Annotated in this window: 48 protein-coding genes (1 of these 48 running past the window's edge); 25 read left to right on the top strand and 23 right to left on the bottom strand. The window is 72.6% G+C overall.

Annotated features, from left to right (window positions below):
* Together ACFYYW_RS45550 and ACFYYW_RS45545 are read left to right on the top strand one after the other, a co-directional pair.
* On the top strand, nucleotides 1-807 hold the 3' portion of the coding sequence (locus ACFYYW_RS45550; protein ID WP_387659941.1) for a LysR family transcriptional regulator. Its footprint begins 87 nt before the window's first position; the window shows 807 of its 894 coding nt (coding positions 88-894); its start codon lies beyond the left edge, outside the window; it ends in the stop codon at nucleotides 805-807.
* 45 nt (nucleotides 808-852) lie between these two features.
* Nucleotides 853-1,581 (top strand): dienelactone hydrolase family protein, encoded by a 729-nt coding sequence (locus tag ACFYYW_RS45545; protein WP_387659938.1) that lies wholly within the window; start codon nucleotides 853-855, stop codon nucleotides 1,579-1,581.
* Here the strand turns inward: ACFYYW_RS45545 and ACFYYW_RS45540 are convergent.
* Genes ACFYYW_RS45540 through ACFYYW_RS45530 form a run of 3 tightly spaced genes read right to left on the bottom strand, consistent with a single transcriptional unit; the run spans nucleotide 1,573 to nucleotide 6,227 of the window.
* Nucleotides 1,573-2,313 carry an ABC transporter ATP-binding protein gene (locus tag ACFYYW_RS45540; RefSeq protein ID WP_387659935.1) on the bottom strand — a complete coding sequence of 247 codons (741 nt, stop codon included), beginning with the start codon at nucleotides 2,311-2,313 and terminating at the stop codon, nucleotides 1,573-1,575. The genes ACFYYW_RS45545 and ACFYYW_RS45540 overlap by 9 nt on opposite strands.
* Complete coding sequence (locus ACFYYW_RS45535; protein ID WP_387659932.1) at nucleotides 2,314-4,998, bottom strand: ATP-binding cassette domain-containing protein; 2,685 nt, start codon at nucleotides 4,996-4,998, stop codon at nucleotides 2,314-2,316.
* Nucleotides 4,995-6,227: an ABC transporter substrate-binding protein gene (locus ACFYYW_RS45530; protein ID WP_387659929.1), complete on the bottom strand. Its 1,233-nt coding sequence runs from the start codon at nucleotides 6,225-6,227 to the stop codon at nucleotides 4,995-4,997. Before ACFYYW_RS45530 ends, ACFYYW_RS45535 begins: the two co-directional genes overlap by 4 nt.
* A gap of 130 nt (nucleotides 6,228-6,357) precedes the next feature.
* Here ACFYYW_RS45530 and ACFYYW_RS45525 point away from each other — a divergent pair, with 130 nt between their 5' ends.
* From ACFYYW_RS45525 to ACFYYW_RS45510, 4 genes are read left to right on the top strand one after another with little or no spacing between them, the layout of a single operon-like run.
* Nucleotides 6,358-7,446: an alcohol dehydrogenase catalytic domain-containing protein gene (locus ACFYYW_RS45525; protein ID WP_387659926.1), complete on the top strand. Its 1,089-nt coding sequence runs from the start codon at nucleotides 6,358-6,360 to the stop codon at nucleotides 7,444-7,446.
* A 41-nt stretch (nucleotides 7,447-7,487) separates the two neighbouring features.
* On the top strand, nucleotides 7,488-7,979 hold the full coding sequence (locus ACFYYW_RS45520) for a cupin domain-containing protein (RefSeq protein ID WP_352319410.1): 492 nt from the start codon (nucleotides 7,488-7,490) through the stop codon (nucleotides 7,977-7,979).
* Entirely contained in the window at nucleotides 7,979-8,644 is a 666-nt protein-coding gene (locus tag ACFYYW_RS45515) for an ArsR/SmtB family transcription factor (protein ID WP_387659923.1), read from the top strand. Before ACFYYW_RS45520 ends, ACFYYW_RS45515 begins: the two co-directional genes overlap by 1 nt.
* Before the next feature lie 24 nt (nucleotides 8,645-8,668).
* The gene (locus ACFYYW_RS45510) at nucleotides 8,669-8,980 is read left to right on the top strand and encodes a hypothetical protein (RefSeq protein WP_387659920.1); all 312 of its coding nucleotides are present in this window, start codon (nucleotides 8,669-8,671) and stop codon (nucleotides 8,978-8,980) included.
* 73 nt (nucleotides 8,981-9,053) lie between these two features.
* On the opposite strand, the gene ACFYYW_RS45505 is transcribed toward ACFYYW_RS45510, so the two are convergent.
* Nucleotides 9,054-11,285 (bottom strand): MMPL family transporter, encoded by a 2,232-nt coding sequence (locus ACFYYW_RS45505; protein ID WP_387659918.1) that lies wholly within the window; start codon nucleotides 11,283-11,285, stop codon nucleotides 9,054-9,056.
* 97 nt (nucleotides 11,286-11,382) lie between these two features.
* On the opposite strand from ACFYYW_RS45505, the gene ACFYYW_RS45500 reads away from it, so the two are divergent.
* A complete protein-coding gene (locus tag ACFYYW_RS45500; RefSeq protein ID WP_352319403.1) occupies nucleotides 11,383-11,904 on the top strand; it encodes a TetR family transcriptional regulator in 522 nt (173 codons plus the stop codon).
* Between the two features lie 135 nt (nucleotides 11,905-12,039).
* Here ACFYYW_RS45500 and ACFYYW_RS45495 read toward each other — a convergent pair whose 3' ends face one another.
* The 3 genes from ACFYYW_RS45495 to ACFYYW_RS45485 all read right to left on the bottom strand — a co-directional run bounded on the left by ACFYYW_RS45495 (nucleotide 12,040) and on the right by ACFYYW_RS45485 (nucleotide 16,554).
* Nucleotides 12,040-14,115 carry a PASTA domain-containing protein gene (locus ACFYYW_RS45495; protein ID WP_387659916.1) on the bottom strand — a complete coding sequence of 692 codons (2,076 nt, stop codon included), beginning with the start codon at nucleotides 14,113-14,115 and terminating at the stop codon, nucleotides 12,040-12,042.
* Between the two features lie 108 nt (nucleotides 14,116-14,223).
* Nucleotides 14,224-15,723: a protein kinase gene (locus tag ACFYYW_RS45490; RefSeq protein WP_387659914.1), complete on the bottom strand. Its 1,500-nt coding sequence runs from the start codon at nucleotides 15,721-15,723 to the stop codon at nucleotides 14,224-14,226.
* A 9-nt stretch (nucleotides 15,724-15,732) separates the two neighbouring features.
* Nucleotides 15,733-16,554 carry a TIGR03619 family F420-dependent LLM class oxidoreductase gene (locus ACFYYW_RS45485; protein WP_352319397.1) on the bottom strand — a complete coding sequence of 274 codons (822 nt, stop codon included), beginning with the start codon at nucleotides 16,552-16,554 and terminating at the stop codon, nucleotides 15,733-15,735.
* 86 nt (nucleotides 16,555-16,640) lie between these two features.
* Here ACFYYW_RS45485 and ACFYYW_RS45480 point away from each other — a divergent pair, with 86 nt between their 5' ends.
* Nucleotides 16,641-17,888, top strand: coding sequence for an LLM class flavin-dependent oxidoreductase (locus ACFYYW_RS45480; RefSeq protein ID WP_352319395.1), 1,248 nt, complete (start codon nucleotides 16,641-16,643; stop codon nucleotides 17,886-17,888).
* Nucleotides 17,885-18,754, top strand: a complete 870-nt coding sequence (locus ACFYYW_RS45475) for a TIGR03619 family F420-dependent LLM class oxidoreductase (RefSeq protein WP_352319393.1) — start codon at nucleotides 17,885-17,887, stop codon at nucleotides 18,752-18,754. Before ACFYYW_RS45480 ends, ACFYYW_RS45475 begins: the two co-directional genes overlap by 4 nt.
* A 102-nt stretch (nucleotides 18,755-18,856) precedes the next feature.
* Here the strand turns inward: ACFYYW_RS45475 and ACFYYW_RS45470 are convergent, their stop codons facing one another.
* Complete coding sequence (locus ACFYYW_RS45470) at nucleotides 18,857-19,312, bottom strand: MarR family winged helix-turn-helix transcriptional regulator (protein WP_387659909.1); 456 nt, start codon at nucleotides 19,310-19,312, stop codon at nucleotides 18,857-18,859.
* Between the two features lie 62 nt (nucleotides 19,313-19,374).
* Between ACFYYW_RS45470 and ACFYYW_RS45465 the strand changes: the two genes are divergently transcribed.
* Genes ACFYYW_RS45465 through ACFYYW_RS45455 form a run of 3 tightly spaced genes read left to right on the top strand, consistent with a single transcriptional unit; the run spans nucleotide 19,375 to nucleotide 21,788 of the window.
* Complete coding sequence (locus ACFYYW_RS45465; protein WP_387659906.1) at nucleotides 19,375-20,553, top strand: FAD-dependent oxidoreductase; 1,179 nt, start codon at nucleotides 19,375-19,377, stop codon at nucleotides 20,551-20,553.
* Between the two features lie 48 nt (nucleotides 20,554-20,601).
* Nucleotides 20,602-21,414, top strand: coding sequence for a HipA family kinase (locus ACFYYW_RS45460; protein ID WP_387659903.1), 813 nt, complete (start codon nucleotides 20,602-20,604; stop codon nucleotides 21,412-21,414).
* The gene (locus tag ACFYYW_RS45455; protein WP_352319386.1) at nucleotides 21,411-21,788 is read left to right on the top strand and encodes a DUF3037 domain-containing protein; all 378 of its coding nucleotides are present in this window, start codon (nucleotides 21,411-21,413) and stop codon (nucleotides 21,786-21,788) included. Before ACFYYW_RS45460 ends, ACFYYW_RS45455 begins: the two co-directional genes overlap by 4 nt.
* A 10-nt stretch (nucleotides 21,789-21,798) precedes the next feature.
* Here the strand turns inward: ACFYYW_RS45455 and ACFYYW_RS45450 are convergent, their stop codons facing one another.
* The 4 genes from ACFYYW_RS45450 to dxr form a co-directional block, all read right to left on the bottom strand.
* On the bottom strand, nucleotides 21,799-22,641 hold the full coding sequence (locus tag ACFYYW_RS45450; protein ID WP_387660067.1) for a GNAT family N-acetyltransferase: 843 nt from the start codon (nucleotides 22,639-22,641) through the stop codon (nucleotides 21,799-21,801).
* A gap of 36 nt (nucleotides 22,642-22,677) precedes the next feature.
* Nucleotides 22,678-24,270 carry an alpha/beta hydrolase gene (locus tag ACFYYW_RS45445; protein WP_387659900.1) on the bottom strand — a complete coding sequence of 531 codons (1,593 nt, stop codon included), beginning with the start codon at nucleotides 24,268-24,270 and terminating at the stop codon, nucleotides 22,678-22,680.
* 129 nt (nucleotides 24,271-24,399) lie between these two features.
* Nucleotides 24,400-25,569 carry a flavodoxin-dependent (E)-4-hydroxy-3-methylbut-2-enyl-diphosphate synthase gene (ispG, locus tag ACFYYW_RS45440; RefSeq protein ID WP_352319382.1) on the bottom strand — a complete coding sequence of 390 codons (1,170 nt, stop codon included), beginning with the start codon at nucleotides 25,567-25,569 and terminating at the stop codon, nucleotides 24,400-24,402.
* 40 nt (nucleotides 25,570-25,609) lie between these two features.
* Nucleotides 25,610-26,800, bottom strand: coding sequence for a 1-deoxy-D-xylulose-5-phosphate reductoisomerase (dxr, locus tag ACFYYW_RS45435; RefSeq protein WP_364414885.1), 1,191 nt, complete (start codon nucleotides 26,798-26,800; stop codon nucleotides 25,610-25,612).
* Nucleotides 26,801-26,998: 198 nt separating this feature from the next.
* On the opposite strand from dxr, the gene ACFYYW_RS45430 reads away from it, so the two are divergent.
* A complete protein-coding gene (locus ACFYYW_RS45430; protein ID WP_352319379.1) occupies nucleotides 26,999-28,012 on the top strand; it encodes a peptidase in 1,014 nt (337 codons plus the stop codon).
* Between the two features lie 55 nt (nucleotides 28,013-28,067).
* Nucleotides 28,068-29,192 carry a trypsin-like serine peptidase gene (locus ACFYYW_RS45425; protein WP_387659895.1) on the top strand — a complete coding sequence of 375 codons (1,125 nt, stop codon included), beginning with the start codon at nucleotides 28,068-28,070 and terminating at the stop codon, nucleotides 29,190-29,192.
* A 138-nt stretch (nucleotides 29,193-29,330) separates the two neighbouring features.
* Here the strand turns inward: ACFYYW_RS45425 and ACFYYW_RS45420 are convergent, their stop codons facing one another.
* Nucleotides 29,331-30,758, bottom strand: coding sequence for an aldehyde dehydrogenase family protein (locus tag ACFYYW_RS45420; RefSeq protein WP_352362966.1), 1,428 nt, complete (start codon nucleotides 30,756-30,758; stop codon nucleotides 29,331-29,333).
* 291 nt (nucleotides 30,759-31,049) lie between these two features.
* Between ACFYYW_RS45420 and ACFYYW_RS45415 the strand changes: the two genes are divergently transcribed.
* Entirely contained in the window at nucleotides 31,050-31,697 is a 648-nt protein-coding gene (locus ACFYYW_RS45415; RefSeq protein WP_387659892.1) for a TetR/AcrR family transcriptional regulator, read from the top strand.
* A 24-nt stretch (nucleotides 31,698-31,721) separates the two neighbouring features.
* Here ACFYYW_RS45415 and ACFYYW_RS45410 read toward each other — a convergent pair whose 3' ends face one another.
* On the bottom strand, nucleotides 31,722-33,401 hold the full coding sequence (locus tag ACFYYW_RS45410; protein WP_387659889.1) for a PucR family transcriptional regulator: 1,680 nt from the start codon (nucleotides 33,399-33,401) through the stop codon (nucleotides 31,722-31,724).
* A gap of 124 nt (nucleotides 33,402-33,525) precedes the next feature.
* On the opposite strand from ACFYYW_RS45410, the gene gabT reads away from it, so the two are divergent.
* Nucleotides 33,526-34,854 carry a 4-aminobutyrate--2-oxoglutarate transaminase gene (gene gabT / locus ACFYYW_RS45405; protein WP_352319370.1) on the top strand — a complete coding sequence of 443 codons (1,329 nt, stop codon included), beginning with the start codon at nucleotides 33,526-33,528 and terminating at the stop codon, nucleotides 34,852-34,854.
* A 210-nt stretch (nucleotides 34,855-35,064) separates the two neighbouring features.
* Nucleotides 35,065-35,265: a hypothetical protein gene (locus ACFYYW_RS45400; protein ID WP_352319368.1), complete on the top strand. Its 201-nt coding sequence runs from the start codon at nucleotides 35,065-35,067 to the stop codon at nucleotides 35,263-35,265.
* A gap of 80 nt (nucleotides 35,266-35,345) precedes the next feature.
* On the opposite strand, the gene ACFYYW_RS45395 is transcribed toward ACFYYW_RS45400, so the two are convergent.
* From ACFYYW_RS45395 to ACFYYW_RS45380, 4 genes are all read right to left on the bottom strand, one after another.
* Nucleotides 35,346-36,566, bottom strand: a complete 1,221-nt coding sequence (locus ACFYYW_RS45395) for a saccharopine dehydrogenase family protein (protein WP_387659886.1) — start codon at nucleotides 36,564-36,566, stop codon at nucleotides 35,346-35,348.
* Between the two features lie 183 nt (nucleotides 36,567-36,749).
* Nucleotides 36,750-37,919: an extracellular solute-binding protein gene (locus ACFYYW_RS45390; protein ID WP_387659883.1), complete on the bottom strand. Its 1,170-nt coding sequence runs from the start codon at nucleotides 37,917-37,919 to the stop codon at nucleotides 36,750-36,752.
* A gap of 85 nt (nucleotides 37,920-38,004) precedes the next feature.
* Nucleotides 38,005-39,498 carry a CoA-acylating methylmalonate-semialdehyde dehydrogenase gene (locus ACFYYW_RS45385; protein WP_387659881.1) on the bottom strand — a complete coding sequence of 498 codons (1,494 nt, stop codon included), beginning with the start codon at nucleotides 39,496-39,498 and terminating at the stop codon, nucleotides 38,005-38,007.
* Nucleotides 39,495-40,775 (bottom strand): aspartate aminotransferase family protein, encoded by a 1,281-nt coding sequence (locus ACFYYW_RS45380; protein ID WP_387659878.1) that lies wholly within the window; start codon nucleotides 40,773-40,775, stop codon nucleotides 39,495-39,497. Before ACFYYW_RS45380 ends, ACFYYW_RS45385 begins: the two co-directional genes overlap by 4 nt.
* Before the next feature lie 235 nt (nucleotides 40,776-41,010).
* Here ACFYYW_RS45380 and ACFYYW_RS45375 point away from each other — a divergent pair, with 235 nt between their 5' ends.
* Entirely contained in the window at nucleotides 41,011-41,718 is a 708-nt protein-coding gene (locus ACFYYW_RS45375) for an alternative oxidase (RefSeq protein WP_352319358.1), read from the top strand.
* Here the strand turns inward: ACFYYW_RS45375 and ACFYYW_RS45370 are convergent.
* Entirely contained in the window at nucleotides 41,715-43,163 is a 1,449-nt protein-coding gene (locus tag ACFYYW_RS45370) for an MFS transporter (protein ID WP_387659875.1), read from the bottom strand. The two genes, ACFYYW_RS45375 and ACFYYW_RS45370, sit on opposite strands and share 4 nt — an antisense overlap.
* A 55-nt stretch (nucleotides 43,164-43,218) precedes the next feature.
* On the opposite strand from ACFYYW_RS45370, the gene ACFYYW_RS45365 reads away from it, so the two are divergent.
* Genes ACFYYW_RS45365 through ACFYYW_RS45345 form a run of 5 tightly spaced genes read left to right on the top strand, consistent with a single transcriptional unit; the run spans nucleotide 43,219 to nucleotide 48,661 of the window.
* Nucleotides 43,219-43,920: a TetR/AcrR family transcriptional regulator C-terminal domain-containing protein gene (locus ACFYYW_RS45365; protein WP_387659872.1), complete on the top strand. Its 702-nt coding sequence runs from the start codon at nucleotides 43,219-43,221 to the stop codon at nucleotides 43,918-43,920.
* Between the two features lie 13 nt (nucleotides 43,921-43,933).
* Nucleotides 43,934-45,562, top strand: a complete 1,629-nt coding sequence (locus tag ACFYYW_RS45360; RefSeq protein ID WP_387659869.1) for an AMP-binding protein — start codon at nucleotides 43,934-43,936, stop codon at nucleotides 45,560-45,562.
* A 56-nt stretch (nucleotides 45,563-45,618) separates the two neighbouring features.
* Nucleotides 45,619-47,235, top strand: coding sequence for a PucR family transcriptional regulator (locus ACFYYW_RS45355; protein ID WP_387659866.1), 1,617 nt, complete (start codon nucleotides 45,619-45,621; stop codon nucleotides 47,233-47,235).
* Nucleotides 47,232-48,263: a P1 family peptidase gene (locus ACFYYW_RS45350; RefSeq protein ID WP_387659863.1), complete on the top strand. Its 1,032-nt coding sequence runs from the start codon at nucleotides 47,232-47,234 to the stop codon at nucleotides 48,261-48,263. Before ACFYYW_RS45355 ends, ACFYYW_RS45350 begins: the two co-directional genes overlap by 4 nt.
* A 5-nt stretch (nucleotides 48,264-48,268) precedes the next feature.
* The gene (locus ACFYYW_RS45345; protein WP_352319347.1) at nucleotides 48,269-48,661 is read left to right on the top strand and encodes a cupin domain-containing protein; all 393 of its coding nucleotides are present in this window, start codon (nucleotides 48,269-48,271) and stop codon (nucleotides 48,659-48,661) included.
* On the opposite strand, the gene trpS is transcribed toward ACFYYW_RS45345, so the two are convergent.
* On the bottom strand, nucleotides 48,662-49,624 hold the full coding sequence (trpS, locus tag ACFYYW_RS45340; RefSeq protein ID WP_387659859.1) for a tryptophan--tRNA ligase: 963 nt from the start codon (nucleotides 49,622-49,624) through the stop codon (nucleotides 48,662-48,664).
* 259 nt (nucleotides 49,625-49,883) lie between these two features.
* Between trpS and ACFYYW_RS45335 the strand changes: the two genes are divergently transcribed.
* Nucleotides 49,884-51,353: a phosphodiester glycosidase family protein gene (locus ACFYYW_RS45335; RefSeq protein ID WP_387659856.1), complete on the top strand. Its 1,470-nt coding sequence runs from the start codon at nucleotides 49,884-49,886 to the stop codon at nucleotides 51,351-51,353.
* 230 nt (nucleotides 51,354-51,583) lie between these two features.
* Here the strand turns inward: ACFYYW_RS45335 and fxsT are convergent, their stop codons facing one another.
* From fxsT to ACFYYW_RS45320, 3 genes are all read right to left on the bottom strand, one after another.
* On the bottom strand, nucleotides 51,584-54,085 hold the full coding sequence (fxsT, locus tag ACFYYW_RS45330; RefSeq protein WP_387659853.1) for an FxSxx-COOH system tetratricopeptide repeat protein: 2,502 nt from the start codon (nucleotides 54,083-54,085) through the stop codon (nucleotides 51,584-51,586).
* A complete protein-coding gene (locus ACFYYW_RS45325; RefSeq protein WP_387659850.1) occupies nucleotides 54,082-54,300 on the bottom strand; it encodes a hypothetical protein in 219 nt (72 codons plus the stop codon). The genes fxsT and ACFYYW_RS45325 overlap by 4 nt, the downstream gene beginning before the upstream one ends.
* A gap of 651 nt (nucleotides 54,301-54,951) precedes the next feature.
* The gene (locus ACFYYW_RS45320) at nucleotides 54,952-55,440 is read right to left on the bottom strand and encodes a MarR family winged helix-turn-helix transcriptional regulator (protein WP_387659847.1); all 489 of its coding nucleotides are present in this window, start codon (nucleotides 55,438-55,440) and stop codon (nucleotides 54,952-54,954) included.
* 94 nt (nucleotides 55,441-55,534) lie between these two features.
* Between ACFYYW_RS45320 and pip the strand changes: the two genes are divergently transcribed.
* Complete coding sequence (pip, locus tag ACFYYW_RS45315) at nucleotides 55,535-56,503, top strand: prolyl aminopeptidase (protein WP_387659844.1); 969 nt, start codon at nucleotides 55,535-55,537, stop codon at nucleotides 56,501-56,503.
* Nucleotides 56,504-56,840: the final 337 nt, after the last annotated feature.

Below are 56,840 nucleotides of genomic sequence, written 5' to 3'. Positions count from 1 at the left end.
CTCTCGCAACCGGCGGTGACCGCCCAGGTCAAGACGCTGGAGGCGACGCTCGACCGGCCGCTGTTCGACCGGCTGCCGCGCGGCGTCGCGCCCACCCCCGCCGCCGACGAGCTGGCCCGCCGGGTGGCCCCCGCCCTCGACGCGCTGGAGGAGGTGGCCGGCTCGGAGCTGCCCTCGGACGAGGCCGTGCACCTGGGCGGCCCGGCCGAGTTCCTGTGCGAGGAGGTCATGCCGATGCTCGCCCCGCTCGTCCGCGACGGGCTGCGCCTGCGCACCACCCTCGGCCTGGCCGACGACCTGCTGGCCGACCTCGCGGCCGGACGGCTCGACCTGGTGCTGTCCACGATCCGGCCCCGGGTGCGCGGCATCCAGGCGGACCCGGTCTACGACGAGGAGTTCGTCCTGGTGGCGGCGCCGTCCGTGGCCCGCGGGCTGCCGGCCGGCCGGGTCGGGCCCAAGGAGCTGGCCGCGGTCCCGGTGGTGGCCTACGCCGAGGACCTGCCCATCGTGCGCCGCTACTGGCGGGCCGTCTTCGGGCGGCGGCCGTCGATGGCCGCGCAGGTCGTCATCCCGGACCTGCGCGGCGTGCTGAGCGCGGTGCGGGCCGGCATGGGCGTGTCCGTCCTGCCCGCGTACCTGTGCCGTCGCGACCTGGCCGAGGGCACGCTGGTCGTGCTGGCCGAGCCGGCGGAGCCGCCGATCAACACCGGCTACCTGGCCGTTCGGTCGGGCGCGCCGGCCAGGCCGGCCGTGGGGCGGGTGCGGGCCCACCTGCTGGCGGCCTTCCGGGCAGCGCCGCCGTACTGACGACGAAGGTGGATGACGGGCGATCAGCTTGGGCATGCTGGGCACATGTGTCATTCCACCGACAGCCGGCCGCCCGCCCCGCCGATCCAGGGCGAGGTGGCGGCGCACGAGCAGATCACGCTGACCTCCGCCGACGGCACCCGCTTCATGGCCTACCGGGCCGACCCGGCCGAGCCGAACGGCCGCGGCGTGGTGATCATGCCGGACGTGCGCGGCCTGCACCCGTTCTACCGCGACCTCGCGGTGCGCTTCGCCGAGGCCGGGTTCCGCACGATCGCGATCGACTACTTCGGCCGCACCGCCGGGACCGGCGACCGGGGCGACGACTTCGACTACATGCCGCACGTCGACCAGCTCAAGCTCGACCAGGTGCAGGCCGACGCGGCGGCGGCGACCGCCGAGCTGGCGGCCGGCGGCCCGGTGTTCACGGTCGGCTTCTGCATGGGCGGCGCGCTGTCGTGGCGTCAGGGCGCGGAGGGCAACGGCCTGGCCGGGAGCATCGGCTTCTACGGCGCGCTGCGCTTCATCGACGAGCCGAAGACCGGTCCCGGCGCGCCGCTGCTGCTGCTCCGGGGCGGCGCGGACAAGGTGTCGAGCCCGGAGGAGTTCGACGCCTACACCGCGGCGCTGGACCGGGTGGGCACCGAGCACGAGACCCACGTCTACGAGGGCGCGCCGCACTCCTTCTTCGACCGCTCGTACAAGGAGTGGGAGGGCGTCTGCCAGGACGCCTGGCGCCGCATCCTGTCCTTCACCGAACGGCACTCAGCCTAGGTACGCGGCCCGCACCACCGGATCGTCCCTGACCCGGGCCGGCGTCCCGGACGCGATGACCCTGCCCAGGTCCAGGACGACGATGCGGTCGCAGATCTCCATGACGAAGCCCATGTCGTGCTCGACCAGCAGCACGGTGGTGTCCAGGGCCCTGACGACCTCGCCGAGCCGGGCGGTCTGGGCGGCGTCCAGGCCGGAGGTGGGCTCGTCCAGCAGCAGGAGCCGAGGACGGTCCGCGAGCGCGCGGGCCAGCTCGACCATCCGGCGCTGCCCGACCGGCAGCGCGGCGGCGTACGCGTCGCGCAGCGGGGTGAGCCCGCACAGGTCGAGCACCTCGGCCACGCGTGCGCCGCGCTCGCGCTCGATCCGCCGCCGGCCCGGCCACCCGGCCAGATCGGCGGCCAGCCCGCCGCCACCGCCGTGCCAGTCGAGCGCGGCCAGCACGTTCTGGGCCACGGTGAGCCGGCCGAACACCTGCGTGCGCTGGAACGTCCTGCGCACGCCGGCTCTGGCCCGCCGGAGCGCGGACACTCCGGTCAGGTCGCGCCCGGCCAGCGTGACCCGGCCCGCGACCGGCCTGCGCAGCCCGGACACCACGTCGAACAGCGTGGTCTTGCCCGCGCCGTTCGGGCCGATCACGCCGCAGACCTGGCCGGGCCCGGCCTCGAACGACACGCCGTCCAGCGCCCTGACGCCGCCGAAGGCCACGGACACGCCCTGCACCGCCAGCATTCACCTCACCCCCAGGTAGGCGGCGGTCAGCCGGTCGCCGTCCACCTCCGAGCGGGGGCCCGTCCAGGTGACGGCGCCCAGCCGCATGAACGCGACCCGGTCGGCGACGGCCAGCGCCTCGGTCGCCTTCTCCTCGACCAGCAGCAGCGCCACGCCCCGGTCGCGCAGCTCGGCGAAGACGTCGAACACCTGCCGCACCACGAGCGGGGCCAGGCCCAGCGAGGGCTCGTCGGCGATCAGCACCCGCGGCGGCCGCACCAGGGCCGGGGCCAGCGTGAGGAGCTGCTGCTCGCCGCCGGACAGGGCGCCCGCGGCCACCGTACGGCGGGCCGCGAGCTGCGGCAGGCGCCGGTAGACCGGCTCCGGATCCTCCAGCCAGGTACGCAGGTTCTCCTCCACAGTGAGCCCGGGGAAGACGCCCCGCCCCTCGGGGGCCAGCAGGACGCCCGCGCGCGCCCGCCGGTGCGCCGGCCAGGCGGTGACGTCCACGCCGTCGAGCAGGACGCGGCCGCCGGTCACCGGCAGGTCCCCTGCGGCGACGGCGCACGTGGTGGACTTGCCCGCGCCGTTCGCGCCGAGCAGCGCCACCACCTCGCCGGGCCGCACCTCCAGCCGCACCCCGCGCAGCACGGTGCAGTCGGCATAGCCCGCCACGACGTCCTCCAGCACGAACAGCGGCCCCCCGGGGCCGCCGGGCGCGGAAGGCCTGCCGGAAGAAGCACCGAAAGAAGCACCGAAAGAAGCGGCGGGAGAAGCGGCGGGAGAAGCACCGGGAGAAGCACCGGGAGAAGTGGCCGAGAGGCGGCGGGCGCGGCGGCGATGGCGGGCCTCGGCGAGCTGGGTGAGCACGCCGTCCGGATGCCGGGCCAGGATCATGCCGCCCGCGCCGAACAGGATCGACCCGACGTGCGCGGAGACGTCCCAGGTCGCCAGCAGTTCGGGCACGGCCACCGCGACCAGCCCGCCGAGCACCGCCCCGCCGATCCTGCGCACGCCCTGCAGCACCACCACGGCCAGCCAGACGAACCCGGCGAACGCCGGCAGGTCGGTGGCCGTGACCGACCCCTTGGAGATCGCGAACAGCACGCCGCCGAGCCCGGCGATCCCCGACGCCAGCACGAACAGCACGATCTTGGCCCGCGGCGCGGACAGCCCGGAGGTGACGGCCGCCGCGGGCGCCGACCGTACGGCGAGGACGGCCCGCCCCGACGCCGACCGCTCCAGGTTGCGCACCAGCAGCGCCACCAGCCCGATCAGCGCCAGCAGCACGGCCACCCGCACCCGCGGGTCGGAGGTGTCGGCGAAGCCGAGCCCGAGCGCCGGCAGCGCCCATCCGATGGTCCCGTTGCTGAAGGCGTCCACCTGGAACAGCACCTGGTCGGCCAGCAGCGCCAGGGCCAGCGTGGCCAGCGTCAGCACCCGGCCGCCCAGCCGCAGCGCGGGTAGCGCCACGACCAGCCCGACGGCCCCCGCCGCGGCCACCCCGAGCAGGATCGCCACGACGAACGGCAGCCCGGAGGCGAACGCCCACCCGCAGGTCAGCGCGGCCATGGCGGCGAAGGCGGCCTGCGCCAGGTTCACCATGCCGCCGATCCCGGTGACCACCACGAACGAGCAGAAGATCAGCGCCAGCACCAGCCCCTGGGCCGCGACGCCCACGTAGTACTCCGGCCCGAGCAGGGCGAAGGCCGCCAGCGCGGCCAGGCCCGCCGCCCACGGCAGCCGCCTGCGCCAGGCGGGCACCCCGGCCAGGTGGTCGGGCGGCGGGACGTCTTCGGCGGCGCTGCCCGCCACCCGCTCCCGCGACCGGTTCAGCAGCAGCAGCCCGGCGAACAGCAGGATCACCGGCACGGCCGTGCGCAGCCCGGTGACCTCCTCCAGGAAGTCGGTGTACCCGGCGACCAGGTTCTGCACGACGCCGAGCGCGAGCCCGGCGGCGAACGTCCAGGGGATCGAGCGCAGCCGCCCGAACACGGCCGCCGTCGCCGAGGCGAACAGCAGCACCGTGTACGCCGTCGCGTCCAGCCCGAGCACCGGCGCCGCCAGCACCCCGGCCAGCCCGGCGAGCCCCGATCCGAGCATCCAGGCCAGCGCCGAGGTGGCGTCGGCGTCGATGCCCCGGAGCGTGGCCAGGCGGCGGCGGTCCACGCAGGCGCGCATGCGCAGCCCGTACGGCGTGTGCCGCAGGAACGCCCACAACCCCGCCGCCGCGACGGCCGAGAAGGCGAAGGTGATGAGCTGGTCGCTGTCCAGCCGCACGCCGAGCGGGTCGAACGCCTGGGCCGGATGGGGGCCGACGCCGCGCGGCAGCGAGGTGGCGTCCGTGGCGGGCAGCCCGGCCAGTTCCACGGCCAGCAGGCCGAGCGCGGGCAGCGCGATCGTGAGCCCGATGGTGGCGACGATCTGCGCGGTCTCCCCCGCCTGGGCGAGCCCGCGGAACATGGCCCGGTGCAGCAGGTAGCCGAGCGCGGGCGCGAACAGCCCGGCCGCCACCAGCGCCGACAGCCAGGCGGGCAGCCCGGCGGCGGCGGTGAGCTCGTAGAACACGAGGGCGGCCAGGAAGCCGACGGCGCCGTGGGCGAAGTTGAACACCCCGGTCGCCGCGTACGACAGGGTCAGGCCGGAGCCCATGATCGCGAAGACGGCCCCGGTGACCAGGCCGCTGAGCACGTACTGGAGGATCATTTCAGCGGCACGTTGTCGAAGCAGGCCATCCTCCTGGCCACCTGGAAGGCGCCGCCCTCCAGTTTGACCAGGGCGCCGCAGCCGTTCGGCTCGCTGTGGTCCCTCGGGTAGCGGATGCGGCCGAACCCGGGGTTCTCGTAGAGGTAGTCGCCGTTGGCGGTGGCCAGGAACTTCTCCCTGGTCAGGTCCTTGCCGGTGCGCTTGAGCACGTCGAGGAAGATGTCGGCGGACCAGTAGCCGATCGCCAGGTGCTGGGTGAGCGCCGTGCCGGGAGCGACCTGCTCGACGTCCTTCTTGAGCTGGGCGATCTCGGGCGCCGGCGACTCGAACGGCTCGAACATGGGCGCGGCGATCACGCCGTCGAGCGCCTGCGCGCCGGCCGGGTCCTTGAGGATGGCCAGGTCGTAGCTGGTGGCGTCGGTGAGCACGCCCTTGTAGCCGGCCCGTTTGAGCGCCGCGTAGAGCCCGACGTTGAACTTGGTGCCGGCGATCACCGAGACGACGACGTCGGGGGCCCTGCCGCCGTCCGAGGTCATGATCTTGTTGACGTACGGGAGCCAGTCGGGGGGCGGGGCGGCGGCCGGCAGGCCGGAGTTCACGCCGGCCAGCCTGAACCCGGCCGCGGTGAACGACTGGGAGATGGTCGTGCCGCCGTACTTGCTGCCGCTGGAGTCGCTGGTCTGCACGTAGACGCTCTTGCCGGCGGCGCCGCCGAGCAGGTCGGCCAGCTGCCTGCCCCACCACGTCTGGGACCCGGCGCCGCGTTTGGGGGCCAGGCAGCCGTTGTAGCCGAACCCGGTCCTGGTGCCGCACCACTGCGGCCCGGTGGCCCAGCCGAACCAGGGGACGCCCTGCTGTTCGAGGAAGGCCGCGCCGCCGAAGTTCGGGGCGTGCACCGGGACCAGGGCGAACACCTGGTCCTTCTGGACGAGTTTCTTGGCCGCCGCGTCGCCCTTGGCCGCGTCCTGGGCGTCGTCCTCGGCGCCGATGAAGTCGATCTTCCGGCCGTGCACGCCGCCCTCGGCGTTGGCGCGGGCGAACCTGGCCTTCGCCCCGATCTCGGCGTCCCTGGTCGAGTAGCCGCTCGCGCTGGTCTTGGTCAGCACGCCGCCGATCTTGATCGTGGTGTCCGTCACTCCCGCGCCCGACTGGGCCGCGCCGGTCTGCTGGGCCGCGCAGCCGGCGACGAGCAGCGTCAGGGTGAGCGCCGCCGCGCCCCGCCGTACCATGTTGTTCTCCTCGCGACTCGGCCTAGCGCTCGCTTGGTTTCGCTGAGCGTAGATTTGCCGGGAAGGGGTGTCAACGGCCAACCGAGCAACCGCTTGCTCGCAGGCGGCGCGCCGGGCTAGCGTGGGGCGCATGCTGATGCGCGCGGCCGTGCTGACCGGGTTCCACGCCCCGATGGAGATCCGCGACGTCGAGATCGACGACCCCGGCCCCGGCGAGGTGCGCGTCCGGATCATGGCCTCGGGCGTGTGCGGCTCCGACCTCAAGGCCATCGACGGCAAGAGCCCGGTGGTGAGCGCGCCGCCGTTCATCCTGGGGCACGAGAGCGCGGGCGTGGTCGAGAGCGTCGGCGCGGGCGTCACCTCCGTCAGGCCGGACGACCACGTCATCATCGCCATGAGCGGCCCCTGCGGGCGCTGCCGCCACTGCGGCTCCGGCCGCTTCCACCTGTGCTCGGGCCCGCAGCGGCTGCCGACCATCATGGGCGGCCCGCCCAGGGTCACCCTCGACGGCCGGGAGACCCGCCGCTTCATCGGCATCGGCTCGTTCGCCGAGTACGCGGTGGTCGCCGAGGCCATGTGCGTCAAGATCGCCAAGGACGCGCCCTTCGCCGCCATGTGCCTGCTGGCCTGCGGCGTGGTCACCGGCGTGGGCGCCGTCCTGAACGTGGCCGAGGTGCCGCCGGGCGCCTCGGTCCTGGTGGTCGGCTGCGGCGGCGTGGGGCTCAACGTCATCCAGGGCGCGGTGCTCGCCGGCGCCACCACGATCATCGCCGCGGACGTGGCCGAGGGAAAGCTCAAGCTGGCCGAGCGCTTCGGGGCCACCCACCTGCTCACCGCCGGCGACCTGCCCCGCCAGGTCGGCGCGCTGGTCCGCGGCGGCGTCGACTACGCCTTCGACGCGACCGGCGTCCCCGGCGTGCTGGCGGAGGCCTTCGCCGCCACCCAGCCGGGCGGGACCACGGTCATGGTCGGCAGCCCGCCCCAGGGCCACCCCATGGCGCTGGACACCGGGCTGCTGTTCTCCTCCCGCCGCCTCATGGGCACCCAGGGCGGCGACGCCGCGCCGCACCGCGACCTGCCCATGCTGGCCGCCCAGTACCTCCGCGGCCGCCTCGACCTCGACGGCCTGATCACCGAACGCCTCCCCCTCGACCAGATCAACGAGGCGGTCGCCCACGTCCGCCAGGGGACGGTCGCCCGTACGGTCATCACGTTCTGAGGCGCTATTCTAATTTCCTTTGGAATAGTGGAGGTTGTCCCATGTCGTACCCCCAGCAGCGCTACCTGGCCGAGACCGGCGAGATCAGCGCCACCCTGCGCCCGGCGGACAAGGGCCCCGACCTGTCGATGGCGACCGGCACCCGCGTCCACTACCTGGGCACGGGCGGCTCGACGAACGGCGCCTACGGCCTGTACCGCTGGGAGATGGGCCCGCGTCCCGGCGGCGCGTCCCCGCACTTCCACCGCACCATCACCGAGTCGTTCTACGTGCTGACCGGCACCGTCCAGCTCTACGACGGCGACAAGTGGGCCGACGGCCGCCCCGGCGACTTCCTGCACGTGCCCGAGGGCGGCGTGCACGCCTTCCGCAACGCCTCCGGCGAGCCGGCCTCGATGCTGGTGCTCTTCACGCCGGGCGCGCCGCGCGAGGCGTACTTCGAGGAGCTGGCCGAGATCACCCACAGCGGCCGCGAGCTCACCCCCGAGGAGTGGACCGAACTCTGGCTGCGCCACGACCAGTACGCGGTCTGATGGCCGATTTCCCCGAGGAACCCGTCTACCGGCACCTGGCCCGCGTCGGCAAGGCGCTGGCCAACCCGGTGCGGCTGCGCCTGCTCGACGTGCTCGACCAGGGCGAGCGCACGGTCGAGGAGCTGGCGCGGGCGGCCGGCGTGCCGCTCAAGAACACCTCGGCCCAGCTCCAGCACCTGCACGCGGCCCACCTGGTGACCAGCCGCCGGGACGGCACGCGGATCCGCTACCGGCTGGCCGACGAGCAGGTCTCGCGCTTCCTGGGCGACCTCCAGCGGTTCGCCCACGACCGGCTGTCCGGCCTGCGCGAGGCGGTGCGGGAGCACCTGGGGGACCTGTCCGGCGTCACGGCCGACGAGCTGGCCGCCCGGCTGGCCGACCCCGGCACGGTGGTCGTCGACGTCCGGCCGGCCGCCGCCTACGCCAAGGGACACGTGCCGGGCGCGATCTCGGTGCCCCTGGAGGACCTGGCGGGCCGCCTGGCGGAGCTGCCGGCCGACGCCCGGGTCGTGGCCTACTGCGGCGGGCCGTACTGCGTGCTCTCCCCGCAGGCCGCACGCCTGCTGCGCGAGCGCGGTCTCGACGCCCGCCCGCTGGACGGCGGCCTGGTCGGCTGGCGGCGTGCCGGGCACGAGGTCGTGCGGGAGCGTACTGTGAGCGGGTAATCGCCCACAGTGAGGGAGGTCCGCATGCTCGTCAGAGGAGCCGTCGCGGCCGGCCTGCTCGCGGTCGTGACCGTGGGCGGCGCCGGCCCCGCGCAGGCCCGCTACCGCTACGACTTCCGCAGCCGCGAGGTGGTCATCTGGAGCGAGCCGAAGGGCGGCGCGGCCCAGCTCGGCGTGGGCCGTCCCGGCGACGGGTTCGACTCCGACCGCTCTGAGGAGCACGAGCTGTTCCGCTGCGACGACGCCTTCGACAGCACCCTGTGGCACCACGGCACCGACGCGGCCACGGGCGTCGTCGGGTGGGTGCCGGCCTGCCACCTCGACGACCCCGACTGACCGGCCCGCCACCCCGACGACCCCGGACCGGCCCGCCACCTCGGCGCCCCCGGCTCACCGGCCGCCGGCGGGGTCAACGCCCGGCGCCCACCGGCTCCTGCGCGCGCTCGCGGCGCGGCTCCGGCTCGTCCTCCTCGTGGCCCTCGACCGACAGGTTCGGCAGCAGCCGGTCCAGCCAGCGCGGGCACCACCAGTTCGCCCGGCCGAGCAGCACCATCGTGGCCGGCACGAGGAAGCCGCGGATGACGGTCGCGTCCACCGCGATGGCCACGGCCAGCCCGACGCCGAACGTCTTGACCATCGCGTCCGGGTAGGCGATGAACGCCACGAACACCGCCACCATGATCAGGGCGGCCGAGGTGATGACCCGGCCGGTCGAGCCGAGGCCCTCGGCCACCGCCCGGCTGTTGTCGCCGTGCCGGGCGTGGGCCTGGCGCACCGCGGTGAGCAGGAACACCTCGTAGTCCATCGACAGGCCGAACAGCACCGCGAACAACATCAGCGGCACGTAGCTCTCGATCGGCACGGAGAAGAACAACGTCTGGAGGTAGGAGGCGTCCATGGGGGCGTCCATGCCGACCAGGCCGCTGCCGAGGCCGATCGAGAACACCAGCGCGAGCGCGCCGAACGCGGCGCCCAGCGACACCAGGTTCATCACGGCGGCCTTGACCGCGACGACGGGCGCGCGGAAGGCGAACAGCAGGAGCAGTGCGCTGAGCAGCACGACCACGCCGATGACCAGCGGGGTGCGCTCGTTCATGCGGTCCCCGGCGTCGGTCAGCCCGGCCACCTTGCCGCCGACGTGCACCTGGACGCCCGGGATCGAGATGGCCCTGACCTCCCTGACCACCTCGGCGGCCTTGGGGTCGCTCGGGGCGTAGTCGCTGATCGTCTGGAGCAGGACCGAGCGGCCGGAGGCGTTCACCTTGGGGTCCGACACGTGGGCGACCCCGTCGACGCGGGCGACCTCGTCGGCGATCCGCTTCACGGCGGCGTCCCCGGCGCCGGAGACCTTCTCCGGCAGCTCGGCGACCACGATGAGCGGGCCGTTGCTGCCGGGGCCGAAGGCCGTGGCCATCAGCTCGTACGCGCGCCGCCCGGCCGAGTCCTTGGCCGCGTACCCCTCGTCCAGGGGCCCCAGCTGCAGCGCGAGCGCGGGCGCGGCCAGCGCGCCGAGCACGAGGACGCTGCCGATCAGCACCCGCCACGGCCGGCGCGCCACCCACGCGCCCAGCCCGGCCCAGCCGGCGCCCCCGCCGCGGGTGGACGACCGCCCGCGGACCAGCGGCACCTTGAGCGCGTTGACGCGGTGGCCGAGCAGCCCGAGCAGGGCGGGCACGAGGGTGACCGAGGTCAGCACGGCGAAGACGACGGAGATGCCGGTCACCCAGCCGAGCGTGCTCAGCAGCGGGAACCCGGCCAGCATCAGCGCGCTCAACGCGATGATCACCGTGCCGCCGGCGAACACGACGGCCCCGCCCGAGCTGGCCACCGTCCGCCGTACGGACTCCACGACCGGCACGCCGTCGGCCAGCAGCTTGCGGTGGCGCGACAGCAGGAACAGCGCGTAGTCGATGCCGACGCCGAGCCCGATCATCGTGGACATGATCCCGGCCTGCTTGGGCATGTCCACGACGTAGCCGAGCAGGCCGATCACGCCGAGCCCGGTCGCGACGCTGACCAGCGCGGCGAAGATCGGCACCATCGCGGCGACCAGCGTCCCGAACGCGAAGACCAGCACGAGCAGCGCGCACACCACGCCGATGATCTCGCTCGGCCCGGTCTTGATCTCCTTGCTCGCCGGGTTGGAGTCGGCGGCGGGCACCACTTCCAGCCCGGCGTCCCTGGCCGGGGCAGCGGCGTCGGACAGGGCCTGGGTGTCCTCGCCCACCTTGTCGGGGTCGTTGCCCTGCATCTTGACGGTGATCACGCCGATCTGCAGGTTCGAGGCGATGCCGCCCATCCGGTAGGGCGTGTCCACCTGGACGACGTGCGGCATCGTGCGCATCGCGGCGACCGCGCGCTCGACGGCCTGCTTACGCGGTTCGTCGGTGAGCTTGCCGTCCGCGGAGTACAGGAGGAGTTGCACGGTTCCGCCGGTGGCGTAGCCGGGGCCGAAGCCCTCCTTCATCAGGTCGTGCGCGCGCTGCGCGTCGGTGCCCGGGATGGAGGCGTCGTTGCTGACCGGGCTGCCGAGCGCGAGGCTCGCGCCCATCAGGCCCGCGGCCAGGGCCACCCATAAAGCCAGCACGATCCGCCCGTGCCGCGCGCACCAGCCACCCAGCCGACCAAGAAACCGCGTCATCGTCTCGCCCCTGCCCGACGGCCGTCCTGTACGGTCGTACAGGACTACGATAAAACGGAGGACATCCGAAATTCCGGATCCCGTGGGAAATGAGACGATGACCACACCCGACGACACCCGCTCCCGGATCCTGGCGGCCGCGCGCGAGCTGTTCGCCGAGCGCGGCTACGCGGGCACCTCGCTGGCCGACATCGCCGCCGCGGTCGGGCTGACCAAGACCGCCGTCGCCTACCACTTCCACCCCAAGGACCGGCTGGCCTCCGAGCTGCTCTCCCCCGCCGCGGCCGAGATGATCACGCTGCTCGACACCGAATACCCGGACCGCAAGGCGTTCGTCGAGGCCCTGGCCGTCTTCGCGGTGCGGCACCGCGCGGTGATCCGCCTGTTCATGGAGGACCTCGCGGCCGACGACAGCCAGCCGCCCGGCTCCGAGCGCGCGGTCGTCGGCACGTTCAGGGACGAGATCTTCGCCAAGCTCGCCGGCGAGAACCCGGGCCCGGAGGCCAGGGTCAGGTGCTGGGCGCTGCTCGGGGCGCTGCAGTGGGGCGTGGTCAAGACCATGGACCTGCCCGAGGACCAGGTCACGGCGGTCATGCTGGAGTCCGCGCTGGCCTTCTGACGACTTCCCCGCCGCTTCCCCGCGGCTTCCTCGTCGCTCCCCCTCCGCGTCCGGGCCGCGTCCCCGCCGCGTCCGGGCCGGGTCCGGGCCGCGTCCGGGCCGCGTCCGGGCCGTTTCCGGGCGCGCCGGTGGCGGCTACAGGCCGGTCGAGGGGTCGGTGGCGGGGCCGGTCGGGGTCTGCGTGGGCTCCTCGGGGCCGGGGCCGCCGGACTGGCCGGCGACGCCGACGGTGATCACCACCACGTCGCCGGGCGCGGCGCAGGTGCCCGGGGTCAGGCTCTGGCCCAGGACGGTGTCCGCCTTGGCGTCGTCGTCCACGACCTGGGCACGGGACCGTACCGTGAAGCCGGCCGCGACCAGGGCGGCCCGGCCGTCGGCTCGGGGCCGCCCCACCACGGACGGCACCTCGACGCCCTGGCGAGCCACCGTGAGCGCCACCGTCGCGCCGCCCGGCAGCCGCGCGCCGGCCTCCGGCCGCGTCGCGAGGACCTGGCCGTCCGGCTGGTCGGAGCAGGCCCGGGTGACCGTCCCCGCCGCGAGCCCGGCGGCGGTGAGCGCCGCCTCGGCCGCCTTGCGCTGCCGCCCGATCAGGGACGGCACCGGCACCCCCGCCGACACCTCCAGCGCGACCGCGCCGCCCCGGCCCACCACCGTGCCGGCCGCCGGACGGCTGCCCAGCACCCGGCCGATCTCCCGCGGCGAGTCGGTCCTGGTGACCGCGCCGACCGTCAGTCCGGCCTGCTTGAGCGCCTTGACCGCGGCGGCCCGATCCATGCCGGTCAGCGGCGGAACCGCGACCGTCACCGGCCGCCCGGCTGTCGGCTCACCGGTGGGTCCACCGGTGGGGCCGCCGGTAGGTCCGCCGGTGGGCTCGACGGGGGGCTCGACGGCGGGCGCGACCGTGGGCACGCGCTGCCGCTCGGCCGGCTTCCCGCCCGGCCGCGAGGAGGCGTGCGCCGAACCCGCCGGGCTCGGCGGCGCCGCCGGCAGCACGGACGCCTGGCCGGAGCGGTGGCCGTTGAGCGCGGGCACGATCACCGTGAGCACGACCGCGGTCACCAGCAGCGCCGCGCACACGGCCACGACCGCCTGCACCCACCCGGCCCCGCGCCCCCGGCGGTCCGTCGCGCCCGTCCCGGCCCGCGTCCTCAGACCGTCCGGCTCGTCCGGCGCCCTCGGGCCTGGCGGGCCCGGCTCGTACGGCACCTTCGGGCGTTGCGGGGGCGGCTCGACCGGGGCCGTCGGGTCCGGCGGGGTCGTCGGGCCGGTGGAGGTGGGAGGTTCCGGGCCGGCGCCCGTCCGGGAGCGCAGGTGGTAGGCGCCGGCCGCACCGGTGACCTCGGGCTCGGCCAGCGGCACGGGCGGACGTTGCCCGGGGACCAGCGGCACGTCCCCGTACCCCCGGTCCGGCGCGTCCGGCTCGCCCAGCAGCGCGAGCAGCAGTTCCCTGCTGGAGGGCCGGTTCCTGACGTCCTTGTCCAGGCAGGCGGCCACCAGCACCCGCAGCCGCCCGTCCAGCCGGCCCAGCTCGGGCGGCGCGGTCAGGATGCGGTGCAGCACCGGCGCCACCGAGTCCTGCCCGAACGGCGCGCTCGCGTTGGCCGCGAAGCACATCGTCGCGCCCCAGGAGAAGACGTCGGCCGCCCCGGTCACGGCCGAGGCGGTGATCTGCTCGGGAGCCATGTACGCCGGCGTGCCCACGCCCCGGTTCGTCACCGTGGCCGCCGCGTCCAGCGCCCTGGCCAGGCCGAAGTCGATCACCCGTGGGCCGTCGGGCCCGAGCAGCACGTTCTGCGGCTTGAAGTCCCGGTGCACGATGCCCGCCCGGTGGATCGCGGCCAGCGCGGTCGCGGTGCCGACCGCCAGCCGCTCCAGCGCGCCGCCGTGCCGCGGCCCGGTCAGCGAGACCTCCCGGTGCAGCGAGGGCCCGTCGACGTACTCGCTCACGATGTACGGCCGGCCCTCGTCGAACCCGGCGTCGATCACCTGGGCCGTGCAGAACCTGGCCACATGCTTGGCCAGCTCCACCTCCCGCAGGAACGCCCCTTGCTCGTCCCCCACGGGCCCGTGCAGCAGCTTGACCGCGTACCTCTCGCCGCCTCGCGAACCGAGGAACACCGCGCCCTGCCCGCCTTCACCCAGCCGCCCGGCGAGCTCGTACTCGCCGAGTCTGTGCGGGTCCCCCGTTCTCAGCGGCTGCGCCGTCGGCACGGGGCGCCTCCCCTCGCCGCCACCCCTTCTTGCTCTCCACTGAAGGCAACGGGCGGCGTTCAGTCAACAGTGTGCACGGCAATCGCCGCCTGACCGTGACACAGCCGGTCAGGAGGAACGGGAGAGCTGGCCCGCGTACATGACGGCGCCGGTGTCGGACCGGGTCACCTTGACCAGGAACCGGTCGGGGTCGTCCGAGGGGACGATGCGGACCGTCCCGGCGTGGCACGCCTGGCCCTTGACCTGGCCGAGGGCGAACACGACGGGGCTCCTGGTGGGGGCGAGCCGGCCGGAACAGTGCAGGTCGGCGCCCCAGCGCATGGTGGATCCGCCGTCGGCGCGCAGGCGCAGCTCGACCGGGAAGACCCGGCCGGCCGTGGGGTGCTCGGCCGATCCCGTCCAGGTGCCGTCGAGGGTGGTGCGCGTCGCGTCCGGCGTCCCGGTGGCGGGGGTGTGCTGGGCCGTCCCCTTCCAGGTGCCGTCCAGGCCGGGGCCCTGGGACGCCCGCAGCCAGAACACGAAACCGGCGACCCCCATCACGACCCCGGCCACCGCCACGACCACCTGCCACCCCCGCCACGCCCTCCGCCCCGCGACGGCGGCCGTCCCTTCGGAGGGAGGGGAGCCCGCGACGGCGGGCGTCTCAGGGGGTGAGCCCGCGGGGGCGCGGGTTCCCCTCGGGGAGGGCCAGGGCACTGTGGCGGGCGGCCCTTCCGGGGAGAGGCGTGGCACTGTGGCCGGGGCTCTGTCGGGGGTGGTCGTGGGGGCGGCGGCCTGGGCGCCGGAGGGGAGGACGTCGCCCGTTCCGCCGTCCTGGCCGAGCAGCGCGCGCAACGTCTCCTCAGCGTCCGGACGGTCGCGCGGGTCGTGGGCCAGGCACGCCTCCACGATCTCCCGCAGCCGCCCCGACAACCCGCGCAGATCGGGCTTGCCGTACAGGATCCGGGCCAGGACCTCCTGGTAGGTGTCCGCCATGTACGCGTGCCGCCCCCCGGCCGTGTACGCCACGGTCAGCCCCCACGCCCACATGTCGGCGGGCGGCCCCGCCGGCTCCCCGCTGATGCGCTCGGGCGACAGGTAGGCCGGCGTGCCGATGGGCGACCTGGTCGTGGTGGCGGCGGCGTCCATCAGCCGGGAGACCCCGAAGTCGATCACCCGCGGCCCGTCGAGGCTGAGCAGCACGTTGCCCGGCTTCAGGTCGCGGTGGACGACCCCCGCCCGGTGGATCGCCCCCAGGGCGGTGGCGGTGCCGATGGCCAGCCGGTCGAGCGAGCCGCCGCGCCGCGGCCCGCCGGCCGTCACGTGCTCGCCCAGCGAGGGCCCTTCGACGTATTCGCTGACCAGGTAGGGCCGGTCGCCGTCGAGGTCGGCGTCGAGGAGCTGGGCGGTGCAGAAGGCCGCGACCCGGCGCACCGCCTCCACCTCGCCGAGGAACCTGCGCCGTACGTCGGCGTCCTTGGACACGCTCGCGTGCAGCAGCTTGATCGCGACCTGCGCCCCGGCCGCCGAGTGACCGAGGAAGACGACGCCCTGGCCGCCCTGCCCGAGCCTGCGCGAGAGCCGGTACTCCCCCAGCCGCCGGGGATCATCAGCACGGAGCTCGGACATAGGGCGTCATTATGGCATCGCCTGCAGCAGCGCGGCGTAGCCGTCGAGGGCGCGCAGCACGACGTCCGCCGGGCCGCTCGGCAGGGTGGCCACGGCCTCCTCGATGCCGAGCCCGGCGAAGTAGTCCAGCTTCTCCCTGGTGGGCAGCGTCCCGAACGGGATCACCCGGGCCATCGGCCGCCCGGCCTTCTCGCACGCCTCGCGCAGGGCGGGCAGCGCGTCCTTGATGCCCTTGCCGCCGATGGGCATCCAGCCGTCGCCGTACTCGGCGATGTGGGCGAACAGCTTCGGCCCGGCGGCCCCGCCGAGGTAGACGGGCAGGTCGTGCGCGGGCTTGGGCCACGACCAGGACGGTTCGAGCCCTTCGACGGCGGCCACCTCGTCCCGCCAGAAGGCCCGCATGGCCAGCACGTTGCGCCGGGCGACCTCGCGCCGCCGCCCGTACGGCACGCCGTGGTTCTCGATCTCCTCGACGTTCCAGCCGAACCCGACGCCGACCACCACCCGCCCGCCGGACAGATGGTCGAGCGTGGCCAGCGCCTTGGCGGTCACGATCGGGTCGCGCTGGGCGGCGAGCAGGATGCCGGTGCCGACGCGCAGCCGCCGGGTCGCGGCGGCGGCGAAGGAGAGCGCGACCAGCGGATCCAGCGTGCGCTTGTACTCCTCGGGCAGCTCGGCCTGGCCGCCGGCGGGCGGCGTGCGGCGGCTGACCGGGATGTGGGTGTGCTCGGGCAGGTAGAGCGAGTCGAACCCGCGTTCCTCGGCCGCGGCCGCGAGGTCCTGGACCGGCATGGCCAGATCCGTGGCGAACATCGTGACACCCAGCCTCATACGGCCTCCTCATATCAACCAAGCGATTGCTCGGCTAAGATTTCCAGGGTAGCTTGCAAGGCGACGTCCGCGGAAAGAGGTTCCCGGTGAAGTTCTCTATCTTCCTGAATCCGCAGATTCCAGGCTCTGGATACGCGGCCGAGGAGAACGCCAAGGCACGGCGTCCCATCGGACGCGACACCGAGTCGTATCAGCGGCTGCTGCACGAGGTGCGGGAGATAGCCGTCCACGCCGACCAGATCGGGTTCGACGCGCTGATGATGACCGAGCACCACTTCCACTCCGAGGGGATGGAGTTCTCGGTCAATCCGCTGATGTTCCTCACCGACCTCGCCGCGCGGACCGAGCGCATCCTGCTCGCCCCGCTCGGCATGGTGCTGCCCGCCTGGGACCCGATCAGGGCCGCCGAGGACGTGGCGCTGCTCGACCAGTTCAGCAAGGGCCGCCTGCGGCTCGGCGTGGCCCGGGGTTACCAGAACCGCTGGATGAACGTCCTCGGCCAGCGCTGGCAGGCCGCCGCCGCCCGCTCCGACGGCTCGGCCTCGGACACGCGGAACTTCGACGTCTTCGGCGAGGTGCTGAAGATCATGAAGATGGCCTGGACGCAGGAGACCCTCCGCTACAAGTCCGACGTGCTGGACTACGAGGTGCCGTACCCCTTTGACGGTATCGAGGGCTGGCCCGCGATGGAATGGACCAAGACGTTCGGGGCGCCCGGCGAGGTCTCCGACGACGGGAAGATCCAGGCCGTCTCGGTCTGCCCCCGGCCGTACCAGAACCCGCATCCGGAGTTGTGGCAGCCGTTCACGATCTCCGACCGGTCGGTGATCAGGGCCGCGCAGGAGGACATCCTGCCGTGGATGTTCACCCCCAACCCCGACGACCACGCCGCCAAGGCCAAGCTCTACCAGGAGGAGTCGGCCCGGCAGGGCCGCCACTACAAGCTGGGCGAGCACACCGGCATCCTGAAGATCGTCGGCATCGCGGACACCACCGAGGAGGCGATCAACACCTTCGGCCGCAGCATCCCCAAGGACTTCGCCGCCTTCTTCGGCCCCTTCGGCTACCTGGAGGTGCTGCGCAAGAAGGAGGACGAGAAGCACAAGCCGATCTCCCCCGAGAAGGGCGACGCCAAGCGCATGAACGACGTGGAGATGGCGCTGTTCGGCACGCCGGACGACGTCAAGCGCGGCATCCAGCGCATGCTCGACCGCATGCCGGACCTGGAGTGGTTCGGCCTGTACATGCAGGGGCAGCAGGGCGTGCTCCCGCTGGACACGGTCAAGCGGAACCTGGAGATGTTCGCCACCAAGGTCGCGCCGGAGTTCCGATGAAGATGTGGCTGGGGGCCTCGTTCGTCCCGACCGACCAGTTCGTGGAGCTGGCGCGGGCGGCCGAGCGCTGCGGCTTCGACACCTTCACGCTGTCGGACCACCTGTTCTACGCCGACTTCGCCTCGCGGTACCCGTACTCGCGGTCGGGCGCGCCCCGGTGGGACGCCGCGACGCACTGGCCCGACGTGTGGGTGACGATCGGCGCGATGGCCACGGCCACCACGACGCTGCGCTTCTCGCCGAACGTCTACATCGCCCCGGCCCGCGACCTGTTCACCGTGGCCAAGCTGGTCTCCACGGCGGCGGTGCTGTCGCGGGAACGGGTGACGTTCGGGGTCGGGGTGGGGTGGTGCGAGGAGGAGTTCGCCGGCACCGGCCAGGACTTCCACACCCGGGGCCGCCGCCTCGACCGGATGCTGCCCACGCTGCGCGCCCTGTGGTCCGGCGAGACCGTCGAGCTGGACGGCCTGCCGCCGCTGTCGATCTCCCCCACGCCCGCCGGGCCCGTGCCCGTCTACGTGGGCGGCGACAGCGAGGCGGCGCTGCGCCGGGCCGCCCGCTTCGGCGACGGCTGGCTGGGCAACCGCATCTACACCGAGGAGCAGCTCGACCCGGTGCTCGACACCCTCCGCCGGCACCTCGACGAGAACGGCAGGACGGGCCCGTTCGACATCGTCGCCCCGCTGGCCGTGCTGCCGGACGCCGAGACCTACCGCCGCTTCGCCGCCAAGGGCGTGACCGCCACCATGGCCGCCCCCTGGTGGCTGGCCACCCCCGAGGAGAAGGCCCGGTACGGCGCGGACAGCCTCGACCTGAAGATCGCCACGATGGAGCGCTTCGCCGAGGAGGTCATCGCCAAGCTCTGACCCCGGAGCCCCGGCCCGCCCGGAACCCGGGGAACCCCGGAGCCTCAACCCGTTCGGAACCTCGACGATCCTGGCCGGGACCGCGGCACGTGCGCGTCCCGGTCACGATCGCCCTTCCGCCAGGTTGGCCATGATCCGCCGCAGCATGCCCGTGACCTGCTCGATCTCCTCCCCGGAGAACCCCGAGAAGACCTGGCGGCTGACCCCGCCGAAGATCGGCGGCAGGCGCGGCACCAGCGCGTGCCCCTCGTCCGTCAGCTCGATGACGACCGACCGCCGGTCCTCGGCCCGCCGCACCCGCCGCAGCAGCCCCTTGGCCTCCAGCCGGTCCAGCAGCCGGGTCATCCCCGCCGTGTCCGTGCCGAGCCGGCCCTTCAGCACGCCGGGCGTGCTGCGCCCGCCCGCCGCGTGCAGCAGCAGCGCCGCCTGCTGCGCGGTGAGCCCGAGCGGCGCCAGGCGGCGCTCGGTCTCGGTGTTGAGCTCCCGCCCCACCTGTACGAGCAGCGACCCGCCGCCCAGCACCAGTTCGAACGGCGGCGGCACACGATCGTCGGTCACGCGACCAGAATAGCTGGCGCAAGCATTTACTGTCGCGACAGCTATCGTTTATCGTCAGGTCCATGGACACTTCTGCCCACATCATCGTCGCAGGAGGCGGCATCGGCGGCTTATCCCTGGCCCAGGGCCTGCGCAAGGCGGGTCTCCAGGCCACCGTCCTGGAGCGCGACCCCTCGGCCGGCCATCGCCCCCAGGGTTACCGCATCAGCCTCAAGGAGACCGGCGCCGCGGCGCTGCGCGCGTGCCTGCCCCCCGATCTGTACGACCTGGCCGTGGCCACCTCCATCCGCCCCGCCACCCGCATGACCTTCATGGACACCCGGCTGGTCCCCAAGTTCTCCAAGGACGTCCCGCCCCAGCTCCCCGGCGTGGACGGCTTCGGCGTCAACCGGCTCACCCTGCGCGAGATCCTGCTGTCCGGCCTCGACGTGCGCTTCGGCACCGAGTTCAGCCGGTACGAGCCGCTGCCCGGCGGCCGCGTCCGCGCCCACCTCGCCGACGGCTCCGCCCTGGACGGCGACCTGCTCGCCGGCGCGGACGGCGTCGGCTCCCGCGTCCGCGCCCAGCTCCTCCCCGACGCCGTCGTGGACCGGCTCGACTGGGCCCTGTACGGCAGGACCGTCCTGACCCCCGACCTGCTGGCCGCCACGCCTCCCGACCTGGTCGACACCTTCAACCGGGTCACCGCGCCCGACCACACCGCGATCTCGGTCGCCACCTGCCGCCCCTGCGAGCCGGTGGCCGAGGCCGCCGCCCGGCACGCCCCCGGCCTGCGGCTGACCGACGTCCCCGGCTACTTCTCCTGGACGCTGACCGCCCCCGGCCCCCGTCCTGACGACACCTCCCCCGCCGCCCTGCACCGGCTCGCGCTCGCCACGGTCGCCGGCTGGCACGAGGGCGTGCGCCGGATCGTCGAGCGGGCCGACCCCGAGGCGACGTTCCTGGTGCACACCCACTCGGCGCGGCGCGTGCGCCCCTGGGACGAGCCCGCGGTGACCCTGCTCGGCGACGCCGTGCACAGCATGAGCCCGGGACGCGGCGAAGGCGCGAACGTCGCGCTGCGCGACGCCCACACCCTGAGCGCGGGGCTGGCCGCGGCCGCCGCCGCGGGCCGCCCGCTCGCCGAGGCGAAGACGGCCTACGAGCACGCCATGCTCGACTACGCGTTCACCGCCGTCGAAGCCTCGTTGCAGCAGCCGTTCGCCCCTTTCGCCCGTCCTGTCCGACCACCGGCGCGTTGAACCGGCCGGAGTTACGGATGGGGGCCAGGGGGACGATAGCCTCGTCCCGTGCTGGAAAAGATCGCAGCCACCCGATATGTGACCCCGCTGCGGGAGGGCGGGTCGCTGCCGGGCGTCGTCGAGGCCGACGACCTCGGCACGTACGTGGTGAAGTTCCGCGAGGCGGGGCAGGGCCGGCGGGTGCTCGTCGCGGAGATCATCGCCGCCGAGCTGGGCCGCCGGCTGGGGCTGCGCACTCCCGAGCTCAAGCTCATCGACCTCGACCCGCAGCTCGGCGTCCGCGAGCCCGACGAGGAGGTCCAGGACCTCCTCAAGGCCAGCACCGGCCTCAACCTGGCGGTCGACTTCCTGCCCGGCGCGCTCGGGTTCGACCCGCTCGGCTGGATCCCCGACCCGGTGTTCGCCTCCAGGGTCGTCTGGTTCGACGGCCTGATCCACAACATCGACCGGAGCTGGCGCAACCCCAACCTGCTGGTCTGGCACCGCGACACCTGGCTCATCGACCACGGCGCGGCCCTGTGGTTCCACCACAACTGGCGCACGGCCGACCCGCAGCGCGCCTTCGACACCGGTGACCACGTGCTCGCGCCGTTCGCGCCCGACGTGCCCGCCGCCGGCGACGACCTGGCCGGCCGCATCACCCGGGAGCTGCTCGACGAGGTGACGGCCCTGGTGCCCGACGAATGGCTCGACGGCGAGCCGGGCTTCGACTCCGCCCAATCCGTGCGGGACGCCTACACCGACCATCTGCTGAGCCGGGCGCACGGGCCGCGCGAGTGGCTGCTGCGCGGCCCCGACAAGGAACGCAGGGCGTCCGGGCCCGGCTCGGTCGGCGAGTTCTGGCGGGGAGGAAGCCGGTGACCAGAGACGTCTACGAGTACGCGGTGATCCGCGTCATGCCGAAGATCGAGCGCGGCGAGCTGATCAACGCCGGCGTGCTGCTCTACTGCCAGCCGCGCGACTACCTGTGCGCGCGCGTGCACCTCGACCCGGCCCGTCTGCGCGCCCTCGACCCCGGCGCCGACCTCGACGGCGTGCGCCACGCGCTCAGCGCCTACGAGCGGGCCTGCGGCGACCGTCCCGGCCCCCTCGCGGGCGAGCCGCTGGGCGGCCGGTTCCGCTGGCTGACCGCGCCGCGCAGCACGATCGTCCAGACCGGGCCGGTGCACGCGGGCCTCACCGCCGACCCCGGCACCGAGCTGTCCCGCCTCTTCGACAAGCTGGTCCGCCTCTAGCCGCACACCCTCAGAACAACACCGACATGAAGGTGTCCACCTCGCGGAACCCCACCTTGCGGTAGACGGCCCGCGCCGAGTGGTTGAAGTCGTTGACGTAGAGCGACACGACGGGGGCGAAGCAGCTCATCGCCGCCTCCACGACCGCCGCCATGCCCGCCACCGCGTGGCCCTTGCCGCGCTGGTCGGGGGCCACCCACACGCCCTGGATCTGGCAGGCGTGCGGCGTGACCGCGCCCACCTCCGCCTTGAACACCACCCGGCCGTCGTCGATGCGCGCGTAGGCGCGGCCGATGCGGATCAGCTCGGCGACCCGGGTGCGGTAGAGCGCGCCGCCGTCGCCGAGGTTGGGCGAGACGCCCACCTCCTCGGTGAACATCGCCACGCACGCCGGCAGCACGATGTCGAACTCCTCGGGCCGCACCCGGCGCACCAGCGGATCGGCGGGCACGGGAGCCTTGCTGGAGGTCGCCATCACCGGCTGCGCCCACCTGATGGCCCGCGCCCTGCCCCAGTGCGGCTCCAGCCGCTCCCACAGCAGGGACACCGCCTCGACGGGGCCCACGATGGACGAACACCTCCGCCCCTGCTTGCGGGCACGGTCGGCGAACGCGTGCACGGCCTCGGGACCGGCGTTGACCGGCACCATGTTCGCGCCGGCGTAACAGAGCGACACGAGCCCGCCGCGCGGCCCGAATCCCCACATCTGCCCCCCGAGCCGTGCCGGATTGAGTCCGACGGCCCGCACCCGGGAGGAGACGAAGACGTTGGCGACCGGATCGCAGTCAAGCAGGGCGAGAACCTCGTCCCGGTCGCTGTCGTCGAGCACGCGCGACGCCGATGTACGCAGCATCACATGGTCAGACTACGCGAACGTACCCCGAATAGCTCACCGGGACAGCACGTCGGTGAGCCGATCGTGACCCTGCGCGTCTCGGGCGGCCAGGTGGGCGGCCAGGTGGGCGGCCGGAGCCGGGTCCGGCAGGGCCGCGCAGGACACCGTCCTGGCCGGCAGCGTGCCGTCGGCCAGGTACGCCGCGAGGTGGCCGTCCACGCACCGGTTGCCGGCCAGCGACACGCCGTGGTTGCCGCCCTCGTCGATCACCATGCCGCTGCGCGGGAACCGCCGGTGCATGGCCAGCGCCCCCCGGTACGGCGTGGCGGCGTCGTCGCGCGACTGCAGGAACAACACCGGCGGCAGCTTCGGCGAGCCGTGCACCGCGACGGGCGTGCCGCCCTTGACCGGCCAGAACGCGCACGGCGCGTTGAACCAGGCGTTCGGCCAGGTCAGGAACGGCGCCCTGCGGTGCAGCCGGGCCATGTCGGTGCGCCACTTGGCCCAGTCGCGCGGCCACGCGGCGTCGCGGCACTGGACGCCGAGGTAGACCGCGTAGCCGTTCTCGTCGTCGGCGTCGTTCTTGCCGCGCCGGTTGTACGCCTCCACCAGCGGCTGCACGTCGCCCTTGCGCACGTAGGCGGACCAGGCGCGGGCGAACTCCGGCCACACCCGGTCGGTGTACCCGCCGAGGGTGAAGGTGTCGTCCAGCTCGCTCGGGCCGACCACGCCGCCGGCCGGGCGGGTGCGCAGCCGGTCGCGCATCGCGTAGTAGGCGAACGAGGTCTGCTTCAGCGTGCCGCCCAGCCGGTAGACGTCGTTGTGCCGGGCCGTCCAGGCGAGGAAGGCGCGGTGGCGGCGCTCGAAGGCGACGTCCTGGCCCAGGTTCGACCGGTACCAGACGCCCTCGGGGTTGACCGTGCTGTCCATGACCAGCCGCCTGACCCGCTGCGGGAACAGGGTCGCGTAGACGGCCCCGAGGTAGGTGCCGTACGAGTAGCCCAGGTAACTGATCTTCTCCTCGCCCAGCGCCGCCCTGATCGTGTCCATGTCCCTGGCCGAGTTCTCGGTCGTCAGGTGCGGCAACATCCAGGCCCAGAGGTCGCCGCAGCGGGTGGCGTACTCGTCGGCCCTGGCCAGCAGCTTGCTCTCGTCACCCGCCGTGCGCGGCACCGCGTCGGGGCGCGGCGCCCGGTAGTAGGCGTCGGGGTCAACGCAGTGGAGCGACGGCTCGCTGCCGCCGACGCCGCGCGGGTCGAACCCGACGACGTCGTAGCGCTCGCCCAGCCGGTTCGGCAGCCCGTTCGAGACGAACTCGGTCAGGTCACGGCCGGAGGCCCCCGGGCCGCCCGGGTTGATCAGCAGGGTGCCGAGGTGGTTGCCGTCCCTGGACACCTTGGCCTTGATGCGGTTGATCGCCAGTTTGATCGACTGGCCCCAGGGGTCGCGGTAGTCGAGCGGCACGCGTACGGTGGCGCACTCCAGGTCGGCCCGGACCGTCTTGCCCTCCTTCGCCGGGCACGGCCCCCAGATCACCTGTTGCGCCCCCCAGGCCGCACCCCTGCCGGCCGATGCCACACCGTCCGCGCTGACAACCCCGGCGACCAGCACCGCGATGCCGACGGCAACACTGAATACGCGCTTCACCCAGCCCCTCCCCCTCGTCATGGCCCTGTGATGCTCCCGCGGGCGGGCGGGTCATGACGCTGGGTATGGGGAAAGGCTTGCCAGTTTGTAATGGGGCCATTGCACCGGGTCACCGGCCCCCGGAGGCGCTCAGCCCACGGTCACCTGGGGACCGGAGACGTCGTCGTCGTCGAGGTCGACCTCGACGCCCATCTCGTCGGCCAGCCGCAGGGCCTCCTCGATCAGGGTCTCGACGATCTGCGACTCGGGCACGGTCTTGATGACCTCGCCCTTGACGAAGATCTGGCCCTTGCCGTTGCCGGAGGCGACGCCGAGGTCGGCCTCGCGCGCCTCGCCGGGGCCGTTGACGACGCAGCCCATGACGGCCACCCGCAGCGGGACCTTGAGCCCCTCAAGGCCCGCCTGGACCTGCTCGGCCAGCGTGTAGACGTCGACCTGGGCGCGGCCGCACGACGGGCAGGAGACGATCTCCAGCCCCCGCTCGCGCAGCCCCAGCGACTCCAGGATCTGGGCGCCGACCTTGACCTCCTCGACGGGCGGCGCGGACAGCGAGACGCGGATGGTGTCGCCGATGCCCTCGGCCAGCAGCGCGCCGAACGCCACGGCCGACTTGATCGTGCCCTGGAAGGCGGGCCCGGCCTCGGTGACGCCGAGGTGGAGCGGGTAGTCGCACTTGGCGGCGAGCAGCCGGTAGGCGTTGATCATGACGACCGGGTCGTTGTGCTTGACCGAGATCTTGATGTCCCTGAAGCCGTGCTCCTCGAACAGCGAGCACTCCCACAGGGCGGACTCGACCAGCGCCTCGGGCGTGGCCTTGCCGTACTTCTGGAGCAGGCGAGGGTCGAGCGACCCGGCGTTGACGCCGATCCTGATCGGCACGCCGTGGTCGGCGGCCGCCCTGGCGATCTCGCCGACCTTGTCGTCGAACTTCTTGATGTTCCCCGGGTTGACGCGGACCGCCGCGCAGCCCGCCTCGATGGCCGCGAACACGTACTTCGGCTGGAAGTGGATGTCGGCGATGACCGGGATCTGGGACTTCTTCGCGATGATCGGCAGCGCGTCCGCGTCGTCCTGCGACGGGACGGCCACCCGCACGATCTGGCAGCCGGACGCCGTCAGCTCGGCGATCTGCTGCAACGTGGCGTTGACGTCGGCGGTGACCGTCGTCGTCATCGACTGGACGGAGACGGGCGCGTCGCCGCCCACGGGAACGCTGCCGACCATGATCTGGCGGGAGTGCCGGCGTTCGGCGAGCGGCTTGGGGCGGACCGTCGGGATGCCAAGTGCTACAGAAGACATTTCTACCCTTAGGTGTGACGACGCTACCCAGTCTAGGTAGCTAGAAGGACTGCCCGGCTGTGAGTTCGGCCGCACGCGCCCGGGCCCAGGCGTCGGCGGCCAGCACCTCCTCCACGCTGGAGGCCGGGGTGACGCGGTGTTCCTCGACGACCTTGGCGACCGTGTCGACGATCGCGGGGAATCGCAGCCCGCCCCTGGTGAACGCCTCGACGCAGACCTCGTTGGCGGCGTTGTAGACGGCGGGCGCGGTGCCGCCCTCCGCGCCGACGTGCCTGGCCAGCGCGACGGCCGGGAAGGCGGCGTCGTCGAGCGGCTCGAAGGTCCAGGTGTGGGCCCTGGTCCAGTCGACGGGCCGGGCGGCGCCGGGCACGCGGGCCGGGTGGGCCAGCGCGAGCGCGATCGGCAGCCGCATGTCGGGCGGGCTGGCCTGGGCGATGGTGGAGCCGTCGACGTACTCGACCATGGAGTGGATCACCGACTGCGGGTGGACGACGACCTCGATGCGGTCGAAGCCGATGTCGAACAGCAGGTGGGCCTCGATGACCTCCAGCCCCTTGTTGACCAGGGTGGCGGAGTTGATGGTGATGACCGGGCCCATGGACCAGGTGGGGTGGGCCAGCGCCATCTCGGGGGTGACGTCGGCCATCTCCTCGCGCTTCATGCCCCTGAACGGGCCGCCGCTGGCGGTGATGACGAGCTGTCTGACGGCGGCGGGGTCGTGGCCGCCCGGCCCGGACGCCCACAGGCACTGCTGCACCGCCGAGTGCTCGGAGTCGACCGGAAGGATCTGCCCCGGCGCGGCCAGCCGCTTGACCAGCGGCCCGCCGATGATCAGGGACTCCTTGTTGGCCAGCGCGAGCGTGCGGCCGGCCTCCAGCGCGACCAGCGTGGACGTCAGGCCGAGCGCGCCGGTGATGCCGTTGAGCACGGTGTCGCACCGCCAGCCCGCGACCTCGGCGACGCCCTCGTGGCCGCCCAGCACGACGGGGGACGCCCCGCGCGCGGCCAGCGCCTCCTTCAGCGCCGGGACGGCGGCGGCGTCGGCCACCGCCACGACCTCCACGCCGAACCGGGCCGCCTGCGCGGCCAGCTCCTCGACCCTGCCGCCCCCGGCCGCGAGGCCGACGACCTCGAACCCGGTGGGATCGGCGGCGATGACGTCGAGGGCCTGGGTGCCGATCGAGCCGGTGGAGCCGAGCACGACGACGGAGCGGAGGGTCTCTGCATGCACGTGTCCATTGTCCCCGCTGCCGGACGCGGACGGGCACGTGAGGGCCCTACGGCCGCGATCCCGACTCCTGAGTGACGGGCGATAACCCAGGCCATTTATGTCCAAATATCGCTATATCGGGATGCGCATTTCTTGAGAAATCCTGATTATTGTGCGGCTACCTTCCAAGCCCCAGCTCCGGTTTCGGGAGGTTACGTAATGCCCCGCAGATTTGCCCTGCTCTCCATCCTCACCCTCGCCGCCGGGAGCATCGCCCTGCTCCCCGGCACCGCGGCCCAGGCCGGCGCGGCACCCCGTCCCGCCCAGCACGCCGCCGCGGACTCGACGTCCGAGCAACGGCAGGTCACGCGGTACTGGACCGAGGCGCGCATGGAGAGCGCGCAGCCGCTCGACCTGCCCGCGCCCAAGGACGGCGGGAAGGCGGCCCGCGGCGCGGCGGCCGGGCCCGGCGAGCCAGGCGGCGGCACCCCCTGGCAGGCGCCGCCCACCGGCGGCCGGGGCGACGGTCGGCAGCTCCGGTCGGCGAACAGCTCCGGCGCCCCCTGGAGCGGCGGCGGCGCCGTCGTGAAGACCACCGGCCGCGTCTTCTTCACCTATCAGGGACGCAGCGCCTCGTGCTCGGGCTCGGCGGTGACCAGCGCGAACAAGAGCGTGGTGCTGACCGCCGGCCACTGCGTCAAGCTCGGCGGCGCCTTCCACACCAACTGGGTGTTCGTGCCGGGCTACGCCGCCGGCCAGCGCCCCTTCGGCACCTGGCCGGCCGCCAGACTGCTGACCACCCCCCAGTGGAACGCCAGCGAGGACGTCAACTTCGACGTGGCCGCCGCCGTGGTGGCCCAGGTGGACGGCAAGAGCCTGGTGGACGTCGTCGGCGGCCAGGGCGTGGCCTTCAACCAGCCGCGGGGCCGGCAGATGTACTCCTTCGGCTACCCGGCCGCGGCCCCCTACGACGGCTCGAAGCTCATCTACTGCAGCGGCCGCGCGTTCGACGACTTCCTGCTCTCCGACGACCTCGGCCTGACCTGCGACATGACCGGTGGCGCGAGCGGCGGCCCGTGGATGCTGAATTTCGACGAGTCGACCGGTCTCGGCACGCAGAACTCGGTCAACAGCTTCAAATACAACTTCGCCCCCAACTGGATGTTCGGCCCGTATTTCGGAAACGAAGCGCAGGCGGTGTACCAGGCAGCGCAAACCGCCGGCGCACTCTGATCAATTTACGGAAAGTAGCCACAAGAACACACGACGTGGTGCACACTCGGGGGCCATGACCCTGAGCACCTCCCTGCTTGCGGCCGCCCCGCTGATCGTGGGGCTGACGGGACCGGCGATCCTCGGCGCGGTCCCGGGCCAGCACCAGGTCGATCGTCCCGCCGTCGAGCACGCCGTCGAGCACGCCGTCGAGCACGCCGCGGCCCGGCAGAGCATGGTGGTCGAGCACGAGGCCGCGCGCAGCGACGCCGAGCAGCGGCGGGTGCTCGGCTACTGGACCCCGCAACGCATGGCGGCGGCCCTGCCCATCGGTCTGCTCGACTCCGTGACCGACGGCGACGGCCTGCTCAGCGGCCTGACCGGCCGCGGCGGGGTACAGACGAAGCCCGGCGTGTCCGGCCGTAGCGGGGTGCAGGCGAAGCCCGGCGTGTCCGGCGGCCGTACCGAGATCAACGTCGGCCGCCGGCACCAGGCGTCGTCCAGGCCGCAGGCCAGCACGATCGGCGCGCGCTGGAGCACCGGCGGAGCCGTGACCAGGACCACCGGGCGGGTGTTCCTGACCCTGGCGGGCGCCGACTTCGTCTGCTCGGCCAGCACGGTCACCAGCGCCAGCAGAGACCTCGTCGTCACCGCCGGCCACTGCGTCAAGGACGGCGCCGGCGAATGGGCCCAGAACTGGACGTTCGTCCCCGGCTACGGCAGGGGCGGCGAGCAGCCCTACGGCCAGTACGCGGCCCGCCGCATGTTCGTCTCCGCCCCCTGGTCGCGCTCCGGCGACGACAACCACGACGTCGGCATGGTCGCCCTGGCCACCTCGGGCGGGCGGCACGTCGCCGACGTGGTGGGCACCCAGGACATCGCCTTCAACACCCGGCGCGGCGGCCAGACCTACGGCTTCGGCTACCCGGCCGACCCGCCCTACGACGGCGACCAGCTCGTCTACTGCGCCGGGCGGCTGCGTGACGACCCCTACAAGCAGACGCGCGACCAGGGGCTCGGCTGCACCATGACCGCCGGGTCGAGCGGCGGCCCCTGGCTGTCCGGCTTCGACCCGATGACCGGCCGCGGCACGGTCACCTCGCTGAGCAGCTTCAAGTACAGCGACGACCAGCACACCATGTACGGCCCGTACTTCGGCCAGGCCGCCAAGGCGGTCTACGCCACGGCCGAACGCGCCTGACACCCACCGCCGGACGCGCCTGAGAACGCTGCCGGACGCCTCCGAGAACGGCGCCGGACACCCGACCGCCCCGCGCCGGGGTGGCGCGGGGCGGGGTGGCGCGGGGCGGGGCGGGGTGGCGCGGGGCGGGGCGGGGAGCTACAGCGACAGGCCGGTGAGCACCATGACCTTCTCGTAGGTCAGGTCCTCCATGGCCGAGTGCAGGCCCTCGCGGCCGATGCCGGAGTCCTTCACGCCGCCGTACGGCATCTGGTCGGCCCGGTACGACGGCACGTCGCCGATGATCACACCGCCGACCTCCAGCTCGCGGTTGGCCTTGAAGGCGGCGTCCAGGGAGCGGGTGAAGACGCCGGCCTGGAGGCCGTACTTGGAGTCGTTCACCATGGCGTACGCCTCGTCGATCGACGCGGCCGGCTGGAGGATCATGACCGGCCCGAAGACCTCCTCGCAGGCCACCTTGGCGTCGTGCGGGACGTCGGCCAGCACGGTCGGCGCGACCGTGGCGCCCTCGCGGGTGCCGCCGGCCAGGACGCGGGCGCCGGCGGCGACCGCCTCGCGTACCCACTGCTCCACACGCTCGGCGGCGGCCTCCGACACCAACGGCCCGACCTGGGTCTTCTCGTCGGCCGGGTCACCCGTGACGAGCCCGCCGACGGCCGGCAGCAGACGCTCGACGAACGCGTCGTAGACCGGCTGCTCGACGATCACCCGCTGGACGGCGATGCAGCTCTGACCGGCCTGGTAGTTGGAGAACAGGGCGATGCGCTGCGCGGCCCAGTCAAGGTCGGCGTCGGCCAGCACGACGGCCGCGGCGTTGCCGCCCAGCTCCAGGGTCACGTGCTTGCGCGGCACCTGGTCGGCGATGGCGTAGCCGACGGGCGCGGAGCCGGTGAAGGAGACCACGGGCAGGCGGGGGTCGTCGACGAGGGCGGCGGCGCGCTCGTTCTGCACGGGCAGCACCGAGAACATGCCCGCGGGCAGGTCGGTCTCGGCCAGGATCTCGCCGAGGACCAGGGAGGACAGCGGCGTGGCGGGGGCAGGCTTGACGATGATCGGGGCGCCGACGGCGATGGCGGGCGCGACCTTGTGGGCGACCAGGTTCAGCGGGAAGTTGAACGGGGTGATCGCCAGCACCGGCCCCTTGGGCACGCGGGAGACGTAGGCGAGACGGCCCGCGGCGGCCGGCTCGGTGTCGAGCCGCTGCACCTGGCCGGACCAGCGGCGGGCCTCCTCGGCGGCGAAGCGGAACGTGGAGACGGCGCGGTTGACCTCGCCGCGCGCCCAGAAGATCGGCTTGCCGTTCTCGGCGGTGATCAGGTGGGCGATCTCGTCGGCCCGCTCGGCCAGCCTGCGCGAGACGTGGGCCAGGGCCTCGGCACGTACGTGCACGGGCAGCGCGGCGGCCTCGCGCGAGACCGCGTGGGCGGCCGCGACGGCCTCCTCGACCTGAGCATCGGTCGGTACGGAGTACCGGCCGACCTCACGACCGTCATGGGGGTTGGTCACGGTGAGATCGGTTTCGCCGGTGGCGGGCCGGCCGGCAAGCCAGAAGGTACGCACGTCCATACCCACGACGTTATGCCAAGCGGGAGGCCGGGGATTTACACCACGGTGCACAAGACTCCCATGAGCGCTCACCGTTAAGTACAAGCCCTGGTGTATACCCATGATGTAACAGAAGTAGACCCAATTCGGGATGTTTACCATGCGGAGTGGTTTGAGCGATCTCCGCCATGGCTAAGTCATCGGGTGCGGGTCTCCAGCGCGGTGGGCCCCCGATCAGAAAGGCGTGGGCCCCGTGACCGAGCAACGCCAGGTCACAAGGACACTGAGCTCCTTGGTCGCTGGGGAGGTCGCATGACCTCGACCCCGCTGGGCCTGCAGGGCGCCTACCTGCTGGGCGAGCGCGCAACCCAGGACGAACTCCGGTCCCGCCTGCTCGACGTGGCGGTGAACCTGCTGCAGAGCGAGGGTCCCGACAGTCTGACCATGCGCAGGATCGCGGCCGAGGCCGGCTGCACGACAACCGTCATCTACACGATGTTCGGCAACCGGGAGGGCCTGGCGGAGGCGCTGTATCTGGAGGGTTTCGAGCGTTTTCGTCGCTTTCTCGAAGCGGTCCCGCAGCGGCGCAACCCGCTGGAGTACCTGACCGCGCTCGGCCCCGCCTACCGGCAGGCGTGCCTGTCCGAGCCCGGCTACTACAACCTGATGTTCGAACGGGCCATCCCCGGTTTCGAGCCCAGCGAGCGAGCCAGGACGCTCGCCCGCGCGGCGCTGAACATCCTCGACCGGGTGATCGCCGACTGCATCTCCGCCGGCTACCTGACGCCGACCCAGCCACGCAAGATCGCCGACGCGCTCTGGGCCGCCGCGCAGGGCGCGATCAGCCTGGAACGGGCCGGCCACCTGCGGGACGACCGCACGTACGAGGCGGTCACCCTGGCCACGATCTGCTGCTACCTGGTGGACAAGGACAGCCTGCCGTCGGCCCCCGGCCGCTGAGGCACCTGTAGGCCGGCGGCGCGCTCAGCGGCGGGCCGCCTCCAGGGCGAGCCAGAGCTCGGCGCGTACGCCCGGGTCGTCGAGGTCGCGGCCGAGGAGTTCGGCGACGCGGCGCATGCGGTAGCGCAGCGTGTGCCGGTGGACGCCGAGCCGCTGGGCGGCGGCGTCCCAGTGGCCGTTGCTGTCGAGGTAGGCGCGCAGCGACTCGACCAGGTCGGCGCGGGATCCGTACGCGGTGAGCGGGGCCAGCAGCGCGCCGGAGAACGCGCGCAGGGCGTCGGCGTCCAGCAGCGCGAGCAGGCCCTGCCCGGCCAGGTCGGCGAAGCGCGTCATGCCGCCGTCGCTGTGGGCCAGCGCGCGGCGCGCCTGGTCGAGCGCGTCACGCAGGCCGCCGTAGCGGCAGGGCGAGCTCAGCCCGACCGGCCCCTCCACCTCCCGCGCCACCTTCTCCGCACCCCCCTCGGACACCAGACAGACACTCACCTGCTCCCCGCCTTCAAGACCGCCGGCGCCGTCGTCGAGGAGCGCTGTGAAGCCGTGCGGCTCCAGGGTCTCCAGGGCGGCCGCGCCCGCCGCGAGGACCACCAGCGGCTCGCCGGGCAGCCGCGCGCCGAGCGTGCCGGCCACCGCCCGCGCCTGCTCGACCGCCCCGCCGAGCAGCAGTTCCAGCACGGCCGAACGGAGCCGCCGACCGGCCTCCCGCTGCGCCCTGCCCTGCTCCATGGCGAGCGTGAGCAGCGAGCCGGCGGCGTTGATCACCGTGTGGGTCACCGGCGAGAACGGCCTGCGGGCGCCGACCGCGAAGAATCCGCGCGGCCGTGGACCGCCGCCGAGCGGCTGGATCACGACGTGCTCGTCGGGCCCGGACAACGCCAGGCTCGCCGGCACCCGCTCACCGGCCTGGACCGCACCGCGACCCCGTGCCCCGGCCGGCACGCCGTCGCCCACCCGCGGACCAGCCTGGCCCCCACCGCGCACACGTTCTCCGGTCGGCACGCCGGCGCCCACCCGCTCACCCGCCTGGTGATCACCGCGCACGCGTTCCCCACCCGGCGCGCCACCGCTCTGCCCCCCAGTGGCGGCGGGCTCGCCCGTGAGCGCGCGTTCTCCCCCGGGGGTCTGGTCGGGCTGGGGTCTTGCCGGGCCGCCGGCGCGCAACCGGCGCAGCTCGGCCACCACGACCGGCACGTCGGCCCCCGGTGTGGCGTGCCGGACCTCGCCCGTCTCGTCGAGCAGCACCGCCCAGCCGTCGATCTCCTTCGCCACCCGGTCGATGACCGCGTTCATGCCCTCCGGACGCAGCGCCGCCCGGGTGAGCCGCCCCTGCGCGGCGAAGGCGCGGGTGATCTCGTCGTACTGCTCGGCGGCGAGCAGCTCGCTGACCACCTTGCCGATGGCGATGAACGGCGTCTCGCGCGGCACCTCGAACAGCGGCAGCCCCGCCTGGTCGGCGGCCGCCACCAGGGCGGCCGGGACGTGCTCGTGGGAGAGCCCGACGCCGAACCCGAGCCCGGCCACCTCGCGCCCCACCAGCCGGGCGACATATCCGGAAAAGTCGCCTTCCAGGCGGATCCCGGTCGTCAGCAGCAGCTCCGAACCCTCAAGGAACGGCGTCGGGTCCTCCAGCTCGCTGACCGCGACCCAGCGCACCTCCGCGTCGAGCGCTCCGGGGGCCGCCGCGCCGGCCAGCTGACGCAACCTCATCCGTCGCACCACGGTGCGCAGCGAAGGTGCCATACGAGTTTGTCCATTCCGGCAAAGGCGAGCACCCCCAGTGTGCCATATCGACGTATCGGTCCAGGTCGGAGCCCGACGTAGCGTCGAGCCCATGAGCATTCCCCAGGAGCGGCGCGTCGTGACCGCGATCCCAGGCCCCAAGTCGCAGGAGCTGCTGGCCCGCAAGCAGGCCGCCGTCCCCTCCGGCATCGGCACCACGCTGCCGGTCTTCGTCACCCGCGCCGGCGGCGGCATCCTCCAGGACGCCGACGGGAACTCTCTGATCGACTTCGGCTCCGGCATCGCCGTGACGAACGTGGGCAACTCCGCGCCGAAGGTCGTCGAGCGCGTCCAGAAGCAGGCGGCCGACTTCACCCACACCTGTTTCATGGTCACCCCGTACGAGTCCTACGTGCAGGTCTGCGAGAAGCTCAACGAGCTGACCCCCGGCGACCACGAGAAGCGCACCTTCCTGGTGAACTCCGGCGCCGAGGCCGTCGAGAACGCCGTCAAGGTGGCCCGGCACGCCACCGGCAGGCAGGCCGTCGTGGTGTTCGACCACGGCTACCACGGCCGCACGCTGCTCTCGATGACCATGACCGCCAAGAACATGCCGTACAAGCAGGGCTTCGGCCCGTACGCGCCCGAGGTGTACCGGGTGCCGCTGGCCTACCCGTTCCGCTGGCCGACGGGCGCGGACAACTGCGCGGAGGAGGCCGCCGCGCAGGCCATCGACCAGATCAACAAGCAGGTCGGGGCGGAGAACGTGGCCGCCGTGGTGATCGAGCCGATCGCCGGCGAGGGTGGATTCATCGTCCCGGCCAGGGGCTTCCTGCCGCGGATCGCCGAGTTCTGCCGGGCGAACGGCATCGTGTTCGTGGCCGACGAGGTCCAGACCGGCTTCGCGCGTACCGGTGACCTGTTCGCCTGCGAGGACGAGGGCGTCGTCCCCGACATCATCTGCACCGCCAAGGGCATCGCGGGCGGCCTGCCGCTGGCCGCCGTGACCGGCCGCGCCGACCTGATGGACCACGTGCACGTCGGCGGCCTGGGCGGCACGTACGGCGGCAACCCGCTGGCCTGCGAGGCCGCGCTCGGCGTCCTGGAGACGATCGAGTCGGAGGACCTGGTCGCCAAGGCCCGCCGCATCGGCGAGATCATGCTCCCCCGCCTCCGCTCGCTCCAGGAGCGGTTCCCGGCGATCGGCGACGTGCGCGGACGCGGCGCGATGATCGCGATCGAGCTGGTCGAGCCGGGCACGAAGAACCCGGACCCGACCGCCGTCCAGGAGATCGTCAAGCGCTGCCACGCCGAGGGCCTGGTGGTCCTGACCGCCGGCACGTACGGCAACGTGCTGCGCTTCCTGCCGCCGCTGGTCATGCCCGAGCACCTGCTCGAGGAGGGCCTGGGCATCCTGGAGAAGGCCATCTCCGCTCTATAACAAAGACCGAAAAATCGGGCATCCGGCTTGCGGCTGGATGCCCGATTTTGTGTGTGTAACGCAGGTCACTCGGGTAGAGAATTCACCCTGGCTTGACGCTCAGCTAGACGATCACGGCCTCGGTCAGGGTTATAACGGATCCGGACATGCGGAGGGGCGATGGCAGCTGGGAGCGTGATGAACTGGGGTCCCACCAGAACGGCACGGAGTATGTTGACGTTCGACCCTGAGGGCCTGACGCCGGCCCAGCGCGACGGCGACGCCTGCGTGGTGTGCCACAAGAGGTGGCCGCGGCCCCGGGTCCGGGTCGGCAAACTGCCCGACAACTCCTCCGTGCTCGCCTGCACCGATTGCGCCGAGGCGCTGCTGCCCGCTCCCATGGCGACCGTGGTGGCCTTCCCCGGCCGCTAGGCCGCGGCCAGGGAAGCGCGGCCGGGCAAGCGCGGCCAGGGAAGCGCGGCCGGACAAGCGCGGCCAGGGAAGCGCGGCCGTCAAGCCGCGGCCGTTGCGACCGTCTCGCGCAGGCCCCACGGCGAGCCGTACTCGCGCAGCAGGTCGAGGAACGGCACCGCGTCGAACGCCTCGGGGCCGAGCACGCCCTCGCCCTTCCACACCCCGGTCGCCACCAGCTCCAGCGCGACGACCGGATGGATCGCCGTCTGCCACACGACGGCCTGGGACCCGTACTCCCGCATCGACCACTCGTTGTCCACCACGTGGTAGAGGTACACCTCGCGCGGTGAGCCGTCCTTGCCGGTGCCCTTGACCCACGTGCCCGCGCAGGTCTTGCCGCGCATGCGGGCGCCCAGCGTCGCGGGGTCCGGCAGGCTCGCGGCGACCATGTCGCGCGGCGCCACCTCCGCGCCGCCCACCCTGATCTTGTCGGCGCTGTCCAGGCCCAGCTTGCGCAGCGTCTTGAGCACGCCGATGAACTCCTCGCCGAGCCCGTACTTGAACGTCACCCGCCGCGCCGGGATCCACCTCGGGACGAGCAGCACCTCCTCGTGCTCGACGTTCACGCACTCCACGGGCCCGATCCCGTCGGGGAAGTCGAACACCTCGGGCTCGCTGAACGGCTCGGTGGTGCGCCACTGCCCGTCCTCCCAGACGACGGGCGGGTTCAGGCACTCCTCGATCGTGGTCCAGATGGAGAACGTGGGCGCGAAGTCGTAGCCGTCCACGACGAGGTTGGCGCCGTCCCTGATGCCGATCTCGTCGATCTCGTCGAACAGGTGGTCGGCGGCGTAGCGGGCGAACACGTCCGCGAGCCCCGGCTCGACGCCCATGCCGACCAGGGCGAGCCGGCCCGCGTCGCGCCACTCGCCGTCGCGCTCGAACTGCCGGTCCCCCAGCTTCACCCCGGGCTTGCGGTACGGCTCGCGCGGATGCGGCTTCGACAACGACATCGCCATGTCCAGGTAGTGGGCCCCGGCCTCCAGGGCGGCCTCGAACAGCGGCATCGTGAAGCGCGGATCGACCGCGTTGAACAGCACGTCACACCGGTGCTCCCGGAGCGCCGCGGCGACCTGGGCCCGGTCGGAGGCGTCCAGCTGGATGGCGGTGAAGCGGGGGTCGTCCACGGCGGCGACGGCGCGGGCCGCCCGGCTCTGTTGGGAGTCGGCCACCACGATGTGTTCGTAGAAATGGCGGCGGGCGGCGATGGGCACCACGGCGGAGCCGACGCCTCCGGCGCCGACAAGAAGGATTCTCATGGAGAGAACATACTCACTGACTGGTCATTCAGTCGAATTTTCGCACCGAAAAGTCCCGGACGTCCTTCAGCCGGAAGACAGCGAGACGCCCCGGGACAGGGGGGAAGGCCCGGGGCGTCTCTGCAGGCGCACCCGGGGGAAAGTGCGCCCGCGATGGGGTCGAGCGGGGGGCGGAGACCTCACCTACTCGGCGAGTTCGGCCCACCGTTTCCCCCAGACGGCATATTCAGTGCATTCCCCGTCCTCGCCGCGGCAACCGCCCGGCGGCCGGACGGCGAAGGCGATCCGGTCGAGCTTCTTGGGGTCGTCGGCGCCGTAGAGGTCGCAGATCGACTTGGCGCGGCCCTTGCACGCCTTGTCGTTGGCCGGCGCCAGCCCCACCCAGGCGGCCGCGTCGCGCTGGGCGTCGGCCGCGGTCATCCAGGTCAGCCAGCGGTAGGCGCAGGTGGTGTCGGGCAGGTTGGCGCCGAGCATCCAGGAGTCGAGCCAGCCGGTGGCCGCCTTGGCGCCGACCGTCCGGACCGGCTTGCCGGCCTTCTGCAGCAGCAGGCGATAGTACGGTGTGGCCTGCGCGTAATCCAGCGACCCGGTGGCGAAGCCCTTGACCAGGTCGATCGGCTTGCGCCAGTAGGTGCGCTCCTTCTGCTGCTTGAGCAGCGCCATGGCCCGGTCGAGCTGCTCCTGGCTCAGCTCGTACGGGTCCTTGACGGTGGCGTCGGTGAGCGCGGCGTCGGCGATGGTCAGCGGGCTGTCGCGGAGCGCGGCCCGGCCGGAGGCGAACGCCTGGCTCATGCTCGCGCCCTTGACCCTGGCCGAGTCGTAGATGAACTCGTGGTACCCCCACAGGAACGGCACGCCGTAGACCTTGCCGGACACCTTCGTCATGTCGCGGAAACGCTCGTTCAGGTCGTCGTAGCCGCTCACCTTGGCGGAGTCGATCGGCTGCACCAGCTTGCGCGTGATCAGGTCGCCGGCCAGCGCCGGGCCCGCCGAGATCAGGTCGTACGGGCGCTCGGCGGCCGCGACGGCCCGCTCCATCTCCTCGGCGGTGCGGACGGTGTCGACGCGGGCCAGGCGGCAGCCGGTCTCCTTCTCGAAGGAGCCGACCCAGTTGGCCTTGGGGCTGACGCCGCCGTACTCGGCGTAGCCGCGGTAGGTGAGGATCTGCAGCGTGCCGTCGCTCTGGGTGGCCGTGGGCGAGGGCGTGGCCGACGGGGTCGGCTTGGGGCTGGGCTTGGCGGCCGGCTGTGCGGCCGGCTGTGTGGCCTGCCCGGCAGCCGAGGACACCGCTCCCGTGCAGGCGACCAGCGCCGCCGCGGCCAGCGCCACGGCGGATATGCGACGGCGTCTCACGATGTCCCCCCTTGTCCGTTGCGCTGGAGCTTACCGGGGACGGGACCAGGAGGGACGCCGGTCCCTCCCGGCCGTGAGGCGTGAGTTACCCGTTCGTGGGGAAGCCGAGGTTCACGCCGCCGTGGGACGGGTCCAGCCAGCGCGAGGTCACCACCTTGCCCCGCGTGTAGAAATGCACCCCCTCCGTGCCGTGCACATGCGTGTCACCGAACAACGACGACTTCCAGCCGCCGAAACTGTAGAACGCCATCGGCACCGGGATCGGCACGTTGATCCCGACCATCCCCACCTCGACCTCGTTCTGGAACCGCCGCGCCGCACCACCGTCGTTGGTGAAGATCGCCGTGCCGTTGCCGTACACACCCTCGTTGATCACCCGCAGGCCCTCCTCATAAGAGGACACCCGCACCACCGACAACACCGGCCCGAAGATCTCCTCGGTATGCGTCCGCGACCCCACCGGCACCTGATCCAGCACCGTCGGCCCCAGCCAGAACCCGCCGCCCCGGCCGCCCAGCACCTCGGTCTCCCGCCCGTCCACCACGAGCTTGGCCCCCTCGGCGACCCCCAGGTCCAGGTAGGAGGCCACCTTGTCCCGATGCGCCGCCGTCACCAGCGGCCCCATCTCCGACCGCGGATCATCCCCCGGACCCACCACCAGCCGGCCCACCCGCTCCACGATCTTGCCGACCAGCTCATCACCCACCGGGTCCACGGCCAGCACGACCGAGATCGCCATGCACCGCTCACCCGCCGACCCGAACCCCGCCGACACCGCCGCATCAGCCACCAGATCCAGATCCGCGTCCGGCAGCACCAGCATGTGGTTCTTGGCCCCGCCCAACGCCTGCACCCGCTTGCCGTGCGCACTGCCCCTCTCGTAGACGTACCGGGCGATCGGCGTCGAACCCACGAACGACACCGCCGCCACGTCCGGGTGCTCCAGCAGCCGGTCCACCGCCACCTTGTCGCCCTGCACCACCGAGAACACCCCCTCAGGCAGCCCCGCCTCCTGCCACAGCCGCGCCATCAGCAACGACGCCGACGGATCCCGCTCCGACGGCTTCAACACGAACGCGTTCCCGCACGCGATCGCCACCGGGAACATCCACATCGGCACCATCGCCGGGAAGTTGAACGGCGTGATCCCCGCCACCACCCCCAACGGCTGCCGGATCGAGTACGAATCCACCCGCGTCGAGACACCCTCGGAGAAACCGCCCTTGAGCAGATGCGGGATCCCGCACGCGAACTCCACCACCTCCAGCCCTCGCGCCACCTCCCCCAGCGCGTCCGCATGCACCTTGCCGTGCTCGGCCGAGATCAACGCGGCCAGCTCGTCCCGATGGGCGTACATCAGCTCACGGAACCGGAACAGGACTTGTGCCCGCTTGACGAGCGAGGCGTCGCGCCAGGCGGGGAAGGCGGCGACCGCCGCGGCGACCGCGGCGTCCACGTCGGCGGCCGAGGCCAGCCGCACGTGGCCGCTGACCTCCCCGGTCGCCGGGTTGAAGATCTCCGCCGTGCGGCTGTCGCCGTCGACCGGAGATCCGTTGATCCAGTGCTTGACCGACTTCACTGAGCTGCTGCCTCTGCGTTGATGACTTCGAGTGCGTTGACGATGATCCCCAGGCCCTCGGCGGCCTCCTCCACCGTGAGGGTGAGGGGCGGGGCCATGCGGATGGCGGTGCCGTACAGGCCGCCCTTGCCGGCGAGCAGGCCCGCCTTCTTGGTCTCCTCCATGAAGCGGGCGGCCTGGGCGGGGCTCTCCAGCTCGACGGCGAACATCAGGCCCTTGCCGCGCACGTCCTTGACGATCGGCAGGCGCTGCGCCGCCTCCTTGAGGCCGCCGATGATGATGTCGCCGGTCCGCGCCGCGTTGGCCTGGAGGTCGTGGTCGAGGACGTAGTCGAGGGTGGCGTTGGCGGCGGCCATGGAGATGGGGTTGCCGCCGAAGGTGGACAGGCCCACGGCGTGCGGGGCGTCCATCAGGTCGCCGCGGGCGACGATGCCGCCGACCGCGAAGCCGTTGCCCAGGCCCTTGGCGAACGTGATCATGTCGGGGGTCACGCCGTGGTTCTGGATGCCGAAGAACGCGCTGCCCGTACGGCCCCAGCCGGTCTGCACCTCGTCGGAGATGAGCAGGATGCCCTGCTCGTCCAGGACCTCCTTGTAGGCGGCGAACAGCCCGTCGGGGGCCATGGTGAAGCCGCCGACGCCCTGGATCGGCTCGGCGATCAGCGCCGCCACGTCGTTGGAGACCGAGGTGGCCAGCACGTGGCGCAGGTCGTCCACGCACGCCTTGATGTAGTCGGCGTCGGACAGGCCCTTGAACTGGGTGAGGTGCCGGTCGGCGCCGTGCAGGAAGTGCACGTTGAGCGGGGAGAGGGAGTTGTTCTTCCACGCCCGGTTGGAGGTGACGCTGACCGCGCCGAAGCTGCGCCCGTGGTAGCTCTGCCGCATGGCGAGCACCTGGTCGGTCTTGCGGGCGTAGGTCGCGAGGAGGAGGGCGGTCTCGTTGGCCTCCGTCCCGGAGTTGGTGAAGAACACCTTGGCGTCGGGGATGCCGGAGAGCCGGGCGATCTTCTCGGCGAGCTCGACCTGGCCGCGCAGCAGGTAGACGGTGCTGGTGTGGACCACGCCGGTGGCGAGCTGGCGCTCGACGGCGTCCCGCACCTCGGGCACGTCGTACCCGATCATGTTGGTCAGGATCCCGGCGAAGAAGTCCAGGTAGCTCTTGCCGTCGGCGTCGATGACACGATTGCCCTTGCCGCTGACGATCTCGATGGGCTCGTTGTAGTTGAGGGCCAGCCAGTTCGGCATCACTGCCCGGTGGCGCGCGAGAAGCTCCGACATGCTACCGAGTATCCCGTCCCCCTGGGCTTCCCGGCAGCGGCAGGCTGTCGGCGGGGGGTCAAATCCCCTTACAAACTGTAAGTCCTCCCCCTAGGGGATCACCCGTGCGCCTGGGGGCGTACGCGCCGGCTTCCCGGTACGCCGCCAGAGGCATCGCGATTGACCACTCGCGGGCGACGACCCGGCGGGGCCCGCTCGGCCACCATCGGAGCATCGACGAACCGAGGAGACCGAGATGACCGTCACCATCGACCTGCGCCCCGGGCGCCCCGAGGCGCCCGCCGGGCCGCCCAAGCTCGACCGCGACCAGCTGCGCCGCGCCCAGCAGGACACCCTGGACACCCCGCGGATGGACTACAGCCTGCTGGCCCGGATGATGTTCAAGCCCGTCGACCTCATGTACGGCAGGAAGGGCTCCTACACGAAGTTCGCCATGCTGGAGATCATCGCGCGGGTGCCGTACCAGGCGTGGGAGCGGATGGGCTACTGGGCCGTCCACCGGCACGCCGGACGGTCGGCCCTGGCCAGGAGGGTCTTCGAGCGCATCGTCGAGGCCCGCGCCGACCAGGACAACGAGCAGTGGCACCTGCTGATCATGCAGGACCTGGTGCAGCGCGCCGGGCAGCGGCAGAACTGGCTGCTGCACAAGGCGGCGCCGTGGCTGATCGCGTTCTTCTACTACCACGTGTCCTGGGTGCTGTTCGTGGTCCGGCCGGACTGGAGCTACCGGCTCAACGCCGAGTTCGAGGACCACGCCGAGCACGAGTACATGACGTTCGTGGCCGACAACCCCGACCTGGACTTCGTGCCCGACCCCGGCACGTACGCCGACGAGTACGGCCGCTACCGCTCGGTGGCCGACCTGCTCCGGCAGATCGGCCACGACGAGCGCATGCACAAGCTCGACAGCCTGGAGAGCATGCGTGAGCCCCGCGTCCGCTAGACCTTGGCCGGCTCGGGAGCCGCGACGGGCACGGCCGGGCGCAGCACGACCAGCGCGAGCAGCGCGGCGGCGACGCTGAACCCGGCCCCCACCCACGAGCCGAAGTGCACGGCCACGGTGAAGGCCCGGTCGGCGACCTCGCCGAGCCCGACCTGTTCGGCGACCCCGATCGACTCGCGGGCCGCCGCGGGCGCGTCGAGCGGCATCTCCGCGGTGTAGACGCCGGCCAGCACGCTGCCGAGCACGGCGATGCTCATGGCCAGGCCCACCTGCTGCACGGTGTCGTTGAGCGCCGAGCCGACGCCCGCGTGCTCCAGCGGGATGGCGCCCATCAGCGAGGCGTAGGCGGAGGGACCGGCCAGGCCGGCTCCCGCGCCCATCAGCACCAGCCCGCCCATCAGCGGCAGGTAGCCGGTGGTCAGCGCCATCACCACGAACCCGGCGGCCATGATCAGCAGCCCGGCCGAGATCAGCACCCGGTTGGACACCTTCTTGCCCAGCGCCGCGCCGACGCCGTTGAACACGACGGCCGCCGCCGCCTGGGGCAGCATGGCCAGGCCCGCCTGGAGCTCGCCGTAGCCCAGCACGAACTGCAGGTACTGGGTCAGCATGAGCATCACGGCGCCGGCGCCGAACGACATCAGCAGGATCGAGAAGGACGCGCCGCTGAAGTTGCGGTTGCGGAACAGCTGCAGCGGCAACATCGGGTGCTCGGCCCGCCGCTCCCAGACGACGAACGCGGCCAGCGAGACGACCGCCACCGCGATGAGGGCGACGTTCCACTCGCGTTCGATGATCACGTAGACGGCCGAGGTCAGGCCGACGATCGAGAGCACCACGCCCACCGGGTCGATCCGCCGCCCGGCGCTGCGGGTCTCGGGCATCAGCACGAACGCGGCCACGATGGCCAGCGCCGCGATCGGGATGTTGAGCAGGAAGACCGAGCCCCACCAGTAGTGCTCCAGCAGGAAGCCGCCCAGCGTCGGGCCGGCGATCACGCCGAGCATCGCCACGCTTCCCCAGATGGCCATGGCCTTGCGCCGCTCGTCCTCCTCGAAGACGGTCATGAGGATGGACAGCGTCGAGGGCATCAGGATCGAGCCGCCGACCCCCATCAGGGCCCGCGCGCCGATCACCTGCCAGGGCTCGGCGGCCAGCACGGCCAGCAGCGACGCGCCGCCGAAGAAGGCCAGGCCGATGACGAGGAAGCGGCGGCGGCCGTACCGGTCGGACAGGCTTCCCGCGGTCAGCAGCAGGCCGGCGAAGACCAGCACGTAGGCGTCGAGGATCCACTGGATGTCGGACGGCGTCGCGCCCAGCTCCTCGATCAGGGACGGGATCGCCAGGTTCAGCACGGTTCCGTCCACCGTGAGGACCAGCAGCGAGAGGCAGAGCACGACAAGGACCCACCAGCGGCGGGGGTCTCGTACAGCGTTCGAGGTCACTCGCACAGCGTACGACAACTCTCGCACACTGTGCGAGAGCATTTATCCTGGAGGCATGACCGGCAAGCAGTTCACCTCTGTCTGGTTCCGCGAGCCCCGCAAGGCCGCCGCCCCGGGCCGCAGCCGCGAGGAGATCGTCCGGGCCGCGCTGGAGCTGCTCGACCAGGAGGGGATGGCCGGGCTGAGCATGCGCAAGCTCGGCGCGAAGCTGGGCGCCGGCGCCACCAGCCTCTACTGGTACGTCGCCAACAAGGACGAACTGCTCGAACTCGCCTACGACCAGGTCTGGGCCGAGATGACCGTGCCCGACGCCGACGAGGTGGGCTGGCGCGACGCCGCCTCGGCCATGGCCTACGGCATGCGTGCGGTCATGCTGCGGCACCCGTGGTCGGCCGACCTCCTCGGCCGGGTGCCCGCGCTCGGCCCGCACGCCCTGACCGCCGCCGACCGGATGCGCAAGATCTTCAGGGCGGCCGGGTTCCACGGCCTCGACGTCGACTACGCCGTGGCCGCCGTCACCGCCTTCGTCTACGGCATGACCCTGCCCGAGATCGCCTGGGACGCCACCGCGAAGGACTCCGCGTACGACGCAGACGAGATGCGCGGCATGGTCGCCAAGGCCGCCGCCGACTTCCCCGACATGCTGGAGAGCCTGGCCATGGAGGCGTACCAGGATCCGCAGGTCATCCGGGCCACGGCGTTCGACTTCGGGCTCGTGTCGGTGCTCGACGGCCTTGAGCGGCGGCTGGCGACGTAGCAGGATCCGGGGCATGAGCGATTTCCGCGCCGCCCGCGATCTTCTCCTGAGCGCCGACTACCCCACCGCCCGACGCGACTTCCGCTGGCCGCGGGCCGAGCGGTTCAACTGGGCGCTCGACTGGTTCGACGGGGTGCTGGCCGCCGAGACTCCGCAGGCCGCGGCCCTGACCATCGTGAACTCCGGCAGCCGGGTGTCCCACACCTTCGCCGAGTTGTCGGCCCGCTCCAACCAGGTCGCCAACTGGCTGCACGAGCAGGGCGTGCGCCGGGGCGACCGCGTGCTGCTCATGCTGGGCAACCAGACCGAGCTGTGGGAGTCCCTGCTGGCGGCCATGAAGCTCGGGGCGGTGGTCATCCCGGCCACGACGCTGCTGACGGCCAAGGACATCGGCGAACGCCTCGACCGCGGCCAGGTCGCCCACGTGATCGCCAACGCCGCCGACGCCGGCAAGTTCGGCGCCGGCGAGTTCACCAGGATCGCGGTGGGCGACGCGTACGGGTGGCTGCCGTACCACGAGGCCTACGACGCCGACGAGCGGTTCGCCCCCGACGCCCCCACCCTGGCCGGCGACCCCCTGCTGCTCTACTTCACCTCCGGCACGACCTCCCGCCCCAAGCTGGTCGAGCACACCCACGCCTCCTACCCGGCCGGCCACCTGTCCACGATGTTCTGGATCGGCCTGCGCCCCGGCGACGTGCACCTCAACGTCTCCTCCCCCGGCTGGGCCAAGCACGCCTGGAGCAACGTCTTCGCCCCCTGGAACGCCGGGGCGACCGTGCTCATCCACAACTACGAGCGCTTCGCCGCCCGCGCGCTGCTGGAGGTGCTGCGCGACGAGCGCGTCACCACGTTCTGCGCGCCCCCGACGGTGTGGCGGATGCTCATCCAGGAGGACCTGGCGGCCTGGAAGCTGCCGTTGCGCACCGCCGTGGCCGCGGGCGAGCCGCTCAACCCCGAGATCATCGACCAGGTCGCCAAGGCGTGGGGCATCACCATCCGCGACGGCTACGGCCAGACCGAGACCACCGCCCAGATCGGCAACGTCCCGGACGAGCCGGTCAAGCCCGGATCGATGGGACGCCCGCTGCCCGGCTACGACATCGTGCTCATCGACCCCGTCACCGGCGAGCCCGGCGACGACGGCGAGATCTGCCTGCCGCTCGACCCCCGCCCCCTGGGCCTGATGGCCGGGTACGTCGGCGGCTCCGCCGAGGCCATGCGCGACGGTTTCTACCACACCGGCGACGTCGCCACCCGCGACCAGGACGGCTACATCACCTACGTCGGCCGCACCGACGACGTCTTCAAGGCCTCCGACTACCGCATCTCGCCGTTCGAGCTGGAGAGCGTGCTGCTGGAGCATCCCGCGGTGGCCGAGGCCGCCGTCGTGCCCGCCCCCGACCCGGTGCGTCTGGCGGTGCCGAAGGCGTACGTGATGCTGGCCCCCGGGTTCGAGGCCGGCGCCGAGACCGCGCGGTCGATCTTCGAGCACTGCCGCCGGGAGCTGGCGCCGTACAAGCGGGTGCGCCGGCTGGAGTTCGCCGAGCTGCCCAAGACGATCTCGGGCAAGATCCGGCGGGTGGAGTTGCGGGTGCGCGAACCCCGAGGTGAGTACCGCGAGGAGGAGTTCAATCTGTGACAGTGTGTATATGGCTGTATGACCGTTCTTACAGGTTGATCGGCTAGGCTCGGCCCGTGCTGCCCACCATCGCCGACGTCCTCGCCCTGGAGACCGTGCGCCGGGGCGGCCCGCGCGTGGTCGCGGGCGCCGACCGGCTCGACACCAAGGTGCGGTGGGTGCACGTCGGCGAGATCGCCGACATCGCCCATCTGCTGCGCGGCGGCGAGCTGGTGCTCACCACGGGCGTCGCGCTGCCCGACGACCCCGAGAAGCTCGCCGACTACGTGGGCGAGCTCGCCTCCGTGGGAGCCTCCGGGCTGATCGTCGAGCTCGGCCGCCGGTTCCTGCGCGAGCTGCCGCGGGCGGTGGTCAAGTCCGCCGAGGAGCACGGGCTGCCGGTCATCGTGCTGGCCCGCGAGACGCCGTTCGTGCAGATCACCGAGTCCGTGCACGCCCGGATCATCGACATCCAGCTCGAGGAGCTGCGCGCCTCCGAGCAGTTGCACGAGGTGTTCACCGAGCTGTCGGTCGAGGGCGCCTCGCCCGCGGAGGTGCTCACCCAGGTCGCCCGGCTGTCCGGCCGCCCGGTGCTGCTGGAGAACCTCGCCCACCAGGTGCTGGCCTGCGAGTCCGCGGGCCGCGACGCCGGCGCGCTGCTGGCCGGCTGGGAGACCAGGTCGCGCGGGGTGGCTCCGGCCGAGCGCACGGCCTACGACCCCGCCTCCGGCTGGCTGGTCACCACCGTCGGCGCGCGCGGCCAGGACTGGGGCCGGCTGATCCTGATCTGCGAGACGCCGCCGACGCCGCGCGAGATGGTGCTGGCCGAACGCGCCGCCACCACCCTCGCCCTCGGCCGTCTGCTCGAACGCCACCAGGAGTCCCTGGAACGCCAGGCCCACGGCACGATCATCACCGGCATCCTGACCCACGCCTACGCCGACCCCGACGAGGCCGCCGCCCGCGCCCGCGCGGTCGGCGTGCCGCTGACCGGGCGCAAGCTGATCAGCGTCGTCATCAGGCCGACCGAGCCCGTCGACCAGGCGCTCGACGGCCAGGCGCAACTCGGCGAGCTGGCCGAGGCCACCGCCGCCGCCTGCCGCGACGCCCGCCTGCCCGCCCTGGTGGGCGCGCTCGACCAGGAGCGGGTCGGCGTCCTGCTGCCGCTCCCGCCGCGTACCGGCGCCGAGCCCGCGCTGACCGCGCTCGCCGAGCGGCTGCGCATGCTGTGGCGGCCCGGCTCGGCGTTCGTGCTGGCCGCGGGGTCGGTGGTGGAGTCCATCCGGGACGTACGGCGCAGCTTCCTCGAAGCCGAGCAGGTCGCCGACGTGGCCGTGCGCCAGCCGGACGGCCGCGCCTTCTACCGCCTGCCCGACCTGCGCCTGCGCGGCCTGCTCCACCTGCTGCGCGACGACGCAAGGCTGCAGACGTTCGCCGAGCGCGAGCTGGGCCCGCTGCTGGCGCACGACGCCCAGCGCGGCGGCGACCTCACCCGGATCCTGCGCACCTACCTCGACGCGGGCCGCAACAAGGCCGTAGCCGCCCAGAAGGCCCACCTGTCCAGGCCGGCCTTCTACGACCGCCTGCGCCGCCTCGAACGCATCCTCGACATCGACCTCGACGACGTCGAGTCATGCCTGTCACTGCACGTCGCGCTGCTGGCGCTGGAGTCGTTCCGCAGGGAGAACCGTTGAGAGCTCGTGATCACGGCATCGTCGTCGGCACCGGCGTCCCCGGTCCGCTGAACGCGATCACCGACGTGCCCGGCGTGCTCGTCGGCCACACCACGCTGACCGAGGGCACCGCCCGTACGGGGGTCACCGTCGTCCGCCCCGGCCCCGGCTCGGCCTACGACTCCCCCGTCTACGCCGGCTACCACTGGCTCAACGGCAACGGCGAGATGACCGGCCTGCCCTACCTGGACGACTTCGGCCTGCTGCACTCGCCGATCGGGCTGACCAACACCTTCTCCGTCGGCGTGGTGCGCGACGCGCTGGTCTCCCTGGAGATCGGCGGCCGGGGTGGGAGCGCGTGGTCGCTGCCGGTGGTCGCCGAGACCTGGGACGGCCGGCTCAACGACATCGACGCCCGGCACGTCCGCTATGAGCACGTCGAACGCGCCTACCACGGCGCCTCGGCGGGCCCGGTGCCCGAGGGGTCGGTCGGCGGCGGCACCGGCATGATGTGCCACGGCTTCAAGGGCGGCATCGGCACCGCGTCCCGGGTGACCGGCGACTACACGGTCGGCGTGCTCGTGCAGGCCAACCACGGCAGCCGCGACCGGCTCACCGTCAACGGCCGCCCGATCGTCATGGACGACGTGCCCCGCCCCGGCGGCCCCGAGGGCGCGGGCTCGATCATCGCCGTGGTCGCCACGGACGCGCCGCTCCTCCCCCACCAGTGCCGCAAGCTCGCCCGGCGCGCCGGGCTCGGCGTGGCCAGGACGGGCGGCGCCGGCGAGAACGGCAGCGGCGACGGATTCGTCTGCTTCGCCACCGGCAACCGCGGCCTGCCCTCCAACGCCCTCGACGACCACGGCTCCGGCGTGTTCGAGGTGCGGGTGCTGGCCGACGCCCGCCTCGACCCGCTCTTCCACGCCGCGATCGAGGCCACGGAGGAGGCCATCGTCAACGCGCTGGTCGCCGCCGATACGATGACCGGCGCCAACGGCTTCACCGCCTACGCACTCGACGGCGCCCGCCTCGCCGACCTGGTGAAATGAGCAACATGTCTGACGTCCTGATGCCCGACCTCGAAGACCTCGGCCGCATGATCGCGACCGCCGGCGCGTTCGCCGTGCCCGTGCACGACGTGCGGCTGACCCCCGACGAGCTCGACCCCGAGCAGATCGTCGCCGGCGACCCCGCCACGTCGTCGCTGGAGCTCGGCGACGGCAGGGGCATCTGGGAGATCACTCCGGGCGTCGTCACCGACGTCGAGACCGACGAGATCTTCGTGGTGCTGTCCGGCCGCGCCACGATCGCCGTCGAGGGCGGCACCACGATCGAGGTCGGCCCCGGCGACGTGTGCCTGCTGGCCGAGGGCGCGCGGACGACGTGGATCGTGCACGAGACGCTGCGCAAGGTGTACCAGTCCCGGCAGTCCGGGCAGCCCCGATAGCTAAAACCCCATCGCCGCTCGCACCTCCGTCAGTGTGCGGACCGCCCGCTCCCGGGCCCGCTCGTTGCCCTGCGCCAGCACCTGACGGACGTCGGCCTCGGTGTGCTCGCGCCGCCGCCGCCTGATCGGGCGCAGGAACTCGTTGACCGCCTCGGTGGTCAGCGCCTTGAGCGCGGCGGCGCCGCCGTCGCCGATCTCGTCGGCTATCTCCCGGGGCGGGCGGCCGAGGCAGAGCCCGGCCAGCGTGAGCAGGTTCGCGACGCCCGGCCGGTGCACCTCGTCGAAGGTGATCAGACGGTCGGAGTCGGTGCGGGCCTTGCGGATGAGGGCGGCGGTCTCGTCCTCGGTGGCCGCCAGGGCGATGGCGTTGCCGCGGCTCTTGCTCATCTTGCCGCCGTCCAGGCCCATGAGCAGCGGACGCTCGCCCATCATGGCCTCGGGCAGCGGGAAGACCTCGCCGTACCGCTCGTTGAAGCGCCGCGCGACCAGCCGCGCCACCTCAACGTGCGGGAGCTGGTCGCGGCCCACGGGCACCAGCGTGCCCTTGCAGAACAGGATGTCGGCGGCCTGGTGCACCGGATAGGTGAACAGCAGGCCGCTGACCGCGCGCCGGGCGCTGTGCGCGATCTCGTCCTTCACCGTCGGGTTGCGGCTCAGCTCCGCCACCGACACCAGGCTCAGGAACGGCAGCAGGAGCTGGTTCAGCTCCGGGATCGCGCTGTGCTGGAAGATCGTGACCTTGGCCGGGTCGAGGCCGACGGCCAGGTAGTCGAGGAGCACCTCGGTGATGTTGCGCTGGATCTCGCCGGGCAGGTCGCGGTCGGTGATCACCTGGTAGTCGGCGATCAGCACGTACGTCCGGTAACGGTCCTGCAGCTCCACCCGGTTGGCGAGGGTGCCGAAATAGTGGCCGAGATGCAGGCGTCCGGTCGGACGGTCGCCGGTCAGGACGACGTCGTTCACGATGGGTCTCTCCTTCAGGTGTGCCGCCGCCTGAGGGGAGCCCGCACGCTCGGAAAGGGCCGCCACCAGGACGGCCCAGCATGGGAAATCAGCGGCCGTCTGCCGGCCGCCACCACATGCTGATACGGGTCATAGCTCAATGTTATCTGGGCTGGGTGTCAATCTCGTAACCTCTTGAGCAGTTTGGCGCGTTCGGCTGACTCAGGGACCTTGAGATCGTCAGGATGGTTCGGTCCCTTTTCCGCCCTCTGGAGAGTTCATGTCTCGACGCACCCTCGCCGGCGGCCTGGCCATAGCCGCCACGATCACCGTCACCACGCTGCCCGCCTCGGCGGCGCAGCTCGCGGTGAAGTTCCCGTCGGCCAGTTTCCCGCTGGGCGCCCGGCCTGCCGCCACCAAGACGCTGACCGCCGTGACGCAGGGCATCGACCTGTACGACGTGAAGGCGGGCAGCTCCACCGACGGCTACACGGTGACCGTGCTCATGCCGAGCGGCCGCGACTACGGCGCGCTGGAGACCGCCCAGGCCAAGGTCGCCGAGGTCGAGGCGGCCGGGGAGGCGCCGAGCCTGCAGAAGGTGATCCGGCCGAGCGTGGCCGACGCGCCCTCCCAGACCGTCTACATGGTCCGCGTGGGCCTGTGGTCCTTCAAGGACAAGGCGAAGGCCGACGAGACCGCCAAGGCGCTCAAGGAAGCCGGGCTGAAGGTCAAGGTCGACTACCTCGGCGACGACGGCCTGAAGACCACCGGCCCGTGGGACGCCAAGGTCGTCATGATCGACTCCCGGACGTTCCGCGGCTCGTACGCCGCCTCCCTCGGCACCAGCGTCGCCGCGCGCGAGACGGTCTCCTCGATGGCCAAGGCGCGCAACGCGGTGGTCGGCGTCAACGGCGGCTTCTTCAACATCCACACCGCCAAGAACCTGCGCGGCGAGCCCGTCGGCGCCTCCGTGGTCGCCGGCCGGCTGCTCAGCGAGGCCGTGCCGGGCCGCTCCGCCGTGGTGCTCCAGGGCCGCAGCGTGCGCATCACCGAGCTGAAGACCGCCGTCACCGCCGTCTCCCAGGACGGCGACAAGCTCGCCGTCAACGGCGTCAACCGCGCCGCCGCCACGGACGAGGCCGTGCTCTACACCGAGGAGTACGGCGCCAAGACCCCGACCGGCGGCACCGACGTCGTCCTCGACGCCAACGGCAAGGCGGTCACCGTACGCGCGAGCGGCGCCGTCGTGGCCAAGGGCACCCGGGTGCTGCACGGCCAGGGCGGCGCCGCCGAATGGCTCGACGAGCACGCCTGGGAGGGCTGGACGGTCAAGATCGACACGAAGGTCACCGACCTGCGCACCCGCAAGCCCCTCAAGCTGACCCCCGACCTGAACGTCATCGCCGGCGGCGTCGGCCTGGTGCGCAACGGCCACGTGAAGATCACCGCCAAGCGCGACGGCCACGACTCCGTGAACATGATCCTGCGCCGCCACCCGCGCACCCTGCTCGGCGTCACCAGGAACGGCAGCCTCATCCTGGCCACCATCGACGGCCGCCAGCCCGGCGTGACCATCGGCGCCAACTTCCACGAGGCCGCCCAGTTCATGCGCTGGCTCGGCGCGGTCCAGGCCATCAACCTGGACGGCGGCGGCTCGACCGCGATGGTGGTGTCGAACAAGCTGGTCAACCGGCCGTCGGACGGCGTGGAGCGCGGCGTCGGCGACGCCCTCCTCGTCCTGCCCCAGTAGCCGCCGGGGCGCGAGGGGCAGGCTCGCCCCCTCCGCCCCGGCTCCCCCCTGCCCAACCGCCCAACCCCGCCCCAGCACCCCCTGCCCAACCCCCCAACCCCGCTCCGGCTCCCCTGCCCAACCCCGCTCCGGATCCCCTGTCAGGCACCCCGCCTCGCTCCGGATCCTCCCTGTCAGGCACCCCCATCCCCGCCCATAGGCGGGCGCGGACCGCGTCTCCTCGCCGGGGTTCACGGGCGGGCGCGGGCCGTCCAGTAGGCCAGTTGTTCCCTGGTCGTCACCGTGGCCGGATGCCCGGCCCCGAGCACCCGAGCCCGGACAGGCAGCAGCGCCGCACAGAGATCGCGAGCCCCCGCCGCGTCCCCCGCCATCCCCGTCCAGTACGCGAGGTTGGCCCTGGCGGTCAGGGTGTCCGGATGCTCGGCCCCCTGCACCCGCTCCCGCACCGGCAACAACGCCGCATACTGATCGCGCGCCGCCGCCGCCTCGCCCAGCTCCCCGGTCCACCGCGCCAGCTCGTGCCGGATCGTCAACGTGTCCGGATGGTCGGGCCCGAGAATGCGCTCCCGGACGGGAAGCAGCGCCGCGTACAGGTCACGGGCGGCCGCCGCGTCCCCGGCCCTCCCCGTCCACTGGGCCAGACTGGCCCTGGCGGTGAGCGTGTCCGGATGCTCGGGCCCCTGCACCCGCTCCCGCACCGGCACCAACGCCGCGTACTGATCGCGCGCCGCAGCCGCGTCCCCCAGCTCGCCCGTCCACCGCGCCAGCTCGTGCCGGACGGTCAACGTGTCCGGATGATGCGGCCCCGACACCCGCTCCCGTACCAGGAGCAACGCCGCGTACTGGTCACGGGCGGCCTGCGCGTCCCCCAGCTCACCGGTCCACCGGGCCAGCTCGTGCCGGTTGATCAGCGTCGAGGGATGCTCGGGCCCCTGCACCCGCTCCCGCACCGGCAGCAGCGCCGCGTACTGGTCGCGGGCCGCGGCCGCGTCCCCGGCCTGCCCGGTCCACTGAGCCAGGTTGGCCTGCGTGGTCAGGGTGTCCGGATGCTCGGGGCCCGACACCCACTGCCGGACGGGCAGCAGCGCCGCGTACTGGTCGCGGGCGGCCACCGGATCGCCGGCCCGTCCCGTCCATTGCGCCAGGTTATGGCGGGTTGTCAGGGTGTGCGGGTGTTCGGGGCCGAGCACCCGTTCGTAGACGGGAAGCAGCTCCAGGTACTGGTCACGCGCCGCCGCCGGGTCGCCCGCCTCGCCCGTCCAGAGCGCCAGCTCGTGCCGGGCCGTCAGCGTGGCGACCTCCTCCGGGCCGAGCGCCGCCGCGAGCGCGTCGGCGATCTCCTGGAACAACGACCTCGCTGTACGGTAGTCGCCGCTGGCCCCCAGATACTGGGCCGTCTTGTCCATGCCGGGCGAGGTCGGCCCGAGCACCGTCCGGATGTGCGGCAGCAGCCTGGCGTACCGCGCCCACCGCGCCTTCTGCCGCGGATTGTCCGGCAGCACGGCCTCCACCAGCACCGCCGCCACCTCCCGCCACCGGCGCTGCGCGCGCAGCGGAAGCTGGTCGAGCGTGACGGCCTGCACCAGCCGGTGCACGGTGACCGTCCCGTCCACGGGCGGACCGATCAGGCTGTGCCCCCGCAACGCTCTCAGCGCCGCGTTGATCCGCAGCGTGTCCCGCGGCAGCGCCCGCATCATCAGCAACACGCTGGGATGCACGTCACGCAGCACGCGCGTGCGCGGCCCGGGGATCCGCCCGTAGGCCCGTCGCCGCTCCACGTCCGCCCGGAACAGCTCCCGCGGCGCCCACCGCGCCAGCGGCGAGAGCAGCAGATGGTACGGGATCGCCTCGTGCGCGTAGCAGGACAGCAGCCGCAGCAGCGCGATGGCCTGCGGACTCGTCCTGGCCAGCCGACGGAACGCGAACTGCCACGTGGAGGCCACCCGCTCGCGATACCCCCACGCCTGTCCCTGCGCGAGCAGCTCGGCACGCTGGTGATGCAGCAGATCCAGGTACTCCGACAGCGCCAGCCCCGTCTCCGACATGTAGGCCGCGGCCTGCTCCAGCGCCAGCGGCAGCGCTCCGAGCTCCGTCACCACGTCCGCCGCCGCCACGGCGTCGTCCTGCCCGGTGCTCGCCAGCATCAGCAGCGCCGCCGACTCCAGGTCGAGAACCGGCAGCTCCAGCCCCTGATCCCGCGGCCAGCTCCCGGACCGGCTGGTGATCAGCACGTGCCCCGGCCCCGCCGGGGGCAGCACGGCCCGCACCGCCTCGGCCTCCGGCACGTTGTCGAAGATCAACAACCAGGGTTCGGTACGCGCCGCCAGCGCGGCGTGCACCTGGTCGACCGGGTCCGCCGCGTCCGCGCCCAGCTCCCGAAGACCCATGAGAGCCGCCAACCGGGCGAACGCCGCCGACAACACCGCAGGATCGGCCGCCGGCAACTGCCAGACGAGCGCGTAGTCGTGCTGGTAGCGGTAGGCGTACTCCAGCGCGAGGCTGGTCTTGCCCACGCCGCCGAGCCCGTGCACGGCCACCACCGACGGCCGCACCTCGCTCGCCAGCAGCCGCTCCCGCAGCTCCGCCACGACCTCGTCCCGCCCGACGAGCTGCGGCGGACGCGGCGCCAGCTGCACGGGCCGCGTCGCCACCTGGGGCCGCGAGGGCAGGTGCACGTCCCCGATGACCTCGACATGTCCTCCGGTCACCGCCGTGGACCTGTCCCCGGTCATGGCCAGCCCGGACTCCTGCCGCCCGACCACGATCGACCGCTGCCCCTCGGACCTACCGACCGCCCCTCCAGCAGGCCCACCAGCAGCCCCACCGACCGCTCCGCCGCCGGCCGCGCCGGCACCGCCGCCATCACCGCCGCCATCCGGCCCAGCACCGCGCCCACCCGCACCGGCCCCGGCGCCCCCCGTACCGACAGCCCCCTGACCAGCCCCATCGGACCCCGAGCCACCGGACCCGGCACCAGCCCGCCCGGCCCCCTCGCCCCCCGGAGCGCCTTCGCCGCCACCGCTGGGCGCCATGGCCGCCCGGAGCTGCGCCCACAACCCGACCCCGGCGATGAACAATCCCGCGACACCCACGAACATGCTGACGACACTGGCCCGCTTGTCCAGCATCTCCAGCTGTAACGGCTCGGCGAAGAACCCCACGACCCCCGCGGCCACCAACCCGACGGAGATCGACGCGAACGTCCACGCCAGCAGCCGACGGCTACGGCGCGCTGACTGCTTGGAAGGGGGAGAAGCGGTCACTCTAATAGAGTTACCCGATTACGCACGGTTTCTTAGCGAGATTGCCGGGACCATGAACAACCCCTGACCTTGCCCAACCGCCATCCGGCGCACAACATCCCCGATCACCACACCCAGCCCCGACCCGCCCCTCAGCCCCAACACCTCAGCCCCACGCCACCCACCGGCTTTCCCGCTTCCCCGCCACACCCTCCACCGGCTGCCCCGCCTCCCCGCCACGCCATCCGCTCCGGCTCCGCCGCCGTCACCACCTGGCCGACGGCGGCCGAGACACCCGGCTCGCCCAGCGGACCCGCCGCGCGGCCGGCCCTCTGGTGAGGCTCAACCTTGTGACCTCATCGCGGCGGCTCAACGAGGTGATGAAGGATGCGCTCCCGCATCGACCGGCGTCCCAACGCCCGCCGCACCTCCTCCACCACGGCCGTCATCGCGTACGGGAGCTCGCCGTCCAGCTCGGCGACCGTCTGGTGGGTGGCACGCCACTCCGCCTCCAGGAACGGCACCAGCGACCGGCCGCGCTCGGTGAGGTCGATGCGGCGGGTGCGGGCGTCGGGCCCCGGCTCGGAGGTGACGAGCCCCTCCTTGCGCATGGCGGCCACGGTCTGGCTGACCGCAGAGTGCGTACGGTTCAGGGACTTCGCCAGCTCGCGAATGGTCAGCGGACCTGTGTGGGCGAGCCGGATGAGCGGATAGGCGAACCGGGTGCGCACCCCGTCGAGGCCGCGCTCCTGGTAGACCTGTTCGATCTCAGCGTCCATGGCCGCCAGAAGCTCGTGCAGGGAGTGCCAGGGATCAGGCGTCGCGGTGGGGTCCGAAGATGTCACAGTGCTAATATAACAGCGCTGGCATAATCATTCAGCTCGCATCAGCCAGCGCAGTGCGCACGGCGAACCCAATCCTCCAACAGCAGGAGCCCCTTTGTATCCCTCCATCGAACCGTACGAGCACGGCATGCTCGACGTCGGCGACGGCAACCTCATCTACTGGGAGGTCTGCGGCAACCCCGACGGCAAGCCCGCGGTCGTCGTGCACGGCGGGCCGGGGTCGGGCTGTTCGACCGGCGCCCGGCGCAGGTTCGACCCGGACCGTTTCCGCATCGTCCTGTTCGACCAGCGCAACTGCGGCCGCAGCCGCCCGCACGCCGCCGACCCGGCCACCGACCTGACCAGCAACACCACCCACAACCTGATCGCCGACATGGAACTGCTGCGTGAGCACCTCGGCATCGACCGATGGCTGCTGTACGGGGGTTCGTGGGGCTCGACGCTGATTCTGGCCTACGCCGAGACCCATCCCGAGCGGGTGTCGGAGATCGTCATCCCCGCGGTCACCATGACCCGCCGCTCCGAGATCGACTGGCTCTACCGCGGCGTCGGCAGGTTCTTCCCGGAGGCGCAGGAACGGTTCGTGCAGGGCGTCCCCGAGGCCGACCGCGACGGGGACGTGTTCAAGGTGCTGGCGACGTACTCACGACTGCTCGCCGACCCCGACCCGACGGTACGCGCGAAAGCCGCCCACGACTGGATCACCTGGGAGGACGCGGTGATCTCCCAGGAGACCAACGGCACCCCCAACGCCTACAGCAACCGCCCGGACGACGCCATCATGGCCATGACCCGCATCTGCGCCCACTACTTCGCCAACGCCGCCTGGCTGGCTGAGGACGCGCTGCTCCGCAACGCACACCGGCTGGCCGGCATCCCTGGCGCCCTGATCCATGGCCGTCTGGACATGGGCAGCCCTCTCCAAACAGCCTGGGACCTGACCAAGGCCTGGCCCGACGCCGACCTGCACGTGGTGGCAGACTCCGGACACACCGGCAGCGAAACCTTCACCAAGACCCTGAACGAGGCCATCGAATCCTTCTCGCCTCCCAAACAGAGCTGACCCCCTCATGAGCTGGGCGTCCTCCTGGCGACCACCACACCGCCATCGAACCAAGTCCCAGCAGCACCTCTCATGACAAAGGCCGCTGACGGTCGGCCCCCGAGAACAGACCGCACCCTCCTCATCGCCCTGCACACCAGGATCGACGACCGACACAGACGCCGGCCTGGCCTGGGACGCAAGCCGAAGCCGACTCCCGCGCATGCATCCAAGCCCCGGGAAATCTGAATTACTCCGGAAACGCAGAAAGGGCCCCGACCGAAGTCGGAGCCCTTTCAAAAGATTGTCCGGCGGTGACCTACTCTCCCACACCCTCCCGAGTGCAGTACCATCGGCG

The sequence above is a fragment of the Nonomuraea sp. NPDC001831 genome (assembly GCF_042892035.1).
Taxonomy (GTDB): Bacteria; Actinomycetota; Actinomycetes; order Streptosporangiales; family Streptosporangiaceae; genus Nonomuraea.
Note: the sequence above shows the minus strand (reverse complement) of the source record. Positions and strands in the feature narration are given on the sequence as shown.

Coding starts and splice junctions, on each gene's coding strand:
- ACFYYW_RS45545 (WP_387659938.1), top strand. CDS start 853: ATGTGTCATTCCACCGACAGCCGGCCGCCCGCCCCGCCGATCCAGGGC.
- ACFYYW_RS45540 (WP_387659935.1), bottom strand. CDS start 2,313: ATGCTGGCGGTGCAGGGCGTGTCCGTGGCCTTCGGCGGCGTCAGGGCG.
- ACFYYW_RS45535 (WP_387659932.1), bottom strand. CDS start 4,998: ATGATCCTCCAGTACGTGCTCAGCGGCCTGGTCACCGGGGCCGTCTTC.
- ACFYYW_RS45530 (WP_387659929.1), bottom strand. CDS start 6,227: ATGGTACGGCGGGGCGCGGCGGCGCTCACCCTGACGCTGCTCGTCGCC.
- ACFYYW_RS45525 (WP_387659926.1), top strand. CDS start 6,358: ATGCTGATGCGCGCGGCCGTGCTGACCGGGTTCCACGCCCCGATGGAG.
- ACFYYW_RS45520 (WP_352319410.1), top strand. CDS start 7,488: ATGTCGTACCCCCAGCAGCGCTACCTGGCCGAGACCGGCGAGATCAGC.
- ACFYYW_RS45515 (WP_387659923.1), top strand. CDS start 7,979: ATGGCCGATTTCCCCGAGGAACCCGTCTACCGGCACCTGGCCCGCGTC.
- ACFYYW_RS45510 (WP_387659920.1), top strand. CDS start 8,669: ATGCTCGTCAGAGGAGCCGTCGCGGCCGGCCTGCTCGCGGTCGTGACC.
- ACFYYW_RS45505 (WP_387659918.1), bottom strand. CDS start 11,285: ATGACGCGGTTTCTTGGTCGGCTGGGTGGCTGGTGCGCGCGGCACGGG.
- ACFYYW_RS45500 (WP_352319403.1), top strand. CDS start 11,383: ATGACCACACCCGACGACACCCGCTCCCGGATCCTGGCGGCCGCGCGC.
- ACFYYW_RS45490 (WP_387659914.1), bottom strand. CDS start 15,723: ATGTCCGAGCTCCGTGCTGATGATCCCCGGCGGCTGGGGGAGTACCGG.
- ACFYYW_RS45485 (WP_352319397.1), bottom strand. CDS start 16,554: ATGAGGCTGGGTGTCACGATGTTCGCCACGGATCTGGCCATGCCGGTC.
- ACFYYW_RS45475 (WP_352319393.1), top strand. CDS start 17,885: ATGAAGATGTGGCTGGGGGCCTCGTTCGTCCCGACCGACCAGTTCGTG.
- ACFYYW_RS45465 (WP_387659906.1), top strand. CDS start 19,375: ATGGACACTTCTGCCCACATCATCGTCGCAGGAGGCGGCATCGGCGGC.
- ACFYYW_RS45450 (WP_387660067.1), bottom strand. CDS start 22,641: ATGCTGCGTACATCGGCGTCGCGCGTGCTCGACGACAGCGACCGGGAC.
- ispG (WP_352319382.1), bottom strand. CDS start 25,569: ATGTCTTCTGTAGCACTTGGCATCCCGACGGTCCGCCCCAAGCCGCTC.
- ACFYYW_RS45430 (WP_352319379.1), top strand. CDS start 26,999: ATGCCCCGCAGATTTGCCCTGCTCTCCATCCTCACCCTCGCCGCCGGG.
- ACFYYW_RS45425 (WP_387659895.1), top strand. CDS start 28,068: ATGACCCTGAGCACCTCCCTGCTTGCGGCCGCCCCGCTGATCGTGGGG.
- ACFYYW_RS45420 (WP_352362966.1), bottom strand. CDS start 30,758: ATGGACGTGCGTACCTTCTGGCTTGCCGGCCGGCCCGCCACCGGCGAA.
- ACFYYW_RS45415 (WP_387659892.1), top strand. CDS start 31,050: ATGACCTCGACCCCGCTGGGCCTGCAGGGCGCCTACCTGCTGGGCGAG.
- ACFYYW_RS45410 (WP_387659889.1), bottom strand. CDS start 33,401: ATGAGGTTGCGTCAGCTGGCCGGCGCGGCGGCCCCCGGAGCGCTCGAC.
- gabT (WP_352319370.1), top strand. CDS start 33,526: ATGAGCATTCCCCAGGAGCGGCGCGTCGTGACCGCGATCCCAGGCCCC.
- ACFYYW_RS45400 (WP_352319368.1), top strand. CDS start 35,065: ATGTTGACGTTCGACCCTGAGGGCCTGACGCCGGCCCAGCGCGACGGC.
- ACFYYW_RS45395 (WP_387659886.1), bottom strand. CDS start 36,566: ATGAGAATCCTTCTTGTCGGCGCCGGAGGCGTCGGCTCCGCCGTGGTG.
- ACFYYW_RS45380 (WP_387659878.1), bottom strand. CDS start 40,775: ATGTCGGAGCTTCTCGCGCGCCACCGGGCAGTGATGCCGAACTGGCTG.
- ACFYYW_RS45375 (WP_352319358.1), top strand. CDS start 41,011: ATGACCGTCACCATCGACCTGCGCCCCGGGCGCCCCGAGGCGCCCGCC.
- ACFYYW_RS45365 (WP_387659872.1), top strand. CDS start 43,219: ATGACCGGCAAGCAGTTCACCTCTGTCTGGTTCCGCGAGCCCCGCAAG.
- ACFYYW_RS45360 (WP_387659869.1), top strand. CDS start 43,934: ATGAGCGATTTCCGCGCCGCCCGCGATCTTCTCCTGAGCGCCGACTAC.
- ACFYYW_RS45345 (WP_352319347.1), top strand. CDS start 48,269: ATGTCTGACGTCCTGATGCCCGACCTCGAAGACCTCGGCCGCATGATC.
- ACFYYW_RS45335 (WP_387659856.1), top strand. CDS start 49,884: ATGTCTCGACGCACCCTCGCCGGCGGCCTGGCCATAGCCGCCACGATC.
- fxsT (WP_387659853.1), bottom strand. CDS start 54,085: ATGACCGGGGACAGGTCCACGGCGGTGACCGGAGGACATGTCGAGGTC.
- ACFYYW_RS45325 (WP_387659850.1), bottom strand. CDS start 54,300: ATGGGGCTGGTCAGGGGGCTGTCGGTACGGGGGGCGCCGGGGCCGGTG.